This window comes from Sporichthyaceae bacterium (assembly GCA_036269075.1).
Lineage (GTDB): Bacteria > Actinomycetota > Actinomycetes > Sporichthyales > Sporichthyaceae > DASQPJ01.
In genome coordinates, this window is sequence record DATASX010000094.1 from 1 (window position 1) to 52,972 (window position 52,972).

Annotated in this window: 51 protein-coding genes; 36 read left to right on the top strand and 15 right to left on the bottom strand. The window is 71.3% G+C overall.

The features are described 5' to 3' along the window. The first annotated feature begins 97 nt into the window (after window positions 1–97). The 11 genes from VHU88_17325 (at window position 98) to VHU88_17375 (ending at window position 12,635) form a co-directional block, all read left to right on the top strand. The gene (locus tag VHU88_17325) at window positions 98–1,609 is read left to right on the top strand and encodes a DUF6350 family protein (GenBank protein HEX3613453.1); all 1,512 of its coding nucleotides are present in this window, start codon (window positions 98–100) and stop codon (window positions 1,607–1,609) included. A 25-nt stretch (window positions 1,610–1,634) separates the two neighbouring features. After that, complete coding sequence (gene purN / locus VHU88_17330) at window positions 1,635–2,267, top strand: phosphoribosylglycinamide formyltransferase (protein ID HEX3613454.1); 633 nt, start codon at window positions 1,635–1,637, stop codon at window positions 2,265–2,267. Then, window positions 2,264–3,835: a bifunctional phosphoribosylaminoimidazolecarboxamide formyltransferase/IMP cyclohydrolase gene (purH, locus tag VHU88_17335; protein HEX3613455.1), complete on the top strand. Its 1,572-nt coding sequence runs from the start codon at window positions 2,264–2,266 to the stop codon at window positions 3,833–3,835. The genes purN and purH overlap by 4 nt, the downstream gene beginning before the upstream one ends. 168 nt (window positions 3,836–4,003) lie before the next feature. Continuing rightward, window positions 4,004–5,959, top strand: a complete 1,956-nt coding sequence (locus VHU88_17340; GenBank protein HEX3613456.1) for a hypothetical protein — start codon at window positions 4,004–4,006, stop codon at window positions 5,957–5,959. 139 nt (window positions 5,960–6,098) lie between these two features. After that, on the top strand, window positions 6,099–6,956 hold the full coding sequence (locus VHU88_17345; GenBank protein ID HEX3613457.1) for a bifunctional methylenetetrahydrofolate dehydrogenase/methenyltetrahydrofolate cyclohydrolase: 858 nt from the start codon (window positions 6,099–6,101) through the stop codon (window positions 6,954–6,956). Next, the gene (locus VHU88_17350) at window positions 6,953–7,309 is read left to right on the top strand and encodes a DUF3017 domain-containing protein (protein ID HEX3613458.1); all 357 of its coding nucleotides are present in this window, start codon (window positions 6,953–6,955) and stop codon (window positions 7,307–7,309) included. The genes VHU88_17345 and VHU88_17350 overlap by 4 nt, the downstream gene beginning before the upstream one ends. 126 nt (window positions 7,310–7,435) lie before the next feature. Then, the gene (gene mdh / locus VHU88_17355; protein ID HEX3613459.1) at window positions 7,436–8,392 is read left to right on the top strand and encodes a malate dehydrogenase; all 957 of its coding nucleotides are present in this window, start codon (window positions 7,436–7,438) and stop codon (window positions 8,390–8,392) included. Window positions 8,393–8,424: 32 nt separating this feature from the next. Beyond that, the gene (locus tag VHU88_17360) at window positions 8,425–9,642 is read left to right on the top strand and encodes an NADP-dependent isocitrate dehydrogenase (protein HEX3613460.1); all 1,218 of its coding nucleotides are present in this window, start codon (window positions 8,425–8,427) and stop codon (window positions 9,640–9,642) included. Window positions 9,643–10,022: 380 nt separating this feature from the next. Beyond that, window positions 10,023–11,030, top strand: coding sequence for a tryptophan--tRNA ligase (trpS, locus tag VHU88_17365; protein ID HEX3613461.1), 1,008 nt, complete (start codon window positions 10,023–10,025; stop codon window positions 11,028–11,030). Beyond that, window positions 11,027–11,569 carry a 2'-5' RNA ligase family protein gene (locus tag VHU88_17370; protein ID HEX3613462.1) on the top strand — a complete coding sequence of 181 codons (543 nt, stop codon included), beginning with the start codon at window positions 11,027–11,029 and terminating at the stop codon, window positions 11,567–11,569. Before trpS ends, VHU88_17370 begins: the two co-directional genes overlap by 4 nt. 7 nt (window positions 11,570–11,576) lie before the next feature. Further along, window positions 11,577–12,635, top strand: coding sequence for a YhjD/YihY/BrkB family envelope integrity protein (locus VHU88_17375; protein ID HEX3613463.1), 1,059 nt, complete (start codon window positions 11,577–11,579; stop codon window positions 12,633–12,635). Window positions 12,636–12,642: 7 nt separating this feature from the next. On the opposite strand, the gene VHU88_17380 is transcribed toward VHU88_17375, so the two are convergent. Continuing rightward, on the bottom strand, window positions 12,643–13,974 hold the full coding sequence (locus tag VHU88_17380) for a D-alanyl-D-alanine carboxypeptidase (protein HEX3613464.1): 1,332 nt from the start codon (window positions 13,972–13,974) through the stop codon (window positions 12,643–12,645). Window positions 13,975–14,074: 100 nt separating this feature from the next. Between VHU88_17380 and VHU88_17385 the strand changes: the two genes are divergently transcribed. Continuing rightward, complete coding sequence (locus VHU88_17385) at window positions 14,075–14,293, top strand: hypothetical protein (protein HEX3613465.1); 219 nt, start codon at window positions 14,075–14,077, stop codon at window positions 14,291–14,293. Beyond that, window positions 14,290–15,468: an amidohydrolase gene (locus VHU88_17390; protein ID HEX3613466.1), complete on the top strand. Its 1,179-nt coding sequence runs from the start codon at window positions 14,290–14,292 to the stop codon at window positions 15,466–15,468. The genes VHU88_17385 and VHU88_17390 overlap by 4 nt, the downstream gene beginning before the upstream one ends. On the opposite strand, the gene VHU88_17395 is transcribed toward VHU88_17390, so the two are convergent. Further along, complete coding sequence (locus VHU88_17395; protein ID HEX3613467.1) at window positions 15,439–15,906, bottom strand: gamma-glutamylcyclotransferase; 468 nt, start codon at window positions 15,904–15,906, stop codon at window positions 15,439–15,441. The genes VHU88_17390 and VHU88_17395 overlap by 30 nt on opposite strands. Before the next feature lie 165 nt (window positions 15,907–16,071). On the opposite strand from VHU88_17395, the gene VHU88_17400 reads away from it, so the two are divergent. From VHU88_17400 to VHU88_17410, 3 genes are all read left to right on the top strand, one after another. Next, window positions 16,072–17,445, top strand: a complete 1,374-nt coding sequence (locus VHU88_17400; protein HEX3613468.1) for an NAD(P)H-quinone dehydrogenase — start codon at window positions 16,072–16,074, stop codon at window positions 17,443–17,445. 398 nt (window positions 17,446–17,843) lie between these two features. Beyond that, window positions 17,844–19,580, top strand: a complete 1,737-nt coding sequence (locus tag VHU88_17405; GenBank protein HEX3613469.1) for a hypothetical protein — start codon at window positions 17,844–17,846, stop codon at window positions 19,578–19,580. A gap of 54 nt (window positions 19,581–19,634) precedes the next feature. Further along, window positions 19,635–20,105, top strand: coding sequence for a peptidase inhibitor family I36 protein (locus VHU88_17410; protein ID HEX3613470.1), 471 nt, complete (start codon window positions 19,635–19,637; stop codon window positions 20,103–20,105). A 61-nt stretch (window positions 20,106–20,166) separates the two neighbouring features. Here VHU88_17410 and VHU88_17415 read toward each other — a convergent pair whose 3' ends face one another. Further along, window positions 20,167–20,514 carry a WXG100 family type VII secretion target gene (locus VHU88_17415; GenBank protein HEX3613471.1) on the bottom strand — a complete coding sequence of 116 codons (348 nt, stop codon included), beginning with the start codon at window positions 20,512–20,514 and terminating at the stop codon, window positions 20,167–20,169. Between the two features lie 152 nt (window positions 20,515–20,666). Between VHU88_17415 and VHU88_17420 the strand changes: the two genes are divergently transcribed. Together VHU88_17420 and VHU88_17425 are read left to right on the top strand one after the other, a co-directional pair. Continuing rightward, window positions 20,667–25,082 carry an FtsK/SpoIIIE domain-containing protein gene (locus tag VHU88_17420; protein HEX3613472.1) on the top strand — a complete coding sequence of 1,472 codons (4,416 nt, stop codon included), beginning with the start codon at window positions 20,667–20,669 and terminating at the stop codon, window positions 25,080–25,082. A gap of 159 nt (window positions 25,083–25,241) precedes the next feature. Further along, window positions 25,242–25,481 carry a hypothetical protein gene (locus tag VHU88_17425; GenBank protein ID HEX3613473.1) on the top strand — a complete coding sequence of 80 codons (240 nt, stop codon included), beginning with the start codon at window positions 25,242–25,244 and terminating at the stop codon, window positions 25,479–25,481. A gap of 75 nt (window positions 25,482–25,556) precedes the next feature. Here the strand turns inward: VHU88_17425 and VHU88_17430 are convergent, their stop codons facing one another. Next, window positions 25,557–27,311: a biotin carboxylase N-terminal domain-containing protein gene (locus VHU88_17430; protein HEX3613474.1), complete on the bottom strand. Its 1,755-nt coding sequence runs from the start codon at window positions 27,309–27,311 to the stop codon at window positions 25,557–25,559. A 125-nt stretch (window positions 27,312–27,436) separates the two neighbouring features. On the opposite strand from VHU88_17430, the gene VHU88_17435 reads away from it, so the two are divergent. Genes VHU88_17435 through VHU88_17445 form a run of 3 tightly spaced genes read left to right on the top strand, consistent with a single transcriptional unit; the run spans window position 27,437 to window position 29,280 of the window. Then, on the top strand, window positions 27,437–28,603 hold the full coding sequence (locus tag VHU88_17435) for an acyl-CoA dehydrogenase family protein (protein ID HEX3613475.1): 1,167 nt from the start codon (window positions 27,437–27,439) through the stop codon (window positions 28,601–28,603). 15 nt (window positions 28,604–28,618) lie between these two features. After that, window positions 28,619–28,843 carry a type II toxin-antitoxin system VapB family antitoxin gene (locus tag VHU88_17440; protein ID HEX3613476.1) on the top strand — a complete coding sequence of 75 codons (225 nt, stop codon included), beginning with the start codon at window positions 28,619–28,621 and terminating at the stop codon, window positions 28,841–28,843. After that, complete coding sequence (locus VHU88_17445) at window positions 28,840–29,280, top strand: TA system VapC family ribonuclease toxin (protein ID HEX3613477.1); 441 nt, start codon at window positions 28,840–28,842, stop codon at window positions 29,278–29,280. The genes VHU88_17440 and VHU88_17445 overlap by 4 nt, the downstream gene beginning before the upstream one ends. On the opposite strand, the gene VHU88_17450 is transcribed toward VHU88_17445, so the two are convergent. Then, on the bottom strand, window positions 29,273–30,262 hold the full coding sequence (locus tag VHU88_17450; GenBank protein HEX3613478.1) for a 2-oxoglutarate and iron-dependent oxygenase domain-containing protein: 990 nt from the start codon (window positions 30,260–30,262) through the stop codon (window positions 29,273–29,275). The two genes, VHU88_17445 and VHU88_17450, sit on opposite strands and share 8 nt — an antisense overlap. 4 nt (window positions 30,263–30,266) lie before the next feature. Then, on the bottom strand, window positions 30,267–30,881 hold the full coding sequence (locus VHU88_17455) for a nucleoside triphosphate pyrophosphatase (GenBank protein HEX3613479.1): 615 nt from the start codon (window positions 30,879–30,881) through the stop codon (window positions 30,267–30,269). Window positions 30,882–30,937: 56 nt separating this feature from the next. Here VHU88_17455 and VHU88_17460 point away from each other — a divergent pair, with 56 nt between their 5' ends. From VHU88_17460 to VHU88_17475, 4 genes are read left to right on the top strand one after another with little or no spacing between them, the layout of a single operon-like run. Then, complete coding sequence (locus tag VHU88_17460; GenBank protein HEX3613480.1) at window positions 30,938–32,125, top strand: homogentisate 1,2-dioxygenase; 1,188 nt, start codon at window positions 30,938–30,940, stop codon at window positions 32,123–32,125. After that, the gene (locus tag VHU88_17465) at window positions 32,122–32,802 is read left to right on the top strand and encodes a hypothetical protein (GenBank protein HEX3613481.1); all 681 of its coding nucleotides are present in this window, start codon (window positions 32,122–32,124) and stop codon (window positions 32,800–32,802) included. The genes VHU88_17460 and VHU88_17465 overlap by 4 nt, the downstream gene beginning before the upstream one ends. 37 nt (window positions 32,803–32,839) lie before the next feature. Further along, the gene (locus VHU88_17470; GenBank protein HEX3613482.1) at window positions 32,840–33,745 is read left to right on the top strand and encodes a MoxR family ATPase; all 906 of its coding nucleotides are present in this window, start codon (window positions 32,840–32,842) and stop codon (window positions 33,743–33,745) included. A 60-nt stretch (window positions 33,746–33,805) separates the two neighbouring features. After that, entirely contained in the window at window positions 33,806–34,717 is a 912-nt protein-coding gene (locus tag VHU88_17475; protein ID HEX3613483.1) for a vWA domain-containing protein, read from the top strand. An 8-nt stretch (window positions 34,718–34,725) separates the two neighbouring features. On the opposite strand, the gene VHU88_17480 is transcribed toward VHU88_17475, so the two are convergent. The 4 genes from VHU88_17480 to VHU88_17495 all read right to left on the bottom strand — a co-directional run bounded on the left by VHU88_17480 (window position 34,726) and on the right by VHU88_17495 (window position 38,154). Continuing rightward, window positions 34,726–35,577 (bottom strand): mycofactocin-coupled SDR family oxidoreductase, encoded by an 852-nt coding sequence (locus VHU88_17480; GenBank protein HEX3613484.1) that lies wholly within the window; start codon window positions 35,575–35,577, stop codon window positions 34,726–34,728. A gap of 77 nt (window positions 35,578–35,654) precedes the next feature. Continuing rightward, window positions 35,655–36,302 (bottom strand): GNAT family protein, encoded by a 648-nt coding sequence (locus tag VHU88_17485; protein HEX3613485.1) that lies wholly within the window; start codon window positions 36,300–36,302, stop codon window positions 35,655–35,657. A 2-nt stretch (window positions 36,303–36,304) separates the two neighbouring features. Further along, window positions 36,305–36,535: an acyl-CoA carboxylase subunit epsilon gene (locus VHU88_17490; GenBank protein ID HEX3613486.1), complete on the bottom strand. Its 231-nt coding sequence runs from the start codon at window positions 36,533–36,535 to the stop codon at window positions 36,305–36,307. Then, window positions 36,532–38,154 carry an acyl-CoA carboxylase subunit beta gene (locus VHU88_17495; GenBank protein ID HEX3613487.1) on the bottom strand — a complete coding sequence of 541 codons (1,623 nt, stop codon included), beginning with the start codon at window positions 38,152–38,154 and terminating at the stop codon, window positions 36,532–36,534. Before VHU88_17495 ends, VHU88_17490 begins: the two co-directional genes overlap by 4 nt. 211 nt (window positions 38,155–38,365) lie before the next feature. Here VHU88_17495 and VHU88_17500 point away from each other — a divergent pair, with 211 nt between their 5' ends. The 6 genes from VHU88_17500 (at window position 38,366) to VHU88_17525 (ending at window position 42,996) form a co-directional block, all read left to right on the top strand. Next, entirely contained in the window at window positions 38,366–39,163 is a 798-nt protein-coding gene (locus VHU88_17500; GenBank protein HEX3613488.1) for a biotin--[acetyl-CoA-carboxylase] ligase, read from the top strand. Between the two features lie 14 nt (window positions 39,164–39,177). Next, the gene (locus VHU88_17505; GenBank protein ID HEX3613489.1) at window positions 39,178–39,711 is read left to right on the top strand and encodes a PH domain-containing protein; all 534 of its coding nucleotides are present in this window, start codon (window positions 39,178–39,180) and stop codon (window positions 39,709–39,711) included. Window positions 39,712–39,810: 99 nt separating this feature from the next. After that, a complete protein-coding gene (locus tag VHU88_17510; protein HEX3613490.1) occupies window positions 39,811–40,482 on the top strand; it encodes a response regulator transcription factor in 672 nt (223 codons plus the stop codon). A 30-nt stretch (window positions 40,483–40,512) separates the two neighbouring features. Further along, window positions 40,513–41,766: an ATP-binding protein gene (locus VHU88_17515; protein ID HEX3613491.1), complete on the top strand. Its 1,254-nt coding sequence runs from the start codon at window positions 40,513–40,515 to the stop codon at window positions 41,764–41,766. 307 nt (window positions 41,767–42,073) lie between these two features. Continuing rightward, window positions 42,074–42,367 (top strand): hypothetical protein, encoded by a 294-nt coding sequence (locus VHU88_17520; GenBank protein HEX3613492.1) that lies wholly within the window; start codon window positions 42,074–42,076, stop codon window positions 42,365–42,367. 29 nt (window positions 42,368–42,396) lie between these two features. Beyond that, complete coding sequence (locus VHU88_17525; protein ID HEX3613493.1) at window positions 42,397–42,996, top strand: DNA-3-methyladenine glycosylase I; 600 nt, start codon at window positions 42,397–42,399, stop codon at window positions 42,994–42,996. Between the two features lie 7 nt (window positions 42,997–43,003). Here the strand turns inward: VHU88_17525 and VHU88_17530 are convergent, their stop codons facing one another. Then, window positions 43,004–44,908: a hypothetical protein gene (locus tag VHU88_17530; protein ID HEX3613494.1), complete on the bottom strand. Its 1,905-nt coding sequence runs from the start codon at window positions 44,906–44,908 to the stop codon at window positions 43,004–43,006. Between the two features lie 362 nt (window positions 44,909–45,270). Then, window positions 45,271–46,068 carry an enoyl-CoA hydratase-related protein gene (locus VHU88_17535; GenBank protein ID HEX3613495.1) on the bottom strand — a complete coding sequence of 266 codons (798 nt, stop codon included), beginning with the start codon at window positions 46,066–46,068 and terminating at the stop codon, window positions 45,271–45,273. Window positions 46,069–46,261: 193 nt separating this feature from the next. Between VHU88_17535 and VHU88_17540 the strand changes: the two genes are divergently transcribed. Together VHU88_17540 and VHU88_17545 are read left to right on the top strand one after the other, a co-directional pair. After that, window positions 46,262–46,429, top strand: coding sequence for a DUF3117 domain-containing protein (locus tag VHU88_17540; GenBank protein ID HEX3613496.1), 168 nt, complete (start codon window positions 46,262–46,264; stop codon window positions 46,427–46,429). A gap of 87 nt (window positions 46,430–46,516) precedes the next feature. Then, window positions 46,517–48,040, top strand: a complete 1,524-nt coding sequence (locus tag VHU88_17545) for a leucyl aminopeptidase (protein ID HEX3613497.1) — start codon at window positions 46,517–46,519, stop codon at window positions 48,038–48,040. Here the strand turns inward: VHU88_17545 and mshD are convergent. The 3 genes from mshD to VHU88_17560 all read right to left on the bottom strand — a co-directional run bounded on the left by mshD (window position 48,013) and on the right by VHU88_17560 (window position 50,044). Beyond that, entirely contained in the window at window positions 48,013–48,903 is an 891-nt protein-coding gene (mshD, locus tag VHU88_17550) for a mycothiol synthase (protein ID HEX3613498.1), read from the bottom strand. The genes VHU88_17545 and mshD overlap by 28 nt on opposite strands. 13 nt (window positions 48,904–48,916) lie before the next feature. Further along, window positions 48,917–49,681: a response regulator transcription factor gene (locus tag VHU88_17555; GenBank protein HEX3613499.1), complete on the bottom strand. Its 765-nt coding sequence runs from the start codon at window positions 49,679–49,681 to the stop codon at window positions 48,917–48,919. Window positions 49,682–49,789: 108 nt separating this feature from the next. Next, window positions 49,790–50,044, bottom strand: coding sequence for a MoaD/ThiS family protein (locus VHU88_17560; protein ID HEX3613500.1), 255 nt, complete (start codon window positions 50,042–50,044; stop codon window positions 49,790–49,792). A 124-nt stretch (window positions 50,045–50,168) separates the two neighbouring features. Here VHU88_17560 and VHU88_17565 point away from each other — a divergent pair, with 124 nt between their 5' ends. From VHU88_17565 to VHU88_17575, 3 genes are all read left to right on the top strand, one after another. Then, window positions 50,169–51,038: a hypothetical protein gene (locus tag VHU88_17565; GenBank protein HEX3613501.1), complete on the top strand. Its 870-nt coding sequence runs from the start codon at window positions 50,169–50,171 to the stop codon at window positions 51,036–51,038. A gap of 5 nt (window positions 51,039–51,043) precedes the next feature. Further along, window positions 51,044–51,814, top strand: coding sequence for a DUF2993 domain-containing protein (locus tag VHU88_17570; GenBank protein ID HEX3613502.1), 771 nt, complete (start codon window positions 51,044–51,046; stop codon window positions 51,812–51,814). Window positions 51,815–52,063: 249 nt separating this feature from the next. Continuing rightward, window positions 52,064–52,927, top strand: a complete 864-nt coding sequence (locus VHU88_17575) for a sulfurtransferase (protein HEX3613503.1) — start codon at window positions 52,064–52,066, stop codon at window positions 52,925–52,927. Window positions 52,928–52,972: the final 45 nt, after the last annotated feature.

Consider the following 52,972-nt stretch of genomic DNA (forward strand, 5'->3'; position numbering starts at 1 on the left):
TTCCCGGGTCGGTAAGGGCGCCCGACACGTCAGAAGATGCATTCCGGGGGGTGAGTCGCTCCGTGATTGGTGAGCCGCCTGCGGCCACAGTGGTCCAGTGGTCACGATCCTGACGCAGCCCTCGCTGGTGCGGGCCGCCCAGTCCCCGCAGCCCGCACGTGGACGTTTCTGGCAAGTGACGGCCGGAGCGATCGCGGCGGTGGTCGCGGCGTCGGTCTGCATGGCCGTCCTCTGCGCCGGCACGGTCCTGCTCTGGGCGACCGGGCCGCAGACGACCTCGAGCGGGGCGACGGCGCCGCTGCGGACCGCGGCCTCGCTCTGGTTGTTCGCGCTGCGCGTCCCGGTCCACACCACCGACGGGCCGATCCGGCTCGCCCCGCTGGCGGTCACCGGGCTGCTGGTCTGGGCCTGCGTGCGCTCGGCCGGTTGGGCCGCCCGGTACGCGCGGGCCCACGAGACCGGCCAGGCGGCGGCCGTCGTCCTCGGGTTCACCTTCGCGTTCACGTTCGCCGCCGCGGCCGCGGCGCGCTGCACGCTCGGGCACGGGCTGGCGGTCGCGACGCTGCCGGCAATGGCCGCGGCCGTCCCGTTCGGGGCGCTGGCTGCGGTCGCCGGAGTGTCCCGGCACACCTGGGCGCTGGCCGCGCTGCTGCGCCGCACCCGCCCCTGGGGCGCAATGCTGGCCCGGGCCGTCGGTGCCGCCGGGCTGGTGCTGTTCGGGGGCGGCATCGTGATCGTCATCGCCGCGATGGCCGTGCACCGGGACTCGGTGGCGCACTCGTTCGCGCTGTCCGGCGGCGGCTGGAGCGGGGGCATCGGCCTGGCACTGCTCAGCCTCATCTTTCTGCCGACGGCGGCGTTCTGGGCGATCGCTGTCGCGGCCGGGCCAGGGGTCGCGCTGGCCACGGACTCGCGGCTCGACCTCGGCGGCGCCGACCTCGGCGCGATGCCCAACCTGCCGCTCGTGCACGCGTTGCCGGGCACCGGTTCGTTGCCGTGGGTGGCCTACCTGACCGTCGCCGTGCCGCTGCTGGCCGGCATCAGTGCCGGGTGGGTGGTGCGCCCGGGGGCCGGCCGCCGGTGGTTCTCGGTGGTCGGGGTGGCGGCGGGGGCCGGCGCGCTGACGGGCGTCCTGGCCGGGTGCGCGGCGCAGCTGTCCGGCGGCGGGGTCGGCGGTCGGCTGGACCGACTCGGCCCGTCCGGTCCCCGCGTCGGGTTGGCGCTGGCCACCGAACTCGGGTTCGCCGCGGCGGTGACGGCCGCGCTGCGGGTCCTCGGCGCCCCGCGGCCGGTGCCGCCGCCGCTCGCGCTGCTGCCGCACGCGCGTTCCGCGACCGAGGAGATCGCTGCCGAGGCCACCGCCGATGCGGCGGAGGTCACCGAGGCCGTACCCGAGGGCGAGGTTGTCGAGCCGGTCGAGGAGCCGACCGACATAGTTGCGGACGTCGAGCCGTCGCCGGACGCATCTGACGAACCGTCAGAACCGGAGGGGTCGGCGAGCCTGACCGATCTCGAGGACCTCGAGGACACCCAGGAGATCCCCGTCGTCCACATCGAACCGGCGGCGGCGGTCGCCGCGGAGACAGATATCCTGACCCCGACGGAATAGAAGCCGGTACCGAGCGGAGCGAGCGTTGACGCACCTCGATCCGGTTCGGTTACTGGTGCTGGTCTCCGGTTCCGGGACCAATCTGCAGGCGCTGCTCGACGCGGCGGCGGACCCCGCGTGGGGCGCCGTGGTCATCGCCGTCGGGGCCGATCGTGACGACATCGAGGGCCTGCGTCGTGCGCAGCGCGTCGGGATCGAGACGTTCGTGGTCCGCCCGGTCGATCACGGGTCGCGCGCCGACTGGGACAAGGCGTTGGCCGTGGCCGTCACGGAGCGGGCTCCCGACCTGGTGGTGTGCGCCGGCTTCATGCGGATCCTGGGCCCGGCGTTCCTCGACGAGTGGACCGGCCGCTGCGTGAACACCCACCCGGCGCTGCTGCCCGCGTTCCCGGGCGCGCACGGTGTACGCGACGCCCTGGCCTACGGGGTGCGGGTGAGCGGCGCGACCGTGCACCTCGTCGATGCCGGTGTGGACACCGGGCCGATCCTGGCCCAGGCGGCGGTGCCGGTCCTGGCCGCCGACGACGAGTCGGAACTGCACGAGCGGATCAAGGTCGTCGAGCGGCAACTGCTGGTGGACGTGGTGGGCCGCATGGCCCGCGAGGGCTGGACCGTCGACGGGCGCACGGTGCGCCTGGGCGCGACGGAGGAGAAGTGACGGAGGAACTGGTGGACGAAGGTCGTCGTGCGGTGCGTCGGGCGCTGATCAGCGTCTATGACAAGACCGGCTTGGTCGAGCTGGCGCAGGGGCTGCACGCGGCCGGGGTGGCGATCGTGTCCACCGGTTCGACGGCCGCGACGATCGCGTCCGCCGGGGTTCCGGTCACGCCGGTCGAGGAGCTGACCGGGTTCCCGGAGTGTCTGGAGGGCCGGGTGAAGACGCTGCACCCGCGGGTGCACGCCGGGATCCTGGCCGACCTGCGCAAGGACGACCACGCCGCCCAACTCGCCGACCTCGGGGTCGAGCCGTTCGAACTGGTCGTGGTGAACCTCTACCCCTTCCGGGCCACGGTCGCCTCGGGCGCCGGCCGGGACGAGTGCGTCGAGCAGATCGACATCGGTGGGCCCTCGATGGTCCGCGCGGCGGCGAAGAACCACCCGTCGGTGGCCGTGGTCGTCGACCCGGCGCGCTACGGCGAGGTGCTCGACGCGGTGCGGTCCGGCGGCTTCACCCTGGACTCCCGCCGACGGCTGGCGGCCGCCGCGTTCGCGCACACCGCGGACTATGACGTCGCCGTCGCGTCCTGGATGGGTTCGCAGTTCCCCGAGGACCCGGCCTCGCAGTGGCCCTCCTGGACCGGCGCGACCTGGACCCGCGCGGCGGTGCTGCGCTACGGGGAGAACCCGCACCAGTCGGCCGCGCTGTACCAGCACTCGCGCGACGGTCTGGCCGGCGCGGAACAGCTGCACGGCAAGGAGATGTCGTACAACAACTACGTCGACACCGACGCCGCGCGGCGGGCCGCCTACGACTTCACGGCGCCGTGCGTGGCGATCATCAAGCACGCGAACCCGTGCGGGATCGCCACCGCCGGCGACATCGCCCAGGCGCACCGCAAGGCGCACGAGTGCGACCCGGTATCGGCGTTCGGCGGCGTGATCGCGACCAACGGCCCCGTGACGCTCGCGATGGCCGAGCAGGTCGCCGAGGTGTTCACCGAGGTCGTCTGCGCTCCGGAGTTCGACGCCGACGCGCTGGAACTGTTGCGGGGCAAGAAGAACCTGCGGTTGTTGAAGTGCGCCCCGCTGCGCAACGCCGACCCGATCGAGTTCCGGGCGATCTCCGGCGGGGTCCTGGTCCAGTCGGTCGACCGGATCGACGCCCCAGGTGACGACCCGTCAGGTTGGACGCTGGCCACGGGGGCCCCGGCGAGCCCCGAGGTGCTGGCCGATCTGGTGTTCGCCTGGCGGGCCGTGCGCGCGGTGAAGTCGAACGCGATCCTGCTGGCCAAGGACACCGCGACCGTCGGGGTCGGCATGGGTCAGGTCAACCGGGTCGACTCGGCGCGACTGGCCGTGTCGCGGGCCGGCCAGCGGTCCGTCGGCGCGGTGGCCGCCTCGGACGCGTTCTTCCCGTTCCCGGACGGTCTGGAGGTGTTGCTGTCCGCCGGCGTCGCCGCGGTGGTTCAGCCCGGCGGCTCGGTCCGCGACTCCGAGGTGATCGCCGCCGCGGCCGCGGCCGGCGTGACCATGTACCTGACCGGCACCCGACACTTCGCACACTGAGCCCCTCTGGTTGGGCAAAATCTGCGGTCCCATAAGGGACAGATAGGGGCGCACGGTACGACACGCCCATCGGCCGTTCGGCCGGCTTCGCCCTGAAGGCCTTGTTCAACCGAGCCGTCCTCCTTGTACTGAATCCCGGGGAAGAAGGCTCGTCAGGGGGAGCAGGGCATGGGCACAACGGGGCGGGCGAATCCGTCCGGAGGATCTCCGGACCCGGACGTGGACCCGGGGCTGTTCGACTTCGGTCCGGACGCGGACCGGTCGGAGACTGCTCCGGTGGCGGCGCTGCCGCCGTGGATGCGCAAGTCGGCCCCAGCGCCGGCCGCGTCCGCTGAGGTGCCCGCGCCGGCTCCCGCGCCCGCGGTCGAGTCCGCCGCGGCACCCGCGCTGCCTCGGGCCCGTCGCCATGCCCGGGTCGACGAACTCGAGGACCAGTCGCTGGCGGCGATGCTGTCCGAGGCTGAGGGTCTCGCGGGAGCGCTCGCGGAGCGGCCCCCTTTCGACCCACCGGCCGACGTCGAGCCCCGACCGAGGACCGAATCCGGATCTGAGGCGCCCGAGGGTCTGCTCGAGGAGGACCTGCTCGACGACGCTGCCTTCGACGACGCTGCCTTCGACGACGCGGACCTGCTAGACGACCTCGACATCTCCGCGGTGATCGCCGCCGAGGCCGAGCTGCCACCCGCTCCGCTGCCGATGATCCGCAGCGTGACCGTCCCGATCCACCGCTCGCGCCCCGCAACCGCGGCACCGGCCGCGGATCCGGTCGACGAGGAGCCGGCCCAACCTGCACCGAAGTCGCGGGCGGGCCTGTCCCGCATGGCCTCGGTTGCCGCCGATGCGGCCCGGACGAGCGTGGGCAAGGCCGACCTCGCCCGCGCGGCGGCGGCCCGGGCTGCTGCCAAGGCCAAGGCCAAGGCGGAGTCGGCCAAGGCCGAGCCCGACGTCGAGGCGGCGGCGGCCCGGGCTGCTGCCAAGGCCAAGGCCAAGGCGGAGTCGGCCAAGGCCGAGCCCGGGACGACCCACGCCGCCCGCAAGGCCGAGACCGAGCAGCGCGCCTCGCGTCGGGCCAAGCCCGCGCCGGGTAGGAGCCGCCCGGCCCGCGAGGCGGCGCCCGTCGGCCAAGGCGCGCCGCAGCCGACCGCTGCCCCGGCGCCCGCGAAATCCGTGCTGGGCAAGGCCACGGCGCTGACCCGCCTGCGGCCGGGCCGCACCGCGATCTCCCGTGCGGGGATCGGTGCGATGGCGATCGGGGCGATCGGCATCGCGGTGTTCGGCTACGGAGCCGTGAAGGGGAGCGCTCCGAGCGCCGCCGCGGTACCGACGGCCGACAACGACGCCGTGAACTGGCTGACCAACAACCTCGGCACGAAGGCCTCGGTGCTCGCCCCGGCCACGATCGACCAGGCGCTCGGCAAGGCGCACTTCGACCTGACCCGGGTCTTCAGCTACAGCACCGCGACCAACGTTCCCGACTGGCACTGCTGCAACGTCCTGGTCGCGGCGGGCCCGGACAGCTCGAGTGCCCGAGCCGCGTTGCCCACTGCGCTGCAGGCCGCCTACGACAGCTCACGCCCGATGGCCACGTTCGACGAGGACGGGACCACGGTCGAGATCCGGCAGGTCCTCAACGGCACGCCGTCGGCGGTCGCCGCCGGCGTCCAGACCGAGCACGAGGAGCTGGTGGCCGCCGGCAAGGAGATCGTGAACAGCAAGCGGTTCACACTCTCCGCGACAGCCAAGCAGCAACTGACCGACGGTGCCGTCGACTCGCGCGTGCTGATCGCGTTGGACGGGATCGCCGCGCGGCACACCGTGACGATCGCCGCCTTCCCGAACGACGCCGCGAGCACCGCCGCCGGCGCCCCGGCCCGAGCGGTCGAGATCATCGGCCTGGACGGCAAGGCATTGGCGGCGGGCAGCGCCGCCGTGACGGACACGACCAATTTCCTGAACGGTCAGGTCGACCCGTACAAGCCGCTGCTGATCACAGTCACCGGCGCCCAGGCCGCTTCCGGGGCGACGGTGCAGACGATGGTGGTCGCGTTCAACGCGCCGGGACAGCTCGGACTGATCACGCCGACGACCGCGCCGGCCACGCCGACCGCGCCCGCCAAGAAGTAGCCCACCGCCAACGCCCCACTTCTGCTGCCTGTCCCACCTATGCGAGCGCTGCGATAGGTGGGACGGGCAGCAGAAGTCGGGTGGGGGTGGGGCGCCTAGACTCGCCCCGGACGGACACCCCAGCGGGACGGGCAAGACTTTGGGCGCACAAATCCTCGACGGCAAGGCGACCGCCGCGGCGATCCGCCGGGAACTCACCGAGCGGGTGGCCGTGCTGGCCGCCCGCGGGCTGGTGCCCGGCCTCGGCACGGTGCTGGTCGGCGACGACCCCGGCAGCCATTCCTACGTGGCCGGCAAGCACCGCGACTGCGCCGAGATCGGCATCGCCAGCATCCGCCGCGACCTGCCGGCGACGGCCACTCAGGCCGACGTCGAGCAGGCTGTCGCCGAACTCAACGCCGACCCGGGGTGCACCGGGTTCATCGTCCAACTGCCGCTGCCCAAGGGGCTGGATGCCAACCGCGTGCTCGGCCTGATCGACCCCGCCAAGGACGCCGACGGCCTGCACCCGATCAACCTCGGCAAGCTTGTGCTGGGGGAGCCCGCGCCGCTGCCGTGCACCCCGCGGGGCATCGTCGAACTGCTGCGCCGCTACGACGTCCCGCTGGCCGGCGCCGACGTCGTCGTGATCGGCCGAGGCGTGACCGTCGGTCGGCCGCTCGGCCTGCTGCTCACCCGCAAGTCCGAGAACGCCACGGTGACGCTGTGCCACACCGGCACCCGCGACCTGGGCGCACACGTGCGGCAGGCCGACATCGTGGTGGCCGCCGCCGGCGTGCGCGGGCTGATCACGGCCGAGATGGTCGCGCCCGGCGCGGTCGTGCTCGACGTCGGCACCTCGCGTGGCGCCGACGGCAAGCTCGTCGGCGACGTCGAGGAGAAGGTTGCCGAGATCGCCGGCTGGCTCGCCCCGATGCCCGGTGGCGTCGGCCCGATGACCCGGGCGATGCTCGTCGACAACGTGGTGCTGGCCGCGGAGCGAGACGCGGCGAGTTGACCGGACGGCACGCGAATCGAGCCGAGATCCCGACGCCGCCGGTGCCGGGTCCGCCGGTCGCCGTGCCGCCTCGTCCGGCCGGGGAAGCCTCGAGCCTGGCCGCCGAGTGGCCATTGCTCGCGGTCGCGACCGTCTGTGGCGCTGGTCTGATCGTCGTGCTGTCCGACCACTTCCGCCGCGGGACCGTGATGTTCGCCGGTGGGCTGTTCCTGGCCGCCGGGCTGCGGGCGGTGCTGCCGGCACCGGTGGTCGGGTTGCTCGCGGTGCGCGGTCGGGTGGTGGACATCCTCACCCTGCTCGCCCTGGCGCTCGGAGTCCTGCTCACGGCACTGCTGGTGCCGCCCCCGTCGTGACTATCGTCGCAGTGGTCTCGGCACGAGCGTTCAAGCGGTGCCGGCAGCACCCGCTCCTGACCGGCTCCGCCGGTGAAGTATCTTGATGCCGAGATATCTGCGTCGCAGCGAAGGGAACCCACCACAATGGCGCGCAAGGGCAAGGTCACCGTCGTCGGAGCCGGTTTCTACGGGTCGACCACGGCACTCCGGCTGGCTGAGTACGACATCTTCGAAGAGGTGGTGCTCACCGACATCCTCGAGGGCAAGCCCGAGGGCTTGGCGCTGGACATGAACCAGTCCCGGCCGGTCGAGGGTTTCGAGACCAGGCTGACCGGCGCCACCACCACCGCCGACGGTGGCGGTTACGAGAAGACCGCCGGCTCCGACATTGTCGTGATCACCGCCGGCCTGCCGCGTAAGCCGGGCATGAGCCGCATGGACCTGATCGAGACCAACGCCAAGATCGTGCGCGGCGTCGCGGAGAACATCGTCAAGCACTCGCCGGACGCGGTGATCGTGGTCGTGTCCAACCCTCTGGACGAGATGACCGCACTGACCCAGCTCGCCTCGGGCCTGCCGAAGGCCAAGGTCATCGGCCAGGCGGGCATGCTCGACACCGCCCGCTTCACCAACTTCGTGGCTGAGAAGCTCGGCGTCGAGGTCCGCGCGGTCACCACGCTGACCCTCGGCTCGCACGGCGACACGATGGTTCCGGTGCCCAGCGCCTGCACCGTGAACGGCAAGCCACTGGCCGACATGCTCTCGGCCGCGGAGATCGAGGACCTGGTGGTCCGCACCCGCAACGGTGGTGCCGAGGTCGTCGCGCTGCTGAAGACCGGCTCGGCGTACTACGCGCCGTCGGCCGCCGCGGCCCGCATGGTCAAGGCCATCGCCGAGGACTCGGGAGCGACCATGCCGGTCTGCGCCTGGGTCGACGGCGAGTACGGCATTGCCGGGGTCTACCTCGGTGTCGAGGCCCAGCTCGGCGCGGGCGGCATCAAGAAGGTCGTGGAGCGCGATCTGACGGACAGTGAGTTGACTGCCCTGCGCGAGGCCGCCGAGGCCGTGCGCGCCAAGCAGGCCGACGTGGCCGGCCTTTAGCAGACGGCCGGATTCCCTAGGGGGTAACGAGAATGGCGAAGATCAAGGTCGTCAACCCGGTCGTCGAGCTCGACGGCGACGAGATGACGCGGATCATCTGGGCCTTCATCAAGGAACAGCTGATCCTGCCCTACCTGGACATCGACCTGAAGTACTACGACCTCGGCATCGAGGCCCGGGACGCGACCGACGACCAGATCACGATCGACTCGGCCAACGCCATCAAGAAGTACGGCGTGGGTGTTAAGTGCGCGACGATCACGCCGGACGAGGCCCGGGTCGAGGAGTTCGGCCTCAAGGAGATGTGGAAGTCGCCGAACGGCACGATCCGCAACATCCTCGGCGGCGTGATCTTCCGTGAGCCGATCGTCATCTCGAACATTCCGCGGCTGGTGCCGGGCTGGACCAAGCCGATCATCATCGGCCGGCACGCCTTCGGCGACCAGTATCGGGCCACCGACATGGTGGTGCCGGGCGAGGGCACGCTGACGTTGACCTTCACCCCGAAGGACGGCTCGGCGCCCATCGAGCACACGGTTTTCGAGTTCCCCGGCGGCGGCGTGGCCATGGCCATGTACAACCTGGACGACTCGATCCGCGACTTCGCCCGGGCCTCGATGCGCTACGGCCTGGACCGGGGCTACCCGGTCTATCTGTCGACGAAGAACACGATCTTGAAGCGCTACGACGGGCGTTTCAAGGACATCTTCGCCGAGGTGTTCGCCGCGGAGTTCGAGCAGGACTTCAAGGAAGCCGGCATCACCTACGAGCACCGCCTGATCGACGACATGGTCGCCGCGGCGCTGAAGTGGGAGGGCGGCTACGTCTGGGCCTGCAAGAACTACGACGGCGACGTCCAGTCCGACACCGTCGCGCAGGGATTCGGGAGCCTCGGTCTGATGACCTCGGTGCTGATGACCCCGGACGGCTCGTGCGTGGAGGCCGAGGCCGCCCACGGCACGGTCACTCGGCACTACCGGATGCACCAGCAGGGCAAGCCGACCTCGACCAACCCGATCGCCTCGATCTTCGCCTGGACCCGCGGCCTGGCCGCCCGGGCGCGGATGGATGGCACCCCGGCGCTGGCGGAATTCGCCGACGCGCTCGAGGCGACCTGCGTCACGACCGTCGAGTCCGGTGCGATGACCAAGGACCTGGCGTTGCTCGTGGGTCCGAACCAGCCGCACCAGACCACGGAGGAGTTCCTGGCCTCGGTGGACGAGAATCTGCGCAAGCGCGTCGGCGCCTGAGCCGTTCGACGCGGTGTCCCGTACCCCTGTGGTGCGGGCCGCCGCGTCGAGCCGCCTCAGCCCGGGATGAGGGTCCGCGACGCCGTCGCCCAGATCCGGGTGTCCTGGACCAGTTCGGCCGAGACCGCGACCGGCGTACCGCTCGCACACTGCGTCGGCCCGGTCGCCTGGCCGGTCGCCGATCAGGTCCCCGCCGGCCCGGACGTCGAGACCCGGACCAGGCAGCAGGCGAGAGCCGCGCCCGGGATCCAGGTTGCGGTGCAGGGCGTCATGGCAGCGGATGATGCCGGCCGGAAGTTTCCGAATGTTTCCCGCGGGCCAACGCGCATCGACGGCGTCGTCGACGCGGGCGGATCGGGGCGACTGCAAGAATGGCAGCCATGTCACGACCCCGGGTGCTGTCCGGCATCCAGCCCACCGCCGATTCGTTCCACCTCGGGAACTACCTCGGGGCGGTCCGCCAGTGGGTCGGTCTGCAGGACACCCATGACGCGTTCTACTTCATCGCCGACCTGCACGCGATCACGGTCGAGCACGACCCGGCCGCGCTGCGTCGACGCACCCGGGTCTCCGCGGCGCAGTTGCTGGCCGCGGGTCTGGATCCGGACCGGTGCACGCTGTTCGCGCAGAGCCACGTGCCCGAGCACACCCAACTGTCCTGGGTGCTCAACTGCCTGACCGGGTTCGGCGAGGCCTCCCGGATGACCCAGTTCAAGGACAAGTCCGCCAAGGGCGGGTCCGACCGGGCCAGCGTCGGCCTGTTCACGTATCCGATCCTGCAGGCCGCCGACATCCTGATCTACCAGGCCGACGAGGTACCGGTCGGCGAGGACCAACGGCAGCACCTGGAGCTGACCCGCGACCTCGCCGGGCGCTTCAACCACCGCTTCGGCGAGACGTTCAAGGTGCCCAAGCCCTACATCCTCAAGGCCACCGCGAAGATCGTCGACCTGCAGGACCCGACCTCGAAGATGAGCAAGTCCTCGTCCTCGCCGGCCGGGATCATCGACCTGCTGGACGAACCGGCCGTCTCGGCCAAGAAGATCCGCTCGGCCGTCACCGACTCCGGCCGGGAGATCCTGTTCGACGAGGCGAACAAGCCCGGGGTCGCGAACCTGCTGACGATCGCCTCGCAGCTGACCGGCGTCGCGATCGACGAGTTGGTCACCGGCTATGAGGGCAAGGGCTACGGCGACCTGAAGAAGGACGTCGCCGCCGCACTCAGTGACTTCGTCACCAGCTTCCGCGAGCGGACCTCGCGTTATCTCGACGACGTCGAGGCGCTGGACAACGTGCTTGCGCAGGGTGCCGAGCGGGCCCGCGGGCTGGCGGCGCAGACCTTGGCCACGGTCTACGACCGGGTCGGATTCGTGGCGGCCAAGGCATGAGCACGGCCGGGGTCCAGACGATCGGGGTCGCAATCGCGATTCCCGAGCCGCACGGCCCCGAGCTGCAGTCCTGGCGGGAACGGTTCGGCGACCCGCTCGCCCGAATGATCCCCACTCACGTCACGTTGCTACCGCCCACCCCGGTCCCGGACGGGGACATGCCCGCGGTGGAGGATCACCTGCGGGCAACGGCGGCGGCCTCCGCGCCGTTCGGCATCCACCTGCGCGGCACCGGGACGTTCCGGCCGCTGTCCGACGTGGTGTTCGTGACCGTCGCCGAGGGCATCGCCGGGTGCGAGCTGCTGGAGGAGAAGGTGCGGTGCGGGCCGCTCGGGCATCGTGAGTTGGAGTTCGCGTACCACCCGCACGTGACCGTGGCGCACGACCTGCCGCAGCACGTCCTCGACGAGGCCTTCGAGAAGCTCGCCGACTACGACGCCCGCTTCGAGGTGACCGGTCTCAGCCTCTACGTGCACGGTTCCGACGGCTACTGGCGCCCGATCCGGGAGTTCGGATTTCCCGGGCGGGGCGACCGCTGAGGCTGCCGTGAGCCGTCCCGGCCGCAATCTCCTGCGCGCGAACGAGACGCAGGACCCGCCCTCGACCGGCGAGCTCGGGAACCCGACTCCACCCGAGCCGCCTCCCAGCGGCGGGAGGCGCGCCCTACGCGGCGCGCAGGCCGTCCTCGGTGCGATCGGCGTGGTGCTCGGTCGGGCGAAGGCGTTCTGCCGCCGGATGTGCGAGAAGCGGCCGATCGGGGTGCACCTACTGACCGCCTGGGCCCGGTTCTCCGACGCCGAAGGCGGCAAGCAGGCCGCCGCGGTCACCTACTTCGGGTTCCTCTCGTTCTTCCCGCTGGTCGCGTTGGCGTTCGCGGCGCTCGGCTTCGTCGTCGAATGGTTCCCGCACGTCTACGGGGATCTGACCACGGAGATCTCCAGGGCCCTGCCCGGGCTGGTCGGCAACCAGCCGGGTCAGGTGAACGTGGGTCAGATCGCCGACGCCCGCGAGGGCGCCGGGGCGATCGGTGTGGCCGGTCTGGTCTGGGCCGGGACCGGGTGGATCGACGCCCTGCGCCAGGCGGTGCGCCAGATCTGGGGACATGGATCGCACGAGGACACCAACTTCCTGCTGCGTCGGCTGCGCGACTTCGGGGTGCTCGCCCTGCTGGGCGGGGCCATGCTGCTGTCGGTCGGCCTGTCCACGGTCGGCACGATCGCGACCGGCCGGGTGGTGGGCGGGCTCGGGTTCACGGGCAACGAGTTCGTGCAGTGGTTGATCCGTGCCGCCGCGCTGGGTATCGCTGTGCTTGGCTCGACCGCGCTGTTCGCGGTGATGTTCGTGGGCATGTCCGGGACCCACATCCCGCGGCGCGAGCTGCGGCGGGGCGCGTTGCTCGCCGCGGTCGGCTACGAAGTGCTGAAGATCTTCGCGACGTTGCTGCTCGGGCACACCGTGCGCAACCCGGTCTACGCCACGTTCTCCGTCGCGGTCGGGTTGCTGGTCTGGATCAACCTGGTGACGCGGATGACGTTGTTCGCCGCGGCATGGACTGCCACGTACCCGCCTGACGTCGCGTCAGGTGCGGCGGGTGAGCTGATCTGAGGCAGCGTCAGCGGAAGGCGCCGTGCCGGCGGAAGCGCCGTCGCGCCCGCAGCCGCAGGCTCACCAGCGCCGTCAGCAGCGCCAGACCGGCGAACGAGCCGAGCACCGCGGGCCAGTTCTTCTTCACCGGGGTCAGGTCGATCGACGGGCCGCTGGAGTCGTGCTTGCCCGCGACCGGGGCCGCCGTGGCCACGGGGGTCGGCGTCTGGCCGTAGGCCAGGCCGGTCGGGTCGACCAGCTGCCCCACCGGCGGGGTGTTCCCGTCGTGGTCGAAACCCCAGTTGAGCAAGGCTTCCGAGTCCGGCGTGATCATGTGCTGGCCGTCGTCCATGATCGTCGCGATCAGCGTGACCCCGTTGTGCTGGGCCACCGCGATCAGCGTGTTCTGGGCCAGGGTCGTGAAGCCCGGCTTGAGCCCCATCGTGCCCGGGTACGTGCCGAGCAGTCGGTTCTCGGTGTGGATCTGGAACGGCTTGCTGCTCTTGTCGGTCCCGGTCTTGGTCGTGTTGCCGGGGAACATCCAGGTGATCGCGCTGGCGTACTTGCGTACGTCGGCCCGCTGCATAGCGGCGCGACCCCACAGTGCGAGGTCGTAGGCCGAGGAGTACTGACCGTCGGCGTCCAGGCCGCTGGGGTTGACCACGGTCGTGTCGTAGGACTGCAGGCGCGCCGCCTCGGCCTGCTCCATAGTGACGGCGTTGGCGAGGTTCCCGCCGCCGCCCTCCTTGGCCAGGCCGTCGGCCGCGTCGTTGCCGGAGCGCAGGAACACCGCGTACCAGAGGTCGTCGTTCTTGTAGGTCTCGTTCGCGACCATCCCGACCCGGGTGCCCTCGACCGCCTCGTCGTCGTGGTCGGCGAGGTACGTGCCGTTCGGGTCCAGCCGCGGCAGCATCGTCAGTGCCAGCAGCACTTTCTGCGTGCTGGCCGGCCGGGCACGGCCGTGCGGGTTGCGGGCGGCCAGGATCTTGCCCGTGGTGGCGTCGGCGATCACCCAGGACGGGGCGGCGACGTCCGGCGCGCCGCCGGCGGCCTGGTCGATGATCACGCCGGTCTGGTTGAGCAGCGGCCCGCCGACCGGTCCGCCGGGCGGCTCGTTGAGCGACAGCGGTGCGATGGGCAGTCCGGGTGACAGCGTCAGCGGCGGAGAGGTGACCGACCCGCTGGGTCCCACGGACCCGACGGGATTCGGGGTCGGGAGGTCGACCGCGACAGCCTGCGCCGGGATGGTCGCCGCACCGGCGAAAACACTGAACGCCGCAACGGCGGGGGCCAGTCGTCGACCACGCGACGATGTCCGCTTCGAGCCGTTACGGGTGGGATTGGTGATGTTCTCGATCATGCTGTGATCAGCGTAGAGTCTGCTGCGGCGGCTGGGCCGCAACTTGACCGTGTTCCAAAGTTGTGGTCGCTAAGTGGCTGGTGCGACTTGAGGGGCGCTCGTGCAACTGAGCCCAGGATGGGCCCGATTCCTCATCGGAATCGCCGTCTGGAACGTGTTCACCTGGTCGGTGTTCATCAAGAACTTGTGGTTCAACGGGCCGCACACCCACCCCGCCGGCTATTACGTCGCCCACATGGGGCTGATCGTCGTCAACCTGCTGATCGCGGCCGTGCTCGGCCCGTACGGCTGGCGCGCGCTGCGCGCGAGCCGACGGTGACCGCGCCGGCCGCGGAGCTCGTGGCCCGGGTCGGTGAACTGGAGGCCGAGCTGATCGCGGTGCGCCGCGACCTGCACGCCCATCCGGAGCTGTCGGGGCAGGAGGTGCGCACCACCGAACTGGTGGCCGATCGGCTGCGCAAGGCGGGCCTGGACCCGGGGGTGCTGCCCGGCGGCGTCGGACTGCTGTGCGACGTGGGGCTGGGCAGCGGCCCGCTGACGGCACTGCGGGCCGACCTGGACGCGTTGCCGCTGCCCGACCTCAAGGACGTCCCGTACCGGTCCACCGTCGAGGGCGTGGCGCACGCCTGCGGGCACGACGTCCACACCGCGACGGTGCTGGGGGCCGGACTCGTGCTGGCCGACCTGGCCGCGGCGGGCAGCTTCACCGGCCGGGTGCGGCTGGTGTTCCAGCCGGCCGAGGAGGTGCTGCCGGGCGGCGCGCTGGACGTCATCCGCGCGGGCGGCCTGACGGAGGTCAGCCGGATCCTGGCGCTGCACTGCGACCCACGCCTGACGGTGGGTCAGATCGGCTTGCTGGCCGGGCCGATCACCGCCGCCTCGGACCGCGTGGTGGTCCGGCTGAGCGGCGCCGGCGGGCACTCGGCGCGCCCGCACCTGACCGGCGACCTGATCCACGCGCTCGGAACGGTGATCAACCAGACCCCGGCCGCGCTGTCCCGGCGTGTCGACCCGCGCTCGGGGCTGAGCCTGGTGTGGGGACGGGTCGCGGCCGGCAGCGCGGCCAACGTGATCCCGCGCGACGGCGTGATCGAGGGCTCGCTGCGCTGCCTGCACCCGGCGGCCTGGGCCGTCGCCCCGGACCTGGTGACCGAGATCGTGACCGCGCTGGTCGTGCCCTACCAGGTCCAGGCGGCCGTCGACGTGGTGCGCGGGGTGCCGCCGTGCGTCAACGAGTCCGAGTCTGTCCGCGTGCTCGGCGAGGCAGCGATGCGGGCGCTGGGGCCGGCGGCGGTGGCCGGCACCGAGCAGAGCCTGGGTGGTGAGGACTTCGCCTGGTACCTGCAGCAGGTCCCGGGCGCGTTGGCCCGGCTCGGTGTGGCACGGCCGGGTGAGGAGGGAACGCTGGACCTGCACCGCTCGGAGTTCGACGTCGACGAGCGGGCGATCGGGATCGGTGTGCGCCTATTGGTCGCGGCGGTGCTCGGCGCTTGACTTGCAGGGCCTGGTACGCAGGTCGTAGACGTAGTCGTCCGGGGCACCGGCCTTCTCGGCGGCGTCGGCGATCTGCGAGAGCAGTGCGACCGACGGCAGCCCGCCCTCGTAGCCGTCGACCACGTACATCCAGGCCAGTTCGTCGCCCTCCAAGGTGGCGACCCGGACCCGCAGCTTCGAGTAGATCCCGATCTCCGAGCCCTCCCAGCCGTCCAGAGCGTTCTCGTCCTGCGACGGGACGTCGTACAGCGCGACGAAGACCTGATGGGCCGGGTCCTCGACGACCGTCGTCAGCGGGCCCTCCCAGCCGTGCTCCTCGCCGCCGAAGGTCAGCCGCCAGCCGACCAGCCAGCCGCTGCCGCGTTGCGGTGAGTGCGGCGCCAACAGGCCCATGAGAGCCGGGTCGAGGTTGGCGCCGTAGGCGGCGTAGAGGGTCATGGGTGCAAACTTTACGGCGCGCCGAGGCCCTCCGGGCGCCGTCGGGCGGCGTGTTCCTCGCTCGTTCCTCGCTCGTCAACGGGCTTCAATCGGCTCGGGAGCGAGAGGCAATCGCCCGTGTTCCGCGCGCTCGTCGGCGTCGGGGACAATGGCCGCGTGGCACGCATGGTTGTGATCGGTGGCGGACCGGGCGGTTACGAGGCGGCCCTGGTCGCGGCGAGTCTCGGTGCCGAGGTCACAGTCGTCGACCGGGACGGGCTGGGCGGCTCGGCGGTACTCACCGACTGTGTCCCGTCCAAGACTCTGATCGCCACCGCGGAGGTGGCCAACGCCGCCGCCGAGTCCGGGCGCCTCGGGGTGCTGCTGCCGGAGGCGGGCGCGCAACCGCGGGTCGACCTGACCGAGGTCAACACCCGGGTGCTCTTGCTGGCCGCCGCGCAGTCGACCGACATCGAGGCCCGCCTGGCTGCCGCCGGCGTGCGGGTGATCCGTGGCCTGGGCCGGTTCGCCGGCCCGCAGACGGTGGTCGCGCAGTCCGCCGACGGCGCTGAGCTCATCGACGCCGACGCCGTCCTGATCGCCACCGGCGCGCACCCGCGGGTGCTGCCGGAGGCCGAGCCGGACGGCGAACGGATTCTGACGTGGACTCAGGTGTACACGCTCACCGACATTCCCGAGCACCTGGTGGTGGTCGGTTCCGGCGTGACCGGCGCCGAGTTCGCCGACGCCTATCAACGGCTGGGGTCCGCGGTGACGCTGGTGTCCTCCCGCGACCGGGTGCTCCCGGGCGAGGACCCGGACGCCGCCGAGGTGCTCGAGACCGCGTTCACCCGGCGGGGCATGAAGGTGATGAGCCGCTCCCGGGCGGCCCGGGTGAGCCGGACCGGCGACGGGGTGCGCGTCGAGCTCACCGACGGCTCCGTGGTGACCGGCAGCCACTGCCTGATGGCCGTCGGATCGATCCCGAACACCGCCGACCTCAGCCTGGACCGCGCGGGCGTGCGGCTCGGGACCGGCGGGTTCGTGGAGGTCGACCGGGTGTCGCGGACCTCCGCCCGCGGGGTCTACGCGGCCGGGGACTGCACCGGGGTGCTGATGTTGGCCTCCGTCGCGGCGCAGCAGGGCCGGATCGCCATGCAGCACGCCCTCGGCGACGCCGTCCGCCCGTTGGACCTGCGCACCGTCTCGGCGAACGTGTTCACCGAGCCGGAGATCGCGACCGTGGGCTGGACCCAGTCCGAGGTCGAGCGCGGTGAGATCGGCGGCCGGACCGTGATGCTGCCGTTGTCCACCAACGCGCGGGCCAAGATGCAGGGCGTCCGCGACGGTTTCGTGAAGCTCTTCTGCCGCCCCGGCACGGGGATCGTGATCGGCGGCGTGGTCGTCGCGCCCCGGGCCAGCGAGCTGATCTTCCCGATCTCGCTCGCGGTCGACGCGGGCCTGACGGTGGATCAGATCGCCCACGCCTTCACGGTCTACCCGTCAATGTCAGGCTCGGTGGCCGAAGCCGCCCGCCTGCTGCGCCTGCCGCCGGACTGAGACCCGCGGCGCGGGGCCGGCCTGGCCCCGCCGGTGACGCATTGACCAACCTTTCGGTTGGCTCGTAGTGTCCGGCCGAAGGTTTCTCCGTCCGGGGTCCTCGACCCGAGGAGGCTGTATGAACTGCTCTGGTACGGGCCGACGGTTTGCTGTCGGAGCGGCCGCTGCCGGAATGGTGATGTTGGTGTGCCGAACGAGGACCTCACTGTCTTTGCCGTGCCTGACTGTTCCTCCGACGGTGGTCTGATCGTGCGGTCCGGTACCAGGAACTCAGAGTTCCTCGGCAAGCCGATCGTCGCCGTCCAGATCTTCGCAAGATAGGCGTGCGCACCCTAGGTCGAGGGCTTCGACCTGAACGTCGCTGATTCGGCCACTCGACTTTCGGCCCCGTGGTCTCGATGATCGGTCTGCCGTTTGGCCAACCCGAAGGAGTCGCACGGATGGATGGCCCTGGCACGCGGGCCCTGCCTGAGGGCTACCGGTACACCACGACGGTCGGCGCCGGGCCGTCGGGGGACGAAACGGTGTGCCGCGCGCCGGATGGGCGCGAGGTCGTCGTACGGGTGACCGGCGTCGAAGGTGACCCGTCGTCCGATCTGTTTACTGAGTTGTCTGCGGCCGCTGCCGCCGCCGAGCACCCGTGTTCGGTAGGCATCCGACCGTGGAGCGATCCCGCGTTGGGCGTCTGTGTCGAACGGATCCATGTTCCGGGCGGTTCGCTGGCCGAGCGTTCCGACGAGGCGTTGGCCCCGGAGGTCGTCGCGGCAGGTGGCGCCCGTCTCGCCGCCGCGCTCGCCTTCGCGCATAGCCGTGGCGTCCTCCACGGCGATGTACGGCCCGCCAATGTGCTGCTGGGCGCTGACGGGGACTGGTTGTTGTCCGGCGTCGGGGTGGCCCGGGCCGTTGCGCGGGCCAAGCCGGGCGACCCGGTCAGCCCGGATCCGGCCTTCGCGCCGCGCGAGCTCCGCGGCTGGGAGCGCCCGGCGCCGTCGGCGGATGTTTTTTCACTCGGAGCGGTGCTGTACGCGGCGCTGGCGGGCGCCGTGCCCGCTCCGAACTCTGGGGCATCCGCAGCCGCCCTTCCGGGAGTTCCTGCCGCCATGGCGGGCCTGATCGACCGGATGATGGCGCCCAACCCCGCCGACCGGCCCTCGCTGGTCGAGGTCGACCAAGTACTCAGGCCGCTGGTCCCGGCGGTCGCTCGCGGCGCCCTGCCCGCGGCCGCTGCACCCCTTGCCCTGGTCAGCCAACCGAGACCAAAACTTCCGGTGGTTGCCGCGGCGGCGACGGCCGCCGTTGCCTCCGGCCGTAACCGCGTGCTGGTCGCCGCCGCCGCGATCGGCGCGGTCTTCCTCGGCGGCGCGACCGCGGTCGCGGTGGGTAACAGCGGCGGCGGAGGCGGCAAGGCTGTGATGACGGCCGCCTCAGCGCCCCCTGTAGCCGTGTCTGCAGCTCCCACGAGCGCCGCCCCGAAACAGGCGGCCGCCTTGTCGAAGCCTGTTGCGAAGCCCGCGGCCAAGCCGCAGAAGCCCGCTGCCGCGGTGCCTCCGGCAGTTGTCGCTGCTCCTGTGGTCCCGAAGGTAGCTGACACCTCATCGAATGCCGCAGCGTTCGATCCTCAACAGATCGAGGCCTTTGATGTCAAAGCTGAGCCATCTCACGACAACGGCTACTGGCAGCTCAAGGTAGTTTGGGAGATGTCGATCGTGCCTCCGGCGGTGCGGGGGTGGCACATCTTCCTTTACGACCCAAATACTGACCGTCAGACAGATAAGGAATACGGTCCGAGATCGGCGGTTACGCCACCGCGCAACGGTCCCACCTACGAGGGCGTCTATTACTTCAACAGCGTCTTTTCGGTCGCATCGTGTGTCCGAGTGCAGACGGACGCAGGGCCTCCGACTCCAAGAATCTCCGGGCGGGCCTGTCCGGATCCCAAACAAGTCCAAGCGGCGCAGGCGGCGATTGCGCGTGGTTCCCAGCAAGGCGTAGTCCCTGCGAACACTCCAGCCAAGGCAACCGCTCCAGCGAAGCCTGCCGCGCCTGCGACTCCCCCGAAGCCCGCCCCCAAAACGGTGGCTCCGCCCCCAGCTAAGCCAGCGCCTAGCACAGCGCCGAAGACGCATCCAAATTAAAGTAGAAGTTCTGCACACGACTCGGCCGGACCCCGTGGAGAAGGGAAGATCGTAATGCAGGCTCTTCATTCGGCCCTGTGCTCGTTCCTGCTCACCGGTGTATCAGTAGTTCACCCGATGCATGTCGAACTGACCGGCGATTCGTTCGCCTCGTGCCCGCTGGGCCGCATCTGTGCGTACTCGACTACGAACTTCGACGGCAAGGAAATATTCGTCACGTCGACGAAGTGCATCGAGTTCAAGGTGCGGTCGCTTGCGAATTTTTCTAAGCCGCTGAAGAAAAGGGTCGCCACGGGCAACACCGTGGCGCTCGGTGGTGACGACAATCCGGTTGGCGTGTACGACAACCCGAAGTGCGACACGCGCGCACCTCACCACTGGTTCCTCTTCGGTGAAGGCCCTGGGATTTCCGAACTCAAATTCCACAGTACGAAGACCCTGCCGATGTCGCTTCGGGCGCTCCCGAAGGCGGAGTGGGCTCAGGCGTATCGAGACCAAGAAGCAAATGGACCGGATCGTCGCTGACCGGCGCGATTTCGACGCCGCAGATTCGACCTTTCCGGGCTCGAGACCTCGCCATGGGCTCCTAGTGCTTGTGCAGCGAGTTCGCCAGTTCCTGGTCGGCGTTCTGGAAGGTGGTCGCGGCCTTCGTCAGGTAGCTCGACATCTGGTGCAGCCCGCCGATCACGCCCTGGGCGCCCCGGTTGAACTCCTGGAACGCCGCTTCGAAATTCTTGCTCGACGAGTCGGTGACGTAGCCGCCGTTCACCAGCCCGTTCACCAGCTTCTGGAGCTCGTTGAGTTTGTCGGTGATCTCCGCCTGGCCGGAGGTCAGGCGCTGGGCGGCGGCGTGCATCTCCTGGTAAGTGACGTTCACGTTCGCCATGCGGATCACCTCGGGTCGGGGCGGGGATTCCTCGGTCGACGTGCCCATGATCGCACCGGGCGGGCCGTCCACAAGGTCCGCGAGCGCGTCGTCGACCGACGGCTGTCGGCCGCGGGGTTGCCTTGGCCGGTACGGGAGGGAGATTCTTCGTTCGTCCCCGATCATCCGCGCAATCGAACGCATCACCTCACGGAGTCAGCGTGCAATTGCGCCTAAGCGTGAACCGCCCGGGCCGGGCCGGTACCGACCTGTTCGTCGACGCCGATCCGGCGGCGCCGGTCGCGGCCTTCCGCGACCAAGTGGCCCGTGCGCTCGGGGTCTCGGCCGACGCGGCGTTGTTCCTCGACGGGTTCGAACTCGAGCCGGGCCTGCCGCTGGACTCCTCACCGATCCGTGACGGTGTCGCGCTCGGCCTCGGCGAACCGATGCCGGCCGGCTCGCTCGGCCAGGGCGTCGTGGAGATCCGCGTCGTCGGCGGCAGCGCGGCCGGCGTGATCCACCGGTTCGGTCCCGGGGAGTTCAGCATCGGCTCCGGTGCCGACGACCGGGTCCACCTCGACGACGCCGCGGCCGCGGCGTTGCTGGTCCGGGTGAGCCCCGACGGCTCGACCATTGTCACGCCCGCCGCCGGCGCGGCGGCCACGATCGAGGGCGAGCCCATCAGCGGCACGACGCCCTGGCCGAACGCCCACCTGGTGCGGATCGGTGGTTCCCTGCTCGAGGTCGCGCCGACGGATTTCCCCGACGCCGCCCTGCAGCCCTCCGAGGACGGCGCGGGATTCGACTACACACGACCGCCGCGGCTGACCCTTCCCGAGCACCCGACCCGGTTCACATTGCCCAGCCCGCCGGCGGTCTCGGACAAGCGCCCGCTGCCCTGGGTGATGGCGATCGTGCCATTGGTCGGCGCGCTGGCGCTGGCCGCGATCACCCACAACACCTCGCTGTTGGCTCTCGCGTTGCTGAGCCCGATCTCGCTGCTGGCCAACCACTACAACGACCGCAAGCAGGGCAAGAAATCGGCCACCCGGGCCCAGGACGAGTACCGGGCGCGCCGCGCGGCCATCGACTCCGACGCGCAGGACGCCCTGACCGCCGAGCAGGCCGCGTGGCGTTCGGCCTGTCCGGATCCGGCTGAGGTCCGGCTGATCGCGAGCGGCCCGCGGCAGCGCCTCTGGGAGCGCCGCCGCAGCGACGTCGACAACGGCCGGGTGCGACTGGGCACCGGAACGCTGCCCAGCACGGTGGTGCTGACCGATCCGCAGGTCGAGGAGCACCGCCGCGGTGAACCCCTGATGCTGGCCCACGTCCCGGTGACCGTCGAACTGAGCAAGCACGGAGTGCTCGGCCTGGCCGGGCGCACCGCGCAGGTCCGGGCCGCCGCCGCCTGGGTCGTCGCGCAGAGCACCGTCCTGACCAGCCCGACCGACCTCAGCGTCTGTGTGCTGACCGACCCGGCCGGTGCCTCCAGTTGGAGTTGGGTCCGGTGGCTGCCGCATGCCCGGCCGCGCGAGGGCCAGGACGCGGTCGCTCTGCTGGGCACCTCGGCCGAGACCGTCGGCCGCCGGATCGCCGAGCTGCAAGCACAACTGACGGCACGTCAGGCCGCGTTGCGGCAGGCCGGCCAGGGCGCCCGCCTCGACGTGCCGGACATCCTCGTCGTGCTCGACGGGTCGCGTCGACTGCGGGCGCTGCCCGGGGTCGCCCAACTGCTGGCCGACGGCCCTGCGGTCGGTATCCGGTTGGTCTGCCTGGAGACCGAGGCGCGACTGCTGCCTGAGGAGTGCCGGGCCGTGGCGACCCTCGACGACCACGGCCTGCTGACGCTGCGTCAGACAGGCCTGCCCACCGTCGAATCAGTTCTGCCGGACCTGGTCAGCACCGAGTGGTGTGAGAACCTCGCCCGAGCCCTGGCGCCGATCCGCGACGTCTCCCGTGATGAGGACTCGGCACTGCCGGACTCCGCTCGCCTGCTCGACGTCCTGGGCCTGGAACCACCCGATGGTGAGGCCATCGCGGCCGCCTGGCGGTCCGCCGGTGCGTCCACCCGGGCGATCGTCGGGGTCTCGCTGGACGGTGAGTTCCTCATCGACATCCGCCGCGACGGCCCGCACGGGCTGATCGCCGGGACCACCGGCTCCGGCAAGTCCGAGTTGCTGCAGACGATCATCGCCTCGCTGGCCGTCGCGAACCGGCCCGACGCCATGAACTTCGTGCTGGTCGACTACAAGGGCGGCAGCGCGTTCGCCGAGTGCGCCAAACTCCCGCACACCGTCGGCATGGTCACCGACCTCGACGAGAGCCTGGTCACCCGAGCGCTGGACTCGCTGGGTGCCGAGTTGAAACGACGCGAGCACCTGCTCGCCGCGGCCGGTGTCCCGAACCTCGAGTCCTACGACGACGCCCGGCGCAGTGGCGAGCCCTTGCAGGCCGTGCCCCGACTGCTCATCGTCATCGACGAGTTCGCCTCGCTGGTGCGGGAACTGCCCGAGTTCGTGACCGGTCTGGTCAGCATCGCGCAGCGCGGTCGCTCGCTGGGGATTCACCTGATCCTGGCCACCCAGCGGCCGTCCGGTGTGGTGTCCGCCGAGATCCGCGCGAACACCGACCTGCGGATCGCGCTGCGGGTCACCGACGCCGGGGAGAGCTCGGACATCATCGACGCCCCGGACGCCGCCCGGATCGCGAAGTCGACACCGGGTCGGGCCTACGTGCGACTGGGCCACGCCGCGCTGCTGCCCTTCCAGGCCGCGCGGGTCGGCGGGCGCAGGCTCGGCGTGGTGGCAACCGCGGGCGCGTCCGTCGCGCCGTACGTGGTGGCCCTGGGCGTCGACGCGATCGGGCAGCCGCCGCCCAGCCGCCCTGCCGTGGCAGGGACCACGGCCAACACCTCGGTCACCGACCTTTCCGTGCTCGTCGAGGCGATCCGGGCGGCGAATGCCGAACTCGGACTGGCCGTTCAACCCAGCCCGTGGTTGCCGCCGCTGCCGGCCACGATCCCGTTGGCCGACCTGCCTCGCCCGGTTGGCACCACGGTGCCCGATGTTCGCTTGAGCTCCTCGCTCGTTCCTCGCTCGTCGCAGTCGCTCATGGACTCGGCGGGCACCCTGCGCCCGGCCCCGTTCGCGCTGGCCGACCTGCCGGCGACCCAGGCGCGGGACGTCGAGTCGGTGGACCTGGCGAAGTTCGGGCACCTGTTCATCGCCGGCTCGCCCCGCAGCGGCCGGTCGCAGACGCTGCGGACCATCGCCGGTTCGATCGCGCGGGAGAACTCCAGTGCCGATGTCCACCTGTTCGGGCTGGACTGCGGCAACGGCGCGCTGCTGCCGCTGACCAAGCTGCCGCACTGCGGGGCCGTCGTGCGGGCGGGTGAGACCGAGCGGGTCGAACGGTTGCTCGCCAAGCTGGCCGCGGTGACCCGCGACCGGATGACCGCGCTCGGCGAAGGCAGTTTCACCGACATCGCCGAGCAGCGTGCCGCCGTGCCTGCCGAGTCGCGGCTCCCGCATCTGATCCTGTTGCTGGACCGCTGGGAAGGGTTCCTCGCGGCGTTCGCGGACCGCGACGGCGGCGCGCTCGTCGACCTGGTCATGCGCTTGGCCCGCGAGGGCGCCGGGGTCGGCGTCCACCTGATCATCACCGGCGACCAGACGCTGCTCGGCGGTCGGATGGGCAGCCTCACCGAGCACAAGATCGCGCTGCGCCTGGCCGACAAGGGCGACTTCGGGATGATCGGCGTCAACCCCCGAAGCGTGCCGGCCAAGCTGGTCGACGGCCGCGGTTACCGGGCCCCGGGCGGGGCCGTTCTCCAGATCGCCCTGCTGGACGCCGATCCGACCGGCGCAGCCCAGGTGGCGGCGCTGGAGAGGATCGCAGACGCGGCGCGAGAGCGGGACGGGTCCGGCCTGCCGGCCCAACAGCCGTTCGGGGTCGACGTCCTCCCGACGCACATCACCTTCGACGCGGCCTGGCGGCTGCGGCCCGAGGGCGTCGGGCCACTGTGGGGCATGGTCGGCGTCGGTGGCGACAGGTTGACGGCGTGCGGGCCGGACCTCGGCGTCGGCACCCCGGCGTTCCTGATCGGCGGGCCGCCGCGGTCGGGGCGCAGCACGGCGTTGTGCAGCCTCGCGGCCTCCTACCTGGCGGCGGGCACGCGGGTGCTGCTGGTGGCTCCGCAGCCCTCCCCGTTGCAGCGGATCGCGGCCGCGGAGGGCGTCGTCGAGTTCGTCGACGGCACGGACCTGCCCGTCGAGACGCTGGCCAAGGCGCTGCTCGCCGACGCCCCGGTGGCCGTCCTGATCGACGACGCCGAACTGCTGCGCGACTGCGCGGCGGCTGACGAGCTGATCGCCGTGCTGCGGCGGCAACGGGGCCTCGTCGGGCTGGTGCTGGCCGGCGACCCGGAGTCGGTCGGCGCGGGCTTCGCCGGTTGGCAGGTCGAGGCGCGCAAGGCCCGGCGTGGTCTGCTGCTGTCGCCGCAGAACGTCACGGATGCCGAGATGATCGGGCTGCGCCTGCCCCGGGCGTTGGTGGGCAATCCGATCGAACCGGGCCGTGGGCTGCTCCACCTCGGCGACGGCCAACTGCTCGCCGTCCAGGTTCCGACCGCCGGCTGACCCGGCCCGGACCCGCCCGGTTTTTCGCCTTTGCGGGTAGTCCCTTCGGCCGGCCCGGCCGGTCGAAGGGACCATTTCCGCCGCCGGCCGCAACCTCCTGCTGATCCCTCCCGTCGCACGGGGGAGAGCATTTCGGCTATCGCGTAGGGGGCGGAACTAATGTCGTTGCTGTCGACGTTCCGGATGCCGGTCGAGGCCGGGGGCCGCAGTTGGACCCGGGCCGAGCGCGAGTGCGCGCCGCAGCGCCGCTGGATCGACCGGCTGCTCGGCCGGAACGTCTCGTGCATGAGCGACCTCGCCGAGTACGACGGCTTCGGCGACCAGCGCGCCCGCGCCATGGCCGGCGTGGCCCGCCGCGAGATGCAGGCCGCCGTCGCGCGGCCGCGCCCCTGGCGCTGACGCCCCGCGTATGAGAGAACAACGCTGCGCGTATGAGAGAGCGCACTACGATCATCGATGATCGCAGCGCTGTAACTAGTCCTTGATCTCGCAGATCACGCTTCCGCTGGTGACGGTGGCGCCGACCTCGGCCTGCAGGCCGGTTACCGTCCCGGCCTTGTGAGCCGCCAGCGGCTGCTCCATCTTCATGGCCTCGAGCACCACGATCAGATCGCCGGCCGCGACGGTTGCGCCGTCGGCAACGGCGACCTTCACGATCGTGCCCTGCATCGGGGAGGTCAGCGAGTCGCCGGTGGCGGCCGCGGCCTTGCCGCCGCCGACCTTGCGAGCCTTCTTCGTCGGACCGGCCGAAGCCGGCCCCGCGGCGGCGAACCCGGCGGGCAGGACGACCTCGAGACGCCGCCCGCCGACCTCGACAGTGATGGCCTCGCGCTCTGCCGGCTCGGCCGGCTCGCCCGCGGCCCCGGCCCAGGGCGTCAACTGGTTGTCGTACTCGGTCTCGATCCAGCGAGTGTGCACCTTGAACGCCGAACCGTCGGTGGGGGCGAACGCCGCGTCGGAGACCACTGAGGCATGGAACGGGATCACCGTCGGCATGCCGTCGACGACGAACTCGGCCAATGCCCGCCGCGAACGCTCCAGCGCCTGCTCCCGGGTCGCCCCGGTGACGATGAGCTTGGCGATCAGCGAGTCGAACATCCCCGGCACGGTCTCACCGACCTCGTAGCCGGAGTCCAGCCGCACGCCCGGGCCGCTCGGCGGCTTCCAGGCGGTCAACGTGCCCGGTGCGGGCAGGAAGTTGCGGCCGCCGTCCTCGGCGTTGATCCGGAACTCGATCGAGTGGCCACGGATCTCCGGGTCGTCGTAGCCGAGCTCGGCGCCGTCGGCGATGCGGAACATCTCCCGGACGAGGTCCAGGCCGGTGACCTCCTCGCTGACCGGGTGCTCGACCTGCAGCCGGGTGTTCACCTCGAGGAACGAGATCGTCCCGTCCTGCCCGACGAGGAACTCGCAGGTCCCGGCGCCGACATAGCCGGCCTCGCGCAGGATCGCCTTCGAGGCGCGGTAGAGCTCGTCGAGCTGATCCTGCGTCAGGAACGGCGCGGGCGCCTCCTCGACCAGCTTCTGGTGGCGCCGCTGCAGCGAGCAGTCGCGGGTCGAGACGACCACGACGTTGCCGTGCGAGTCGGCCAGGCACTGGGTCTCGACGTGGCGCGGGTGGTCCAGATAGCGCTCGACGAAGCACTCGCCGCGGCCGAACGCCGACACCGCCTCGCGGACCGCCGACTCGTACAGCTCGGGGATCTCCTGAAGGGTCCGGGCCACCTTCAGGCCACGTCCGCCGCCGCCGAACGCGGCCTTGATGGCGATCGGCAGCCCGTGCTTCTCCGCGAAGGCCACGACCTCCTCGGCGCCGGACACCGGGTCGGCCGTGCCCGGCACCAGTGGGGCACCGGCCTTGTGCGCGATGTGCCGGGCGGCGACCTTGTCGCCGAGCGAGACGATCGCCGACGGGGGCGGGCCGATCCAGGTCAGCCCGGCGTCGATGACCGCTTGGGCGAAGTCTGCGTTCTCGGCGAGGAAGCCGTAGCCGGGGTGAACTCCGTCGGCACCGGACTTCCGGGCCACCTCGATGATCTTGTCGATGACCAGGTAGCTCTCGCCCGGGGTCGAGCCACCGAGGGCGAAGGCCTCGTCGGCGACGCGGACGTGCAGGGCATCGCGGTCGGGCTCGGCGTAGACCGCGACGCTGCCCAGCCCGGCGTCCCGACAAGCGCGGGCAACCCGGACGGCGATCTCTCCACGGTTGGCGATCAGTACCTTGCGCAAACCACGGCCTCCTCGGATTCCTGCGGAGTCTATTGACCCCGCAAGATCCGGTCGCGCACGCCGGCTCCCGTGATGTTACCGTTCGGTACGGTCTTGTTCGGTGCTGCCGCTCGGAGGTGACTGCGATGAGCTTCGGCCTGTCCGAGGAGCACGAGGCATTCCGCAAGGTCGTCCGCGATTTCGCCGAGAACGAGATCGCGCCGCACATCGAGCGGTGGGAGCACGAGGGCGGGCTGCCGAAGCAGGCCGTGCTCGCCATGGGCGAACTCGGGCTGTTCGGGCTGACCGCCGCGGAGGAGTACGGCGGCGCGGACGGCGACTTCACCAGCCTGTGCGTCGCGCTGGAGGAGATCGGTCGGATCGACCAGTCGATCGGCATCACGTTGGAGGCCGCGGTCGGGCTCGGGATCAACCCGATCGCGACGTTCGGCAGCGCGGAGCAGAAGCAGCGCTGGCTGCCCGACCTGGTCGCCGGGCGCGCGCTGGCCGGGTTCGGGCTGACCGAGCCCGACGCCGGATCCGATGCCGGCGCCACCCGGACCAAAGCCGTGCAGGACGGCGACTCCTGGGTACTCGACGGCGCCAAGGCGTTCATCACCAACTCCGGGCACGAGTTGACCTCGCTGGTCACGGTCACCGCCCGGACCGGCACGAGCGAGTCCGGCACGGCCGAGATCTCCACGGTCATCGTGCCGACCGGCACGCCTGGCTTCACCGCCGAACCGGCCTACCGCAAGCTCGGCTGGCACCTGTCCGACACCCATCCGCTCAGCTTCGACGGCGCCCGGGTGCCCGCCGACCACCTCCTCGGGCAGCGCGGCCGCGGGTTCGCGCAGTTCCTGGCCACGCTCGACGACGGTCGGGTGGCGATCGCCGCGCTGGCCGTCGGCCTGGCGCAGGCCTGCCTGGACCACTCGTTGGAGTACGCCAACTCCCGCACCGCCTTCGGGCAGCCCATCGGACGCAAGCAGGGCCTGGCCTTCCAGTTGGCCGACCTCGCGGTCGACGTCGAGGCCTCTCGCCTGCTGACCTACAAGGCCGCCTGGCTGAAGGACTCCGGCGCCTCGGTGAAGACGTTCAAGCAGGCCGCCGCGATGGCGAAGCTCTACTCGACCGAGGCCGCGGTCAAGGCCACCCGGACCGCGACCCAGGTGTTCGGCGGCTACGGGTTCATGGAGGAGTACCCGGTGGCCCGGTTCTACCGGGACGCCAAGGTGCTGGAGATCGGCGAGGGGACCTCGGAGGTCCAGCGGATCCTGATCGGACGCGGCCTGGGGCTGCCAGTCGAGTGATGCTATGATGCGGTGATGCGTACCACCCTCGAACTGGACGACGACCTGTTGGCGACCGCGCGCGAGATCGCGCGGACTCGAGGGGCCTCGATCGGCCGGGTGATCTCCGATCTGGCGCGCCGCGGGCTGTCGCCGAGTGTGCCGGTCCTGTCGGACGGCGTCGTCTTTCCGCACTTCGTCGTCCCGCCCGACGCGCCGCCGATCAGCTCCGAGGCGGTCGCCAGGGCGCTGGAGGAATGACCCGGCAGCTGCTCGACGTCAATGTCCTGATTGCGTTGGCATGGCCCAATCACGTGCACCATCGCGCGGCGCAGGCCTGGTTCGGCACGGTCCGGCCTGCTTGGGCCACGACCCCGATCACCCAGTGCGGTTTCGTGCGGGTATCGGCCAACCCGCGGTTCGTGCCGACAGCGGTGGGACCCGGTGACGCGGTCGCGATGCTCGCGGCGATGATCCGGACCGGAGACCACGAGTTTCTCGCCGATGCGGTCGAACTGGTGGTTGGGAGCGGGCGGGAACCGACACATCTGACGGGCCATCAGCAGGTCACCGACGCACATCTGCTCGCGGTCGCCGAACACCACGGTGCGGCGTTGGCGACATTCGACAGGGCGGTTCGAGCTTTGGCGGACCGGCCTGAGGCGGTGACGGTCATCGCCATTCCAGGCCTCACCTGACCTGGTTGCGCAGGGCCGGGAACACCTTGCCGACCTTTGTCAGCAGGTACTCGCCGTAGGTGCCGGAGTACTCGTGCAGGTCGGCGCCGTCCCACCGGGTCGTCCGCGCGTCCGGCGCCAGTTCGGCCCGGCCCACCGGTCGCACGTCGGCGTCCCACGACGGGTCGAGGAAGAACGGCCAGGACAGTCGGTGATGGCCCACCGAGGGGACCACCCGGTGCGGCGTCGAGCGGTAGTGACCACCCGTCAGTCGGTCGAGCATGTCGCCGATGTTGCACACGAACGTGTCCGGCACAGGGGGTGCCTCGATCCATCCGCCGGCGCGGGCACGCACCTGCAGACCACCGTGGTGGTCCTGTTTGAGGATCGTCAGCAGACCGTAGTCAGTGTGCTCGCCGACGCCCCACTGCCCGTCCTCGACCACCGGCGCCGGCGGGTAGTTGAAGATCCGGAACAGTACGGTCGGGTCGGTCGTCCAGTGCTCGGCGAACCACGTCTCCGGCAGCTCCAGGCTCAGTGCCAGACCGCGCATCAGCGCGTGCGCCAGACCGGTCATCGCATCGATCCAGGCCAGCACAGTCGGGCCCAGCTCAGGGGGCTGATCCGGCATCAGATTGCTGCCGTGCAAGGGAATTCCGGCCAGTACCCGCGGGTGTTCGGGGCCCAGTTCGCTGCCGAAGTAGATACCCTCCTTGACGTCGGTGCGCCCCGACGTCAGCTCCGCGCCGACCGGGAACCAGCCGCGCCAGGCCGCCCCGGCCAGCTCCATGCGGATCGCCGACTTGCGCTCGACGGGCAGCGCGAAGAACTCGCGGGACAACTCCTCGAGGCGCAGCTGCAGGCCGGCCGCGACGCCGTGGTGCGAGACGTAGAAGAACCCGGTGTCGCGGCAGGCCGCCCCCATCCGGTCGGCGACGGCCTGTCGGTCGGCGGGGTCGGACTCGGCCACCAGCGCGCCGATGTCGATGACCGGGAGGTCCACCGGCTCAGTCCTTCCGCCACAGGTCGGTCCAGCCGATCCCGAACCGGGCGAGCATCAGGCGCAGCAGGGGCAGCGAGACCCCGACGACGTTCGACGGGTCGCCCTCGATCCCGGTGACGAACGCTGCGCCGAGGCCGTCGAGTGTGAACGCCCCGGCCACCGTCAGTGGTTCACCGCTGGCCAGGTAGGCCTCGAGTTCCGCGTCGGTCGGGTCGGCGAAGTGGACCACGGTCGAGGCGACCTCGGCCTCGGAGCGCCCGGTCGCGGGCTCGATCAGGCAGTGCCCGGTGTGCAGGATCCCGGACCCGGCTCGCATGGCCTGCCAGCGGGCGCGGGCCGCGTCGGCGGTGCCCGGCTTGCCCCAGGGCCGGTCGCCGAGTTCCAGCAGCGAGTCGCAACCCAGCACCACCGTGGCTGGTGCGGCGTCGGTCATCCGAGCGGCGACCGCGGCAGCCTTGCGCCGGGCCAGTTCCAGCGTGGTCGCGGCGGGCGACCCGGCGTCGACGCCGTCCTCGTCGACGTCGCTGACGATCACCTCGGGCTCGACCCCGGCAGCCCGCAGGGTGGCCAGGCGGGCGGGGGAGGCGGAGGCGAGGATCAGCCGCGGTGGACGTTGCACCGCGACATTGTCCCCGGGGTCGGGCACGCGGCCACCGGGCGGGGCAAGATGAATGCATGCCGTACTACCGCAGCGCCGGTTCGGTCCCGCCGAAGCGGCACACCCAGTTCCGGCGTCCGGACGGCAGGCTGTATCACGAGGAGTTGATGGGGTCCGAGGGGTTCTCGTCGGACTCCGCGTTGCTCTACCACTTGAACATCCCCTCGGCGATCGTCGACAGCCGCGCCTGGGAAGTGCCCGACGCGACCACGACGCCGAACCACCCGCTGCGGCCGCGGCACCTGAAGCTGCACGAGTTGGCCGGCGACCCGGCCGGTACCGATGTGGTGACGGGGCGTCAGTTGATGCTGGGAAACGGCGACGTGCGCATCTGCTACGTCGTCGGCACCGCCGCGGCACCGCTGTACCGCAACGCCGTCGGCGACGAGTGCGTCTACGTCGAGGCGGGCACCGCGGTGGTCGAGACCGTGCTCGGCGCGCTCGAGGTGAGCGCCGGGCACTACGTGATCGTGCCCCGCGGCGTCACGCACCGCTGGGTCCCGACCGGCGCGGCGCCGTTGCGCTGCTACGTCGTCGAGGCGAACTCGCACATCACTGCGCCGAAGCGGTACCTGTCGACGCGCGGGCAGTTCCTGGAGCAGTCGCCCTACTGCGAGCGCGACCTGCAGGTGCCCACCCTGGGCGAACCGACCGAGGGGACCGACGTCGAGGTCTACGTGAAGCACCGCGGGCCCGGTGGGGTCGCCGGCTCCGTGCTGGTGCATGCCACCCACCCGTTCGACGTCGTCGGCTGGGACGGCTGCCTCTACCCGTTCGCCCTGGACGTGGCCGACTTCGAACCGATCACCGGCCGCGTGCACCAACCCCCGCCGGTGCACCAGGTGTTCGAGGGCGAGAACTTCGTGATCTGTAATTTCGTGCCGCGCAAGGTCGACTACCACCCGCTCGCGGTCCCGGTGCCGTACTACCACTCCAATGTCGACTCCGACGAGGTCATGTTCTACGTCGCCGGGAACTACGAGGCCCGCAAGGGATCCGGCATCGGGGTCGGGTCGGTCTCGTTGCATCCCGGTGGGCACGCCCACGGCCCGCAGCCCGGCGCCGCCGAGGCGGCACTCGGCGCCGAGAGCTTCGACGAGTTGGCGGTCATGATCGACACGTTCCGCCCGCTCGAACTCGGCGCCTCGGCCGGCGCCTGCGAGGACCCGAACTACGCCTGGACCTGGGCCGGGCGTCGGTCGTGAGGAGACAGGCCGTCGGCAATCTGTTGTCGACGGCGCTCGACGCGGCACTGGCCGGCCAGACGCCGGCGGCCCGGGCCTATCTGCGCCGGGAGCGGACGATGTGGCCGGACCGCAGCCTGGCCGAGCACGTCGCGGTCGCCGAACGACGGTTCGTCGCCGCAGTCACCGCGGTCGGCGCGGCCGCCGGTGCTGCCGCCGCGGCTCCCGGCGTCGGCACCGTGGCCGGGGCGGCGACCAACCTGGCCGAGATCGGGGCGTTCGTCGAGGCCAACGTGTTCTACGTGCTGGTGGTTGCCGAGATCCACGACGCCTTGCCGGACGACCCGGCCCGGGTGCGGGCGCTGGTGCTGGCGGTGCTGCTCGGCGACGTCTCCGAAGCGGTGGTCCGCAGCGCCGGCAAGCTCGGTCGGTACTGGGGCCGCGAGTTCGCCCAAGGCCTGCCGACCGAGGCGATCGAATTGGCCAACAGCGTTCTGGGCAAGCGGTTCATGACCCGCTGGGGCACCCGGCAGGGCGCGCTGCTGCTGGGCCGGGAGTTCCCGGTGCTCATCGGCGCCGCGATCGGCGGGGTCGGCAACCGGGTGATCGCCCGCAAGGTCGTGGGGTCGGTCGCCGAGGCGTTCGGCCCGGCGCCACCTGCCATCACCAGTCGAGGATCCGGGTGGATGCCAGACTGACCAGCGCCACGGCCAGAGGTAATCGCGGAGGCGGCTGATGACGACGAGGCTGGGCGAGGTTCGGGATCGGATCGCGGCCGGGATCATCGGCCGGCGGGCCGAGTTGGACCTGGTGCTGGCGGCCGTCGCGGCCGGGCGCGACATCGTGCTGGACGGCCCACCGGGGACGTCGAAGAGCACACTGGTCCGGGCGATCACGCAGGAGTGGGGCATCCCACTGATGTTCGTGGAGGGCAACGCCGACCTGACACCGGCGAAGCTGGTCGGGTACCACAGCCCGGCGCGGGTGCTGCAGTCCGACTACAGCGCGGACACGTTCATCGCGGGCCCGTTGGTCGAGGCGATGCGCGCCGGTGGGTTCCTCTACGTCGAGGAGCTGAATCGGGCCCCCGAGGACACGCTGAACACGTTGCTGGCCGCGATGGCGGAACGGCAGATCGCGGTGCCGCGGGTGGGGTCGGTGATCGCGGCCCCGACGTTCCGGATCATCGCGTCGATGAACCCGTACGACAACGTCGGCACGACCCGGCTGTCGGCGTCGATCCACGACCGGTTCTGTCGGTTGGCCGTGGACTACCAGGACGACGCGGCCGAGCGCGGCATCGTCGGGCTGCGGGCGGTGCTGGACGAGCTGGGGACCGAGCCGCGGGCCCGGTTGATCGCCGACGCGGTCGCCCTGACCCGGGCGACGCGGGAGCACCGCGACATCCGGCAGGGCGCCAGCGTGCGCGGCGCCATCGACCTGGCCCTGATCACGGCTCGCCTGCTGGAGCTCGACGGCGGTGCCACGGACTACCCCGAGGTGGTGTTCCGGGCGATGACCGTCGCGTTGTCCGGGCGGATCCACCTCGACGAGGTCAGCGAACTGACGCCGGAACAGGTGCTGCGCACGATCTGGGAGGACCACTTCGTACTCGACCCCGCGGCGGCGCGGCCCGGTTGAAGGTCTGTCGCCGCCGACAGCCCGCTGCAGCGGCCGGGGTCGGGTGACCGGCGCGGCGCCTTGGCCCCGCTGCGGCGCAAGCCCAAGACGCTCGACAAACCGCCGGTGCTCCACCGCGGGAACGGCGCCGGTGCCGGCTCGACCGGGGGCGAGGACGGGCCGCCGCGCCCCGGCCGGGACGGTGTGGCCCGCGGGATGACCGAGGAGAGCGGCAAGCTGCTCCCGATGCTCGGGGCCGAAGGGGTCCTCGACCCGGTGGTGGTCCGCCGAGCCCACCAGATCGCGGCCCGCTTGGCGCTGCCCCGGCCACCGCGACGGTCGGCCCCACGGCGCGGCCCGGGGGAGCTGATGAGTCGGCCGTGGCGGGGCGCCTGCGACGACATCGACCTCGACGCCACGATGGAGGCGGTGCTCACCGCGCCGCGGCCCTGCGACGAGGACATCGTGGTCCGGGAGTTCCTGCGCCCGCGGCGGGCACTGGTGCTGCTGGTCGACGTCTCCGGCTCAATGCGCGGCGAGCGGGTGCGGACCGCGGCCGCCACGGTCGGGGCGTTGGCGCGGGAATTCGGCCGGGACTCACTCGCGGTGATCGCGTTCGCCTCCGACGCGACCCGCCTGTGCGGCCTGACCGACCCGCCCGCGCCGGAGCGGTTGTTGGACGCGATGCTGCGGATCCCGGCGCGGGGGCTGACCAACGTGGCGTTCCCGTTGCAGGTGGCCGGCGACGAACTGGCCGGCCGCTCGCGCGCCGACGCAAGGGTGCTGCTGCTGTCGGACTGCGTGCACAACGCCGGGCCGGACCCGCGGCCCTGGGCGGCGCGACTGCCGCGCCTCGACGTCCTGCTCGACTGCTCCGAGGAGCACGACCTCGAGCTGGCGCGCGACATCGCGCGGCTGGGCCGCGGCCGACTGGCCACCGTCCGCTCGCACCGTGCGGTGGCACCGGCCATCAGCGGGTTCTTCGCCCGCTGAGTCCACCGTCAGGGCTCGTGCGGGATCTTGAACGGGAAACTGGCCCCGGCGTCGACGACCTGGGTGGTGCCGGTGATCCGGCGGGCCTCCTCGGAGGCCAGGAACAGCACCATGTTGCTGATGTCGAGCGGCTCCAGCCAGGGCACGTTCAGTGTGTTCATGGAGCGCAAGGCATCGGCGGCCTCGTCCAGGCTGGGGTTCTGCAGGTGCGGCAGGAAAAGGCTGTACGTGGCCTCGTTGTGGATCATGTCGGTGTTGACGATCGCGGGGTGCACCGAGTTCACCCGGATGTTGTGCGGCCCGAGCTCGAGGGCAAGGGCACGCATCAGGCCGGTCACGCCGTGCTTGGCGCTGACGTAATGCGAGATGCCCGCGAACGGCAACAGCCCGGCTATCGAGCTGGTCAGGATGATCGACCCACCGCGGCCGGCCTGGATCATCGAGGGGATGACGGCCTTGGCGGTCTTCCAGACACCGGTCAGGTTGACCGCCAGCATCTCGTCCCACTGCTGCTCGGTCAGCTCCCACGACATGCCGAGGGTGGCGATGCCGGCGTTGGCGACCACGATGTCGATGTGGCCGAACTCGGCGATCGCGTCGGCCACCGTCGCGTCCAGCCCGGCCTGATCGCGCACGTCGACCTGACGGGTGAGGATCCGCCGGTCCTGCTCCTCGACGAGCTTCGCGGTCTGGGCCAGGTCGTCCGGGGTCGACAGGTCGTACGGCACGGTGCTGATCGGCGCGCAGAGATCGACCGCGACGATGTCGGCACCCTCCTCGGCCAGCCGGATCGCATGGGAGCGACCCTGGCCGCGGGCGGCTCCGGTGACGAACGCGACCTTGCCCGATACCCGTCCCACCGGAGCTCCCCTCGTCGATCTGCAGGGGCTCAGCCTGTCGATTGCGTCCCGCCGCGCGCAAGGCCACCGGCCGGCCTTCAGCCCGGGAGTTGAACCGCGATCCGGGCCAGCAGACCGGCGCGAACGGCCGGCCACTCGGTGGCCAGGATCGAGAACATCACGGTGTCGCGGAACGTGCCGTCCTCGCGCCGCTGATCGCGGCGCGCGACACCTTCCCGCACCGCCCCGAGGCGTTCGATCGCGGCGGCCGACCGCTTGTTGACGACGTCGGTCTGGATGCGCACCCGGCCGTAGCCGCAGTCGTCGAAGCAGTGCCCGAGCAGCAGCAGTTTCGCCGCCGGGTTCACCGCGCTGCCCCACCAGGGTCGGCCGTAGACCGTGTTGCCCAGGTGGATCTTCTCGTTGGTCAGGTCGGCCTCGGCCAGCGTCGAGGTGCCCACGACCGTGCCCGGCTCGCCCAGCCGCGGGTCGACGATGTGCACCACGTACGCGAGCCGGCCGCCGCCGCGGCCGTCGAGGACGTCGCCCGGGCGCAGGTAACGCTCCCGGGCCAGCGAGACCGCGTCCGCGAACGACTCGGCCTGACGGTGCATTCCGAAGCCGGAGGCGTAGAGCTCCGGGTCGCGCAGCAGCTTGCCGAGCAGCAGCAGGTCGCGCTCGTGCAGCGGCTCGAGCCGGACCTGCGGTCCGGCCAACGGTTCACCGGTCGGGAGCAGCGCGGGCACGTTTACAGCCGCCAGACCGCCGCCCGCCACGCCCCGGGGCCCGGGAGCATCGGCTTGCGCAGCAGCGCGGCGCGGTCGGACCAGGCCGACCGTGCCTGAGGTTCGGGTGCCGCAGTCGCGGCGGAACGGGCGGAGAGTACGGCGACCAGCGCGGCCAGTTCCTCGTCCGAGGGCTCGCCGCGCACGATCCGCAACATCGGCCGGGTCGGTCGATCTTCGAGCTCACCGCTCATAGCGGGATGTTCCCGTGCTTGCGCGGCGGCAGCGAGGCGCGCTTGTTCCGCAGTGTCCGCAGCGCTCGCACCACGTGCGTCCGCGTCGTCGACGGCTCGATCACCGCGTCGACGTAACCGCGCTCGGCGGCGATGTACGGGTTGGCCAGCGTGTCCTCGTACTCGGTGACCAGTTCCTTGCGCCGGACCTCCGGGTTCGCGGTCTCGGCCAGTTCCTTGCGGTACAGGATGTTCACCGCGCCCTGGGCACCCATCACCGCGATCTGCGCGGTCGGCCAGGCGAAGTTCAGGTCGGCGTCGAGGTGCTTGGAACCCATGACGTCGTACGCGCCGCCGTAGGCCTTCCGCGTGATCACGGTGACCTTGGGGACGGTGGCCTCGCAGTAGGCGTAGATCAGCTTTGCGCCCCGGCGGATGATGCCGTCCCACTCCTGCGAGGTACCGGGCAGGAAGCCGGGAACGTCGACGAAGGTCAGGATCGGCACGTTGAACGCGTCGCAGGTGCGCACGAAGCGCGCGGCCTTCTCCGAGGCGTTGATGTCCAGGCACCCGGCGAACTGCATCGGCTGGTTGGCGACCACACCCACGCTGTGCCCGTCCACGCGGCCGAACCCGACGATGATGTTCGGCGCGTACAACTCCTGCACCTCGACGAACTCGCCGTCGTCGAGCACCTTCTCGATGATCGAGTGCATGTCGTAGGGCGTGTTCGCCGAGTCCGGGATGATCGTGTCGAGGGCCCGGTCCTCGTCGTTGATCCCGAGGTCGGTGTCGACGCCGTAGACCGGCGGGTCCGAGAGGTTGTTGCTGGGCAGGTAGGACAGGATCGCCTTGACGTACTCCAGCGCGTCCGCCTCGTCCGCGCCCATGTAGTGGGCGTTGCCGCTCTTGGTGTTGTGCGCCCGCGCCCCACCGAGGTCCTCGAACGAGACCTCCTCACCGGTGACGGTCTTGATGACCTCCGGACCGGTGATGAACATGTGCGAGGTCTTGTCGACCATCACCACGAAGTCGGTGATCGCGGGGGAGTAGACGTGCCCACCGGCGCAGGTTCCCATGATCAGCGAGATCTGCGGGACCACGCCGGAGGCGTGCACGTTGCGCGTGAAGATCTCGCCGTACAGGCCGAGCGAGACCACGCCTTCCTGGATCCGGGCGCCCGCGCCCTCGTTGATCCCGATGATCGGACAGCCGGTCTTGATCGCCAGGTCCATGACCTTGCAGATCTTCTCGCCGTACACCTCGCCCAGCGATCCGCCGAAGATGGCGAAGTCCTGGGAGAACACGCAGACCGGACGCCCGTCGACGGTGCCGTAGCCGGTGACTACGCCGTCGCCGTACGGACGGTTCTTCTCCAGCCCGAACGCTGTCGAGCGGTGCCGGGCGAACTCGTCCATCTCGACGAAGGAGTCCTCGTCCAGCAGCATGGCGATTCGCTCGCGGGCGGTCATCTTGCCCTTGGCGTGCTGCTTCTCCACGGCCTTCGCGGAGCCGGCGTGCACGGCCTCCTCGGTGCGCACCCCAAGCTCGGCGAGCTTCCCGGCCGTGGTGTGGATGTCGATGCCGTGGTCCGCCGGCGGAGAAGCGGGCAGGTCGGTCTCGAAGGCGGGCTCGGCCACGGAACTCCTCGCTCGGGCGGGGTACGGCGTCTTGCAGTCGTCGACCTTCAGCACTGCTTGTCGGCGGTTATTTCAGCCGACAAGCAGGGTTTACCGCCGACAGGGATGGTTTGCAGTCGACGACTGCAAACGCCGGGCGGCCCCGTCAGCCTATTGACCTTCCGTGACCGCCTCCCGGGCGCCCGGGAGGCGCGGGCCTACCCTGGGCCCCGTGATCGAGCCACTGGACGCCGCGACCCTGGCCGCCGCGCTGCCCTCCGCCTCCTGGCACGTCGACGTGGTCGTCGAGACCACGTCGACCAACACCGACCTGCGCACCGCGGCACTGGCCGGTACCGCTCGCCCGGGCACTGTGCTGGTCGCCGAGCACCAGACCGGCGGCCGCGGTCGCCTGGGCCGGACCTGGGAGTCCGCGCCGGGGGCCGGGCTGACGTTCTCGGTGCTGCTGGACCCGGGCCGGGCGCCGCTGGAGCGCTGGGGTTGGGTGCCGCTGCTGACCGGGCTGGCGATCGCCGAGTCCGTGGGGGCCGCGACGGGCATCGAGCTTCGGGTGAAGTGGCCCAACGACGTGCTCTCGATCGGTGGGTTGAAGGTCGCCGGGGTGCTGGCCGAACGGGTCGACGCTGCCACCGGTCCGCTGGCCGTGGTCGGGATCGGGCTGAACATCAGCGCCGGGCCGGACCAACTGCCGGTGTCCACGGCCGGGTCGCTGGCCATGGCCGGGGCGACCACAACCGACCGGCCGCGACTGCTCGGCGCGATCCTCGAGGCACTGGCCGGGCGGATGGACACCTGGCTGTCCTACGGCGGCGACGCCGCGGAGGCCGGGTTGCTCGACGCCTACGCCGCGACCAGCGCGACCCTCGGCCGGCAGATCTCGGTCGCCGTGCCGGGTGGCGAGGAGATCACCGGCGAGGCGTTGCACGTCGACGAGTCCGGCGCGCTCGTCCTGCGGACCTTGGACGGGCCGCGCGTCGTGGCCGCCGGAGACGTCACCGGGGTCGAGTAGAGGACGCCGGCGCGGTGGCCGAGCAGTTCCTGGTGGAGTTCCGCCGGCACGCCTACGTGCTGGCGCTGCCGACGCTGGTCCTCGGCGTGTGCAGCGGGCTCGGCGCGTTCCTCGTCGCGACCGTTCCGGAGTCCGGGGCACGCGACGCGCTGCGGGCGATCATCTCGGTCGGCATCGTCCTGCTCGTGCTGCGCTGGGCCGTGTGGCCGTTCGCCGGCTGGTACGGCAACACCCACGTGGTGACGACCGAGCGGGTGTTCCGCCGGCAGGGTGTGTTCGCCAAGCACGGCACCGAGCTGGCGCTGAACCGGGTGGTCGGGATCGCGCTGACCCGGTCGATGCTCCAGCGGATGCTCGGCGCCGGCCGGCTGACGGTGGAGTACCACGAGGTCACCGCCCCGGACGGCCGGGCCACCTGGGTGCTGGACGACGTGCCGCTGGTTGCCGACGTCCAGCAGTTGCTGCTGGCGCTGACCGCGGCCGGCGGGCGCCCGCCGCCCGACCCGCCCCGGTGGCCCGTAGACCCGGCGTTGCCCGACTTTTGCTGAGTCCGGGCCCGCGTGCGGTGGGTCGGAGCAAAACGCCACGAACACGACCGTCGGACGTGTTGTCCGCCCCTGAGGCGCGCGCGGCTTTACCATCGGCGCATGACTCGTCTGTTGCTCGCCGAAGATGACGTCGCGATCTCTGAGCCGCTGGCCCGCGCGCTACGTCGCGAGGGCTATGCCGTGGAGGTCCGGGCCGACGGGGTGCAAGCCCTGGAAAGGGCTCGGCAGGGCGGTATCGACCTGGTGGTTCTCGACATCGGCCTGCCGGGGCTCGACGGGCTGGAGGTGTGCCGCCGCCTGCGTGGCGACGGGCAGGTGATTCCCGTCCTCGTGCTGACCGCCCGGGCCGATGAGGTCGACACGGTCGTCGGCCTGGACGCCGGCGCCGACGACTACGTCACCAAGCCGTTCCGGCTGGCCGAGCTGCTGGCCCGGGTGCGCGCGCTGCTGCGCCGTGGCGCGCCCGAGGTGGGCCACGGCATCCGCGGAGTCCGCATCGACATCGAGTCGCACCGCGCCTGGATGGGCGACGCCGAGCTGCAGCTCACTGCCAAGGAGTTCGACCTGCTGCGGGTCCTGATCCGCGACGCGGGCCGGGTGGTCACTCGCGACCAGCTGATGCGGGAGGTCTGGGACACGACCTGGTGGACCTCGACCAAGACCTTGGACATGCACATCTCCTGGCTGCGCAAGAAGCTGGGCGACGACGCGACCAACCCGCGCTACATCACCACCGTCCGTGGCGTCGGGTTCCGCTTCGAACGCGAGTGACCGCCACCGACGATCGGTTCGCCGAACGCGATGGGTAAGCGACTGGTCGTCTCGACCCTCGCGGTCGTGGTCGTCGTGGTCCTGTTGCTCGGGGTCCCGCTCGGCGTGGCGATGCGCAACGGGATCGAGAGCAGTGCGAACGACAGCCTGCGCACCGAGGCGCAACGGCTGCTGAACACCGTCGAGGTCCGCGGGGAACTCGGCGAGCCGATGGACCGGAGCTCGCTGGAGTCGGTGATCTCCCGCGACCGCAGCGCGACGGTCACGCTGCCGGACAAGTCGGTGATCCGGCTCGGCGCCAACCCGCCCGGCGGCGACAAGCTGTCGGTGACGATCGACGACAACGTCCGCGGCGACCACGTCACCGTGATGGAGTCCCGCGACGGGGTCACCTCGCAGACCCGCAAGGCTTGGCTGCTGATCATGATCGAGGCGTTGTTCGCGATCGCGACCGCCGGCGCGTTGGCCGCGCTGCAGGCCCGCAGCCTGACCCGCCCCCTGATCGAGCTGGCGGAGACCGCCGAGCGCTTCGGCTCCGGCGACCCCAGCCGCCGTCGGCACCGCCGCAGCTACGGCCTGCCCGAGGTCGACCGGGTCGCCGATGTGCTGGAACGCCGCGAGGAACGGATCTCCCGGATCCTGGCCGGCGAGCGACAGTTCGCCTCCAACGCCTCCCACCAGCTGCGCACCCCGCTGACCGCACTGTCGATGCGGTTGGAGGAGATAGCGATGTCCGACGACCTGGACGTGATGCGCGACGAGGCCAACGTCGCCCTCGGCCAGGTCGAACGGCTCACCGAGGTCGTCGAGCAGCTGCTCACCAGCCACCGCACGCCGCCGGTCGTGGCCGGCGAGGTCGTCGAGATCGACAAGATCGTGGGCCAGCAGATCGACGAGTGGAGCGTCGCGCTACGCAAACTCGGGCGCTCGATCCAACTCGTCGGCGTACCGGCGCTCAGCGCGCGGGCGAACGCGGCGAGCGTGTCCCAGATCCTGGCGACGCTCGTCGAGAACGCATTGCACCACGGGGCCGGGACGGTCTCCATCCGCACCCGGACCGTGGGTGGCTCGGTCGTCATCGAGGTGACCGACGAGGGCGAGGGCGTCTCCGAGTCGCTCGGGCACCGCATCTTCGAGGCCGGCATCTCCGGCGGGTCCAGCACCGGGCGTGGCCTGGCCCTGGCCCGCGACCTGGCCCGGGCCGACGGGGCCCGACTGGAACTCGTGCAGCAGCGCCCGGCGGTCTTCGCGCTCTTCCTCGCGGCCCCCGACTTCCCGACCTAAACCCTGAACCCTGCACTTCTGCTGCCTGTCGCACCTATCGCGCGGCGCGGTAGGTGCGACAGGCAGCACAAGTCGGGGGATCAGGCCGGGGCTCGGGTGGCCGCTGCCGCCGGGTAACGATGTCGGCCGAGCCGGAGGGCGCCGGAACGGATTGGAGCCGCACCGGCACTCATGATGAGCTCGCTGTCCTTGTTGCTCGCTTGTGCTCCTCGCTCGTCCCTCGCTCGTCGCAGTCGCTCGGGATGCTCGCTCATGGCACGATCGGGGCGGGGCGGCTCGTGGTCGCCCCGCACTGGGAGGGGGTCGGGTGTTCCTGCTGATGGTGGTAGTCGTTGCCTTGGTCGTGTTCGCGGTTGCCGCGGTGGCCTCCGGCCAGGGCGGGACCCTCGGCCCGGCCGACCACGACCTGCCCGGTCCACCGATCGACCCCGGCTCGGCCGACCTCGCGGACCTGTCCGCCGCGGCGTTCCCGGTCTGCGTTCGTGGTTATCGCATGGACGCGGTCGACGCGGTGATCGATCGGTTGTCCGCCGAGATCGCGGCCCGCGATGCCCGGATAGCCGAACTCACCTACCGTCTCGAGGACCGGAGCCGGTACTGAGCGGCCCGGTCGCCGGTCCCGACGGGAGCCTGCGCTGCCCGTGGGGCCTGTCGACCCCGGACTACGTCGAGTACCACGATCTCGAATGGGGTCGCCCGGTCCACGGCGACGACCGCTTGTTCGAACGGCTGACACTCGAGGCCTTCCAGTCCGGTCTGTCCTGGCTGACGATCCTGCGTAAGCGCGAGTCGTTCCGCACCGCGTTCGCCGGGTTCTCGATCCGCCAGGTCGCCGAGTTCGGTGACGACGACGCGGCGCGACTGCTCGCGGACGCCGGAATCGTACGCAACCGCGCCAAGATCGCCGCGGCGATGCGCAACGCCCGCGCCGCCGCCGAACTCGGGGTCGGCGGGCTGGAAAGGTTGCTCTGGTCGTTCGCTCCGGACCCGGCCGCGCACGTCCGTCCCAGGACGCTCGCCGATGTCCCGGCGACCTCTCCCGCCTCGACCGCGATGGCCAAGGAGCTCAAGAAGCGCGGGTTCGCATTCGTCGGACCGACGACGGCCTACGCGTTGATGCAGGCGACCGGGATGGTCGACGACCATCTGGTCGGATGCATCTCGAGCGACTCGAGCAAGCGAGGAACGAGCGCGCGAGACAAGCGAGCAAGAAGTACCGCCGAGGTCTGAGTCCCGGTCAGTTGGCTGGGGTCTGGTTGGCCTGCTCGTGCTCGTAGAGGTCGCGGGCGTCGGAGACGCGGCCTGGGGGCGCCGTGATCGCGTTGCCGTCGGCCGCAGGGAGCATCGCGGTGCTGCTGCCCGAGGAGATCCGCCGGGGCGTCGTGCGCACCGTGCTCGACGAGGTGTGCATCGACACGGTGTCGGTCGTCGCCGGGCTGTCCGCGGCCGGGGCCATGATCGGCGCTGGGGCCGACATCGCGCTCGAGTCCGTCGTGGTGGAGGAATCCGACGACCCCGCCGGGGCGGTCATGTCGGTCGGGGCCACGGTGGGCTGGCCGCCCGGCAGCGGGGTGAGTTGCGTGTCGGGTTTGGTCAGCTGGCTGTTGTAGAGGTCGAGCGCGTCCGACACACGGTCGGTCGGCAGCCACAGCTCGACGCCGGGCGAAGCGCCGGGTGCCGGCGTGGCCGACGGCGTCAGGATCGACGTCAGGGGGGCCGACGCCGCGGGCGGCCCGACCGGGGGAGCGGCCGGGTCCTCCGGAGCGGCAGGTTTCAGCGTGTCGGTCGAGTTGCCCGAGACACTCGCCGGCGCCGGGCCAGGCAGCGGGGCCGGGATCAGCGCCGGAGCTTCGGCCGCGGGGGCCGCAGCAGCGGGCGCGGTGGTGGCGGCCGGTCCGGCCGCCGGGTTCGTCGTCGGCGTGATGCCACCGGTGGTCAACCCGCTGGCCAGACCGCCCACGAGCGGGAGGTTGCCCAAGCCGGGCAGCAGCGGGGTCGACGGGGTCCCCGGAACCGGGTTCCCCGGCAGCAGCGGGACGGTCGGCAGCGACGGCAGCGCCGGCAGTGATGGCAGCGGGTTGGTCGGGGCGATGCCCAGCGCCTTCTCGGCGTCGAACGCGATCGGGTCGACCGCGCTGAGCAGCGAGTCCAACGAGCCGCTGTGCAGGTGGGTGATCCGGTTGACCGGATGGTCGCGGTTGAACCGGGGCGAGCCGCTCTCGAACACCGTCCAGACCTTGCCGTCGTGGACGGTCAGGTCCTCGGGCATGGCCGGCATCCACACGCAGGCCACTGGCGACTTGAGCGTCGACGGGCCGGTCCGGCGGACCACGACGAGCTCGCCGCGGCCGGTGTTGTTGTCGGTCGAGAACACGAAGTCGTCCGGGGTGATGATCAGGCCCTGGGCCCGGTCCGGCACGACCCACGGGCCCTCGACCTTCTTCAGGGTCCCGTCCGGGTCGAGCGTGTAACGGTTCATCAGGCCCGGCACGCCGGCGTTGCCGTGATTTCCTGTGTACAAAGAGTCACCGTCGACCGACATGAAGTCGGTCGCGTCGATGTTCTGCCGGGGCCCGTCGCTCTTCAGGTAAACGGGACTCTTGCCGGTGATCGACTGCTGCATCGCAGCCTGCAGATCGGCGGTCCGGTACTTCTCGACGGTAGGCGACCCGACTTTCGGCCAGGGGTTGTCGCCGGTGAAGAGCCAATCGCCGAAGAAGGCCATTCCGCCGAGGTGCGACTCGTCCACCATGACCGTGCCGACCGGGTCCCCGGTTTCCGGGTTCAGGCCGACGAGGTAGGACTGGTGTCCGGTCCGGTACATGCCCAGCAGGACCAGGTCGTGGCCCTGGCCGTCCCAGTTGTCCCAGGCGTCGAGCGCCTGCGGGATGTAGTTGCCGAGGTAGGGCACGGACGCCGCGGGCCGGAACAGTTGGTCGTAGATGCTGGAGACGGAGCGGCCCTGGTACTTGGAGACGTTGCCTCGCAGCTGCGAGTCGTCACACTTCGGGCCCGCTGCGGCGGCCGGGACGTGGCGCGCGGCGGTGGACAGCATCGAGACCGGGGCGACCGAGTCGATCACCGGGTGGCCGTGGCCCTTGAGGTGGTCCGAGGAGCCGGTGACCGCGCCGGCCAGCGTCATGTCCGAATGGTTGTCCCAACCGACGCGCAGGAACCCGACCGGACTCGATGAGCTCCCGGACGCGAACGCACTGGCTACCAGCGCTCCCACGAACCCGAGCGCCGCTGTTTTCGGACGCAACGACCTTCCCCTCCCCGCCCCCAGGATCACCCGTTTGCCGCAACAGCGGCCTTTGGATGCTCGCAGGGGCCTGGGCGGGACGCACCGGGCTCAACGCAATCCTGTGCTGGATTACGAGGAAATGACTCGACACCCCTGGTTGCTGGTGGCTTTGTTACTTGACATTGCCCGAATAGGGACACTCGGAACATTTCGGGCAGAGGCGAATGTCACTCTGAGTGACTACTTTCCGAGACCCTTGATCAACGTCCCGTGAACTCGGGTTTGCGCTTGGCCAGGAAGGCGGCCAGGGCGGCGGCATGGTCGATCGTCCCGCCGGCCGCGACGATCTCCTCGTGCTCCTGCCGCAACGATGCGCTCAGCGACTGATCGGCCGCGGACCGTAGCAGTCGCCGGACCGCCGCGTACGCCAGCGTCGGGCCGGCCGCAAGACGTCCGGCGAGCTCGGCGACGGCGACCGGCAGGTCCGCGGCCGGGACCACGGAGTTGACCAGGCCCAGCTCCGCTGCCTGCTCGGCGGTCAACGTGGGGGAGAGCATGAGCAGTTCAGCCGCCTTGGCCGGCCCGACCAGGCGAGGCAGGAACCAGGACATCCCGGTGTCCGGGGTCAGGCCGATCGCGGTGAACGCGGTGGTGAAGGTGGCCTTGTCGGCGGCGATTCGGAAGTCCGCGGCCAAGGCCAGGGACATCCCGGCCCCGGCGGCCGCCCCGTTGATAGCGGCGACCACCGGCTTCGGCATCTCCGCGACCAGTTCGCAGATCGGCGCGTAGTGCTCCGGGACCGTCGTGAAGATTTCCTCCGGCGTGCCGGTCTGCGCGACCGCGGCGAACTCCCGCAGGTCCTGGCCGACGCAGAAGCCGCGGCCGGCGCCGGTCAGCACGACTGCGCGGACGCCCGGGTCGTCGGCCGCTGCGCGCAACGCGGCCAGCAGCGCCTGTTTGGTCGCCAGGTCGAGGGAGTTGAACGCGTCGGGGCGGTTCAGGGTGATCGTCGTGACGGCATCGGTGTTGGCGACCAGGACGGACTCGGGCGACGTCATGGCCGCAGGCTATGACCGGAGGTTCTGGCGTCTTTCGCCACCCGCCGGGACGGTGCCTGCGCGCCCCCCGGGGCGTTGCCTGAGATAATGGCGGAACGGACACGGATCGTGGCCCTGTGTGGCCGCGTCCTGATTCCGGGGCGGGCGGCCGGCGGCGCCGTCACAGCGACCTGCGGGGACGGAAGGAGCGAGCATGGCGGCCATGAAGCCGCGGACCGGTGACGGACCGCTCGAGGTCACCAAGGAGGGCCGCGGCATCGTCATGCGGGTTCCGCTGGAGGGCGGCGGCCGATTGGTGGTCGAGCTGTCCGCGGACGAGGCGGGCGCGCTCGGTGAGGCGCTCAAGGGCGTCGTCGCATGACCCTGCAGCCGTGAACGAGCCCGCGAGCGAACCAATGTCACAGTGTCAGCCGATGTCGAAGGTGTGCGGGCGGACGGAGGTCCGCCGGTGAGTCTTCCGAAGATCGACCTGGTGGCCGGCCGGGCCCCGTTGCGGGACTCGGCCGACGTCGTCGCGGTCCCGCTGACGCCCGGCCCCGACGGGCCGACCGGTGGTTCCGGGCTGCGCGAGGTCGCGCGAGAACTGAATCTGGACCTGATGGCGCCGGCCGCCCGCGACAAGGCCAAGGGCTCGGCCGGCGAGATCGTGGCGGTGCCGGTCAGCGACCACCCCACGGTGCGTGAGGTGCTGCTGGTCGGCGTCGGATCGGCGAGCCCGACCGAGTTGCGGCGGGTCGGCGCGGCGCTGGCCCGGCGGACCCGGGAACGCAGCCGGCTGGAGACGACGATCGCGGCGGAGGCCAACCCGGCCGGGGTGCGGGCGTTCGTCGAGGGCCTGCTGCTGGGCTCGTACAGCTACGGCCTGCGGTCCGGCGAGGCCAAGCAGTCCTCGGTCGGCGCGGTCTCGGTGCATCTGAAGTCTGTGAAATCGGAGGACGGCGCTCGGGACGCGATCGGCCGGGCTGAGGCCACCGGTGCGGCAGTGTGCTTGGCCCGCGACCTGGCCAACACGCCCTCGGCCCGCAAGACGCCGGCCTGGTTGGCGGCCGAGGCTGCTCGGGTCGGCAAGAAGGCCAAGCTCGACGTGCGGATCTGGGAGCCTGCGCACTTGGCGGCCGAGGGATTCGGCGGCCTGCTGGCGGTCGGCTCCGGTGCCGCTAACGGTCGCGGCCCGCGGTTGATCCAGCTCTCGTACACCCCGGTGGGCGCCGGGGCCGACGTGCCGCACGTGGTGATCGTCGGCAAGGGGATCACCTTCGACAGCGGGGGCCTGTCGCTCAAGCCGACCGACGGCATGGTCGCGATGAAGGCCGACATGGCCGGTGGCGCCGCGGTGATCGGCGCGATGAGCGCGCTGCGCGACCTGGCGGTCCCGGTGCGGGTCACCGGTCTGGTCGCGGCGGCCGAGAACATGCCCTCCGGCTCGGCCTACCGACCCGGCGACGTGATCCGGCACTACGGCGGGACCACCGTCGAGGTGCTCAACACCGACGCCGAGGGTCGCCTGGTGCTGGCCGACGCGCTGGCCTACGCCGACGCGAAACTTGACCCGGACGTGATCGTCGACCTGGCCACGCTGACCGGTGCGGCCACGCTGGCACTGACCCGGCGCATCGCCGCCCTGTTCACCGACGACGATCGACTGGCGGCGGCGTTGTCCGCCGCCGCCGACGCGAGCGGCGACCGACTCTGGCGTCTGCCGTTGGTCGAGGACTACCGCTGGGCGCTGGAGTCCCCGGTGGCCGACCTGGCGCACGTGCCGCGCGACCGCAAGGTCTCCGGCGGCGCGATCACCGCGGCGTTGTTCCTACGGGAATTCGTCGGCAAGCGTCGCTGGGCGCACATCGACATGGCCGGCCCCGGCAAGATCGACTCCGACGAGCACGAGAACACCAAGGGCGGCACCGGCTACGGCGTCCGCCTGCTGCTTCGTTGGTTGGAGAGCTACCCCTCGGGCACCTCGCGCAACTGAGGGCGGCCGTACATGGTGGTCACAGCCGCGGTGCGGAAGCCCAGTCGCTCGTAGACGCGCACCGCGGCGGCGTTGTCCGCGTCGACGTGGAGCAGCACCCGGGGCAGACCGCGCTGCGCCAGGTGGCGCAACCCGATGCGGCTCAGCGCTCGACCCAGACCGCCGCCGTGGAAGTCCGGATCGACGCCGAGCACGTAGATCTCCCCGGCGTTCTCCGCGCGGTGCTCCTTGGTCCAGTGGAACCCGACGAGCTCGCCGGCGCGTTCGGCCAGGAAGAACCCCGCCGGGTCGAACCAGTCGGTCTGCTCGCGGGCGGTCAGGTCGGCGAGCGTGAGCCGGCCCTGCTCGCCGTGCTCGGCGAACGCCTTGGCGTTGAGCGCCAACCAGGCCGAATCGTCCGACCCGGGACGGAACTGACGGACCGTCACGCCTGGTGGGAGCTCCACCGGGCCGGGGTGGTCGGCCTCCGGTCCCAGCGGCAGCGAACGCTCCATCCGCCACAGTTCACGGATCACCACCAGCCCGGTCCGGCCCGCCAGTGCGGCGGCGCCCGGGTGAGCGGTGTACGACCACACCCGCAGGTCCGGGTGCACCGCGGCGGCGGAGTCCAGCAGCGCCCGGCCGTGCCCGCGACGCCGGTGGGCGGGATGCACGGCCAGTTCGGTGCTGCCGTCGCCCCGGACCTGGGCGTAGCCGATCAGCTCGTCGCCGAGGTGTTTGCCGAGGTGGACGACCTCCGGTCCGCCGGCGGTGAACGACAACCAGGTCTGCTCGGAGAACGGCTCGCCCCCGTCGACGGCGTCCGCGGCCGCGGCCAGCGACCGCAGGTCGGCGATGCTGCCGACCTCCGGCGGTGCGCTCACCCGACGGAGCTTCTCACGCCTCGCCGGAGTGTCGGGAGGTGCGGGGCTCGACCTCGTCCTCGTCGTCGGCGGGCAGTTCCACATCGACCGGGGTGCCGCGGCCGGCAGGCGGGATCACGAAGCGGTAGCCGACGTTGCGCACCGTGCCGATCAACGCCTCGTGCTCGGGCCCCAGCTTGGCCCGCAGCCGACGCACGTGGACATCGACGGTTCGGGTGCCACCGAAGTAGTCGTAGCCCCAGACCTCCTGGAGCAGTTGGCCGCGGGTGAACACCCGGCCCGGGTGCTGGGCCAGGAACTTCAGCAGCTCGAACTCCTTGAACGTCAGGTCCAGGAAGCGCGAGCGCACCTTCGCGGTGTAGGTGGCCTCGTCGATCAACAGGTCGCCGCTGCGGATCTCGTCCGGGCTCTCGTCGGTGCCCGCCGCCGCCAACCGGCCGATGGCCAGCCGCAGTCGGGCCTCCACCTCGGCGGGGCCGGCCGTGTTGAGGATCACATCGTCGACGCCCCAGTCGGCGGTGACGGCGGCCAAACCGCCCTCGGTGGCGATCAGCAGCAGCGGACAGGTGATCCCGGTCGTCCGGATGAGCCGGCACAGGCCTCGCACGTGCGGCAGGTCGCGGCGGCCGTCGACCAGCAGAGCATCGGTCGGCGGCGCGTCCAGCAGCGCGGACACCTCGGCCGGCGCGACCCGAATCTGGTGCAGCAGCAGGCCGAGCGCCGGCAGAGCGTCCGTGGCCGGAGCGGCCGCGTTCGTCAGCATCAACAGGTTGCTCAAGCTCAGACCACCCCTCCGTCGTCTGCAGTCCACAGAATCTCACAACCGTGTGTCCGGCATGTGACGCCCAGTTTTCGCTCGTGACCGGCCAGTTGCGTTTCCGTGAGTTCACCCGCCCGCGAACGGCGGCAACACCTCGACCGTCGCGCCCTCGGGAAGTTCGACTGTCGCGTGGTCGCGCAGACCCACCGGGTCGCCGTCGATCAGGTAGGAGCAGACCGACAGCACCCGGGCCAGCTCCGGACCGTGCGCCGCGCGCGCGGTGTCGAGGGCCTCGGCCAGCGTGGTCGCGCGGTAGGACTCGAGCTCGATGCCGGCCGCGGCCTTCGCGGCCGCCCAGTATCGGATGGTTCCGTTCGCCATGGTCGACATCCTCACTGTTCGACGGCCGGTCTGAAAGGATTCGCCCCGTGAGCGAGCGCAGCGAACGAACCGATGTCGCAGTGTCCGCCACCGCCGACGTGAACCGTACGACGCCGGCAAGCCGGTGAGCCCGTCGCCCTCCGCCGTCGCTGCGGGCCGCTCCGGCCCGGCTGCCGCGGTCGCGTTCGCCGTGGTGGGGGTCCTGGCCTCGCTGCTCGGGCAGCCCGCGTTGGTGTTCCCGGTGCTGACCGCGCAGGTGCTCATGGTGCTCGGTTTCTACTCGCTGATCGCGGTCCCGGGGCGCGACCTCGGGGTGGCGTTGGCGGTCGGGTGCGGGTTCGTCGGCGACATCGCGATGGTGGTCCGCGGCGACGACCCGTCGCTGGGGCCGCTTGCCGGGGTGCTCGGTCCGGCGGTGCTCGGTGCGGTCGCCATCCAGATTCTTCGCCGGGACGGCCGGGAGCGGCTGACCGCCTCGATCACCGCGACCTGCACGGCCGTGGTTCTTTCCGTGCTGGGCGCGACGTTGGTGGCCGAGCGCGGTTCGGCCCACGGCGCGACCGTCACGGTGGTCGCGGTGATCGCAGCCGGCGCGACCACCGCAGTGCTGGCCTCGCCGATGCGCGCCGAAGTGGCCGACGCGATCGCGATCCCGGCCGCGGTGCTGCTCGCGCTGGTGCTGGCCGGTCCGGTAGGCGACCTGGCGTTCTGGCACGTCCTGGTGATCGCTGTCGCCGCCGCGGTGCTGGCCGCGGCCGGACGTCGCGCCGCGGCGTTCGCGGCCTACGACCTCACTCAGTCGGCAGCGGCCGCCGCCGCTGCGGCCGCGCCGGCGGAGCCGTCCGCCGGGCGGGCGGCCGCGCGTGCGGCGCGTCGTGCCGCCGCCCGCGAGGCACGCCGCACCGGCGAGGCGATCCTGGTCCTCGGGTCGGCGTTGCCGTTCGTGCTCGCCGCCCCCGCGTCGTACGTCCTCGGTCGACTGCTGGTGGGATGAGGGGAATGCGTCCCGGGAAAGTGCTCACGATCGGCGTGGTGGTCCTCGCCGTGGGCTCGCTCGTCGCCGACCGCGGGGCCAAGCTCGCGATCGAGCGGGTGGCCGCGAGCCGGATGCAGAGTTCGCTGGACACCAGCAAGCGGCCCTCGGTCGACATGGGCGGGTTCCCGTTCCTGACCGAGTTGATCCGCGGCAAGTTCGACAACGTGACCGTCGACATGGTCGGGGCCAGCGGCGGCAAGGTGACGGTGGCCCACCTCCATGCCGATCTGCACGGCGTGCGCCAGGACAACGGCGGCGTGCGGGCCGACTCGATCACCGGCACCGGCCACATCGACTACGACGCGTTGTCCGCGGCGGCGAAGCCCTTGCAGATCTCCTACGGCGGCGCCGGCCTGGTTCAGGTGACCGCCAAGGTCACCGTGCTGGGGCGCAACCTGACCGCGTCGGCCTCGGGCCAGCCGCGGATCGAGCACAGCACGCTGATCGTGAAACCGGAGCGGGCCTCGACCTCGGTCACCGGCGACGCGGGGGAGGCCGCTGCCGCGGTCCCCGAGGTGTCGGTGCCGCTGCGCGACATCCCGCCGAACCTCAACATCAAGCTGACCCCCGCCGCGGGCGGCGTCGACTTCACGTTCGACGGCACCGACGTGCAACTGACCGCCAACTACCCGAGCACGAACTCCAGCGCGCGGGCACCTGCCGCGATTTGGCCGCTGACCGTGCCGGAGCGGCGCCAGGCCCTGGGCGCACCGGTCCACCGTCTCGCATCCTGAGACGTCCCGCGACCTCCGGCCGCGCGACCGAGCTAAGCTTCGTGCATGCGATGGGATGCGCTGCTGACCAAGCGACGCGCGGTGGACCTCTGCCGCGTCGCCGGCAGCCTCTGTCCCGAGCACTGATTCCGCGCCGTTCCGGCCCGGTTCTCGTCGGTCGATTTCGCGACCGCTCCCGCATGCCTCCCCGCCGCGGGTCCCGCCGTGGCTGCCGCATCCGTCCGTTCTGCCTGAGAGGAACTCTTTTTCATGAGCCGCAACGACGTGCTCGTCGACGCCGACTGGGTGCAGGCGCACCTCGAGGACCCGTCGGTGGTCCTGGTCGAGGTCGACGAGGACACCACCGCATACGAGAAGGGCCACATCCGTAACGCCGTCCGGATCGACTGGAAGGCCGATCTGCAGGACCCGATCCGCCGCGACTTCGTCACCAAGGAGCAGTTCGAGCAGCTGCTGTCCGCGCGCGGCATCGGCAACGACCAGACGGTCGTGCTGTACGGGGGCAACAACAACTGGTTCGCCTCGTACGCCTACTGGTACTTCAAGCTCTACGGACACGCCACCACCAAGCTGCTCGACGGCGGGCGCAAGAAGTGGGAGCTGGACTCGCGCGAACTGGTCACCGACGTGCCGGCGCGGCCGGCCACGAAGTACTCGGCCCAGCCGCAGGACGCGGCGATCCGCGCGTTCCGCCAGGACGTCCTCGACTCGATCGGCAAGCTCAACCTGATCGACGTCCGCTCGCCGGACGAGTACTCCGGGCGCATCCTGGCCCCGGCGCACCTGCCCCAGGAGCAGTCGCAGCGGGCCGGGCACGTGCCCACCGCGGTGAACATCCCGTGGAGCAAGGCGGCCAACGACGACGGCACCTTCAAGTCCGACGCGGCGCTGCGCGAGCTCTACGCCGGCGCGGGCGTCGACTTCAGCAAGGACACCATCGCCTACTGCCGCATCGGGGAGCGCTCGGCGCACACCTGGTTCGTCCTGCACGAGATCCTGGACCAGCCCAACGTCCGGAACTACGACGGCTCCTGGACCGAGTACGGCGCGCTGGTCGGCGTCCCGATCACCCTCGGCGATGGCCCCGGTGGTCCGGACGGGGGGCGGTCCTGATGTGCGGAGCCACGGCGGGCGGACTGGCGCTGGGCGCCAACGTCG

What these genes read in the sequence shown, in the direction of transcription:
- VHU88_17535 (HEX3613495.1), bottom strand. Translation starts at nt 46,068, where the DNA reads ATGACGTCGCCCGAGTCCGTCCTGGTCGCCAACACCGATGCCGTCACG.
- VHU88_17435 (HEX3613475.1), top strand. Translation starts at nt 27,437, where the DNA reads ATGAGCTTCGGCCTGTCCGAGGAGCACGAGGCATTCCGCAAGGTCGTC.
- VHU88_17440 (HEX3613476.1), top strand. Translation starts at nt 28,619, where the DNA reads ATGCGTACCACCCTCGAACTGGACGACGACCTGTTGGCGACCGCGCGC.
- VHU88_17405 (HEX3613469.1), top strand. Translation starts at nt 17,844, where the DNA reads ATGATCGGTCTGCCGTTTGGCCAACCCGAAGGAGTCGCACGGATGGAT.
- VHU88_17530 (HEX3613494.1), bottom strand. Translation starts at nt 44,908, where the DNA reads ATGACGCTGGCCGGCGCGGTCACCGGCTCCTCGGACCACCTCAAGGGC.
- VHU88_17515 (HEX3613491.1), top strand. Translation starts at nt 40,513, where the DNA reads ATGGGTAAGCGACTGGTCGTCTCGACCCTCGCGGTCGTGGTCGTCGTG.
- VHU88_17490 (HEX3613486.1), bottom strand. Translation starts at nt 36,535, where the DNA reads ATGAGCGGTGAGCTCGAAGATCGACCGACCCGGCCGATGTTGCGGATC.
- VHU88_17410 (HEX3613470.1), top strand. Translation starts at nt 19,635, where the DNA reads ATGCAGGCTCTTCATTCGGCCCTGTGCTCGTTCCTGCTCACCGGTGTA.
- VHU88_17415 (HEX3613471.1), bottom strand. Translation starts at nt 20,514, where the DNA reads ATGGGCACGTCGACCGAGGAATCCCCGCCCCGACCCGAGGTGATCCGC.
- VHU88_17470 (HEX3613482.1), top strand. Translation starts at nt 32,840, where the DNA reads ATGACGACGAGGCTGGGCGAGGTTCGGGATCGGATCGCGGCCGGGATC.
- VHU88_17400 (HEX3613468.1), top strand. Translation starts at nt 16,072, where the DNA reads ATGGTTGTGATCGGTGGCGGACCGGGCGGTTACGAGGCGGCCCTGGTC.
- VHU88_17445 (HEX3613477.1), top strand. Translation starts at nt 28,840, where the DNA reads ATGACCCGGCAGCTGCTCGACGTCAATGTCCTGATTGCGTTGGCATGG.
- VHU88_17560 (HEX3613500.1), bottom strand. Translation starts at nt 50,044, where the DNA reads ATGGCGAACGGAACCATCCGATACTGGGCGGCCGCGAAGGCCGCGGCC.
- VHU88_17380 (HEX3613464.1), bottom strand. Translation starts at nt 13,974, where the DNA reads ATGATCGAGAACATCACCAATCCCACCCGTAACGGCTCGAAGCGGACA.
- VHU88_17370 (HEX3613462.1), top strand. Translation starts at nt 11,027, where the DNA reads ATGAGCACGGCCGGGGTCCAGACGATCGGGGTCGCAATCGCGATTCCC.
- trpS (HEX3613461.1), top strand. Translation starts at nt 10,023, where the DNA reads ATGTCACGACCCCGGGTGCTGTCCGGCATCCAGCCCACCGCCGATTCG.
- VHU88_17425 (HEX3613473.1), top strand. Translation starts at nt 25,242, where the DNA reads ATGTCGTTGCTGTCGACGTTCCGGATGCCGGTCGAGGCCGGGGGCCGC.
- mdh (HEX3613459.1), top strand. Translation starts at nt 7,436, where the DNA reads ATGGCGCGCAAGGGCAAGGTCACCGTCGTCGGAGCCGGTTTCTACGGG.
- VHU88_17510 (HEX3613490.1), top strand. Translation starts at nt 39,811, where the DNA reads ATGACTCGTCTGTTGCTCGCCGAAGATGACGTCGCGATCTCTGAGCCG.
- VHU88_17395 (HEX3613467.1), bottom strand. Translation starts at nt 15,906, where the DNA reads ATGACCCTCTACGCCGCCTACGGCGCCAACCTCGACCCGGCTCTCATG.
- VHU88_17460 (HEX3613480.1), top strand. Translation starts at nt 30,938, where the DNA reads ATGCCGTACTACCGCAGCGCCGGTTCGGTCCCGCCGAAGCGGCACACC.
- VHU88_17540 (HEX3613496.1), top strand. Translation starts at nt 46,262, where the DNA reads ATGGCGGCCATGAAGCCGCGGACCGGTGACGGACCGCTCGAGGTCACC.
- VHU88_17360 (HEX3613460.1), top strand. Translation starts at nt 8,425, where the DNA reads ATGGCGAAGATCAAGGTCGTCAACCCGGTCGTCGAGCTCGACGGCGAC.
- VHU88_17570 (HEX3613502.1), top strand. Translation starts at nt 51,044, where the DNA reads ATGCGTCCCGGGAAAGTGCTCACGATCGGCGTGGTGGTCCTCGCCGTG.
- VHU88_17575 (HEX3613503.1), top strand. Translation starts at nt 52,064, where the DNA reads ATGAGCCGCAACGACGTGCTCGTCGACGCCGACTGGGTGCAGGCGCAC.
- VHU88_17340 (HEX3613456.1), top strand. Translation starts at nt 4,004, where the DNA reads ATGGGCACAACGGGGCGGGCGAATCCGTCCGGAGGATCTCCGGACCCG.